The organism is Acinetobacter sp. YH12151, assembly GCF_013418355.1.
Lineage (GTDB): Bacteria > Pseudomonadota > Gammaproteobacteria > Pseudomonadales > Moraxellaceae > Acinetobacter > Acinetobacter pseudolwoffii.
This window is the reverse complement of record NZ_VPCG01000001.1, coordinates 57,672-115,342: the sequence shown is the minus strand read 5'-3', so window position 1 is coordinate 115,342 and position 57,671 is coordinate 57,672. Positions and strand designations below refer to the sequence as shown.

General features: G+C 43.4%; 56 protein-coding genes and 1 other RNA gene (2 of these 57 cut by a window edge). 28 read left to right on the top strand and 29 right to left on the bottom strand.

The genetic code is table 11. The features are described 5' to 3' along the window. From cysE to FTU82_RS00490, 14 genes are all read right to left on the bottom strand, one after another. A protein-coding gene (cysE, locus tag FTU82_RS00555) for a serine O-acetyltransferase (RefSeq protein ID WP_005096684.1) crosses the window boundary here: on the bottom strand, nucleotides 1–544 show its 5' portion. Its footprint begins 266 nt before the window's first position; 544 of the gene's 810 nt are visible here — the first part of the coding sequence; its start codon is at nucleotides 542–544; the stop codon falls past the left edge of the window. Further along, entirely contained in the window at nucleotides 544–1,392 is an 849-nt protein-coding gene (locus FTU82_RS00550; protein ID WP_005096685.1) for an RNA methyltransferase, read from the bottom strand. Before FTU82_RS00550 ends, cysE begins: the two co-directional genes overlap by 1 nt. 37 nt (nucleotides 1,393–1,429) lie before the next feature. Continuing rightward, nucleotides 1,430–5,002 (bottom strand): DNA polymerase III subunit alpha, encoded by a 3,573-nt coding sequence (dnaE, locus tag FTU82_RS00545; protein WP_180100890.1) that lies wholly within the window; start codon nucleotides 5,000–5,002, stop codon nucleotides 1,430–1,432. A gap of 539 nt (nucleotides 5,003–5,541) precedes the next feature. Next, a complete protein-coding gene (locus FTU82_RS00540; RefSeq protein WP_005096687.1) occupies nucleotides 5,542–6,237 on the bottom strand; it encodes a methionine ABC transporter permease in 696 nt (231 codons plus the stop codon). Further along, nucleotides 6,234–7,259, bottom strand: coding sequence for a methionine ABC transporter ATP-binding protein (locus tag FTU82_RS00535; RefSeq protein WP_005171261.1), 1,026 nt, complete (start codon nucleotides 7,257–7,259; stop codon nucleotides 6,234–6,236). The genes FTU82_RS00540 and FTU82_RS00535 overlap by 4 nt, the downstream gene beginning before the upstream one ends. A 76-nt stretch (nucleotides 7,260–7,335) precedes the next feature. Further along, nucleotides 7,336–8,211: a MetQ/NlpA family ABC transporter substrate-binding protein gene (locus FTU82_RS00530; RefSeq protein ID WP_159515866.1), complete on the bottom strand. Its 876-nt coding sequence runs from the start codon at nucleotides 8,209–8,211 to the stop codon at nucleotides 7,336–7,338. Nucleotides 8,212–9,151: 940 nt separating this feature from the next. Beyond that, nucleotides 9,152–10,435: a phosphoribosylamine--glycine ligase gene (purD, locus tag FTU82_RS00525; RefSeq protein WP_074382872.1), complete on the bottom strand. Its 1,284-nt coding sequence runs from the start codon at nucleotides 10,433–10,435 to the stop codon at nucleotides 9,152–9,154. 162 nt (nucleotides 10,436–10,597) lie between these two features. Continuing rightward, nucleotides 10,598–12,172: a bifunctional phosphoribosylaminoimidazolecarboxamide formyltransferase/IMP cyclohydrolase gene (purH, locus tag FTU82_RS00520; protein ID WP_004646700.1), complete on the bottom strand. Its 1,575-nt coding sequence runs from the start codon at nucleotides 12,170–12,172 to the stop codon at nucleotides 10,598–10,600. A gap of 95 nt (nucleotides 12,173–12,267) precedes the next feature. Further along, the gene (gene fis / locus FTU82_RS00515; RefSeq protein WP_001086304.1) at nucleotides 12,268–12,537 is read right to left on the bottom strand and encodes a DNA-binding transcriptional regulator Fis; all 270 of its coding nucleotides are present in this window, start codon (nucleotides 12,535–12,537) and stop codon (nucleotides 12,268–12,270) included. A 396-nt stretch (nucleotides 12,538–12,933) separates the two neighbouring features. After that, nucleotides 12,934–13,788, bottom strand: coding sequence for a DUF3426 domain-containing protein (locus FTU82_RS00510; protein WP_180100889.1), 855 nt, complete (start codon nucleotides 13,786–13,788; stop codon nucleotides 12,934–12,936). A gap of 15 nt (nucleotides 13,789–13,803) precedes the next feature. Continuing rightward, nucleotides 13,804–14,709 (bottom strand): 50S ribosomal protein L11 methyltransferase, encoded by a 906-nt coding sequence (prmA, locus tag FTU82_RS00505; protein ID WP_180100888.1) that lies wholly within the window; start codon nucleotides 14,707–14,709, stop codon nucleotides 13,804–13,806. A gap of 129 nt (nucleotides 14,710–14,838) precedes the next feature. Next, nucleotides 14,839–15,726 carry a bile acid:sodium symporter family protein gene (locus FTU82_RS00500; protein ID WP_005096694.1) on the bottom strand — a complete coding sequence of 296 codons (888 nt, stop codon included), beginning with the start codon at nucleotides 15,724–15,726 and terminating at the stop codon, nucleotides 14,839–14,841. Nucleotides 15,727–15,814: 88 nt separating this feature from the next. Beyond that, entirely contained in the window at nucleotides 15,815–16,702 is an 888-nt protein-coding gene (locus FTU82_RS00495) for a bile acid:sodium symporter family protein (protein ID WP_180100887.1), read from the bottom strand. A gap of 146 nt (nucleotides 16,703–16,848) precedes the next feature. Next, entirely contained in the window at nucleotides 16,849–17,319 is a 471-nt protein-coding gene (locus tag FTU82_RS00490; RefSeq protein ID WP_005171252.1) for a hypothetical protein, read from the bottom strand. Nucleotides 17,320–17,574: 255 nt separating this feature from the next. Here FTU82_RS00490 and mnmG point away from each other — a divergent pair, with 255 nt between their 5' ends. The 3 genes from mnmG (at nucleotide 17,575) to FTU82_RS00475 (ending at nucleotide 21,436) form a co-directional block, all read left to right on the top strand. Then, nucleotides 17,575–19,455: a tRNA uridine-5-carboxymethylaminomethyl(34) synthesis enzyme MnmG gene (gene mnmG, locus FTU82_RS00485; protein WP_180100886.1), complete on the top strand. Its 1,881-nt coding sequence runs from the start codon at nucleotides 17,575–17,577 to the stop codon at nucleotides 19,453–19,455. A 316-nt stretch (nucleotides 19,456–19,771) separates the two neighbouring features. Next, the gene (mhpT, locus tag FTU82_RS00480; RefSeq protein WP_180100885.1) at nucleotides 19,772–20,977 is read left to right on the top strand and encodes a 3-(3-hydroxy-phenyl)propionate transporter MhpT; all 1,206 of its coding nucleotides are present in this window, start codon (nucleotides 19,772–19,774) and stop codon (nucleotides 20,975–20,977) included. A gap of 132 nt (nucleotides 20,978–21,109) precedes the next feature. Beyond that, nucleotides 21,110–21,436 (top strand): hypothetical protein, encoded by a 327-nt coding sequence (locus FTU82_RS00475; protein ID WP_035337926.1) that lies wholly within the window; start codon nucleotides 21,110–21,112, stop codon nucleotides 21,434–21,436. 335 nt (nucleotides 21,437–21,771) lie between these two features. Here the strand turns inward: FTU82_RS00475 and glnG are convergent, their stop codons facing one another. Beyond that, nucleotides 21,772–23,253: a nitrogen regulation protein NR(I) gene (gene glnG / locus FTU82_RS00470; protein ID WP_180100884.1), complete on the bottom strand. Its 1,482-nt coding sequence runs from the start codon at nucleotides 23,251–23,253 to the stop codon at nucleotides 21,772–21,774. Continuing rightward, on the bottom strand, nucleotides 23,240–24,349 hold the full coding sequence (glnL, locus tag FTU82_RS00465; RefSeq protein WP_005096702.1) for a nitrogen regulation protein NR(II): 1,110 nt from the start codon (nucleotides 24,347–24,349) through the stop codon (nucleotides 23,240–23,242). Before glnL ends, glnG begins: the two co-directional genes overlap by 14 nt. 341 nt (nucleotides 24,350–24,690) lie before the next feature. Between glnL and rimO the strand changes: the two genes are divergently transcribed. The 12 genes from rimO (at nucleotide 24,691) to lpxA (ending at nucleotide 37,063) form a co-directional block, all read left to right on the top strand. Then, complete coding sequence (gene rimO, locus FTU82_RS00460) at nucleotides 24,691–26,034, top strand: 30S ribosomal protein S12 methylthiotransferase RimO (protein ID WP_005096703.1); 1,344 nt, start codon at nucleotides 24,691–24,693, stop codon at nucleotides 26,032–26,034. Between the two features lie 46 nt (nucleotides 26,035–26,080). After that, a complete protein-coding gene (gene pyrH / locus FTU82_RS00455; protein WP_004279886.1) occupies nucleotides 26,081–26,809 on the top strand; it encodes a UMP kinase in 729 nt (242 codons plus the stop codon). A 78-nt stretch (nucleotides 26,810–26,887) separates the two neighbouring features. Next, nucleotides 26,888–27,442, top strand: a complete 555-nt coding sequence (frr, locus tag FTU82_RS00450) for a ribosome recycling factor (RefSeq protein ID WP_005096705.1) — start codon at nucleotides 26,888–26,890, stop codon at nucleotides 27,440–27,442. A gap of 7 nt (nucleotides 27,443–27,449) precedes the next feature. Further along, a complete protein-coding gene (uppS, locus tag FTU82_RS00445) occupies nucleotides 27,450–28,202 on the top strand; it encodes a polyprenyl diphosphate synthase (protein ID WP_005096706.1) in 753 nt (250 codons plus the stop codon). Between the two features lie 3 nt (nucleotides 28,203–28,205). Continuing rightward, the gene (locus FTU82_RS00440; protein WP_005096707.1) at nucleotides 28,206–29,030 is read left to right on the top strand and encodes a phosphatidate cytidylyltransferase; all 825 of its coding nucleotides are present in this window, start codon (nucleotides 28,206–28,208) and stop codon (nucleotides 29,028–29,030) included. Continuing rightward, the gene (ispC, locus tag FTU82_RS00435) at nucleotides 29,031–30,227 is read left to right on the top strand and encodes a 1-deoxy-D-xylulose-5-phosphate reductoisomerase (protein ID WP_180100883.1); all 1,197 of its coding nucleotides are present in this window, start codon (nucleotides 29,031–29,033) and stop codon (nucleotides 30,225–30,227) included. A gap of 3 nt (nucleotides 30,228–30,230) precedes the next feature. Then, entirely contained in the window at nucleotides 30,231–31,586 is a 1,356-nt protein-coding gene (gene rseP, locus FTU82_RS00430) for an RIP metalloprotease RseP (RefSeq protein WP_180100882.1), read from the top strand. Between the two features lie 39 nt (nucleotides 31,587–31,625). After that, entirely contained in the window at nucleotides 31,626–34,133 is a 2,508-nt protein-coding gene (gene bamA, locus FTU82_RS00425) for an outer membrane protein assembly factor BamA (RefSeq protein WP_180100881.1), read from the top strand. 82 nt (nucleotides 34,134–34,215) lie between these two features. After that, nucleotides 34,216–34,713, top strand: a complete 498-nt coding sequence (locus FTU82_RS00420) for an OmpH family outer membrane protein (RefSeq protein WP_180039804.1) — start codon at nucleotides 34,216–34,218, stop codon at nucleotides 34,711–34,713. Nucleotides 34,714–34,716: 3 nt separating this feature from the next. Further along, complete coding sequence (gene lpxD / locus FTU82_RS00415; protein ID WP_180100880.1) at nucleotides 34,717–35,787, top strand: UDP-3-O-(3-hydroxymyristoyl)glucosamine N-acyltransferase; 1,071 nt, start codon at nucleotides 34,717–34,719, stop codon at nucleotides 35,785–35,787. 5 nt (nucleotides 35,788–35,792) lie between these two features. Next, nucleotides 35,793–36,278, top strand: a complete 486-nt coding sequence (gene fabZ / locus FTU82_RS00410) for a 3-hydroxyacyl-ACP dehydratase FabZ (RefSeq protein WP_171063349.1) — start codon at nucleotides 35,793–35,795, stop codon at nucleotides 36,276–36,278. After that, nucleotides 36,275–37,063 carry an acyl-ACP--UDP-N-acetylglucosamine O-acyltransferase gene (lpxA, locus tag FTU82_RS00405; RefSeq protein ID WP_074382858.1) on the top strand — a complete coding sequence of 263 codons (789 nt, stop codon included), beginning with the start codon at nucleotides 36,275–36,277 and terminating at the stop codon, nucleotides 37,061–37,063. The genes fabZ and lpxA overlap by 4 nt, the downstream gene beginning before the upstream one ends. Before the next feature lie 73 nt (nucleotides 37,064–37,136). Here lpxA and FTU82_RS00400 read toward each other — a convergent pair whose 3' ends face one another. After that, entirely contained in the window at nucleotides 37,137–37,934 is a 798-nt protein-coding gene (locus tag FTU82_RS00400) for a YbgF trimerization domain-containing protein (RefSeq protein ID WP_074382857.1), read from the bottom strand. A gap of 293 nt (nucleotides 37,935–38,227) precedes the next feature. Between FTU82_RS00400 and ffs the strand changes: the two genes are divergently transcribed. Then, nucleotides 38,228–38,324: signal recognition particle sRNA small type (gene ffs / locus FTU82_RS00395), an RNA gene on the top strand. Nucleotides 38,325–38,516: 192 nt separating this feature from the next. Here ffs and FTU82_RS00390 read toward each other — a convergent pair. The 4 genes from FTU82_RS00390 to FTU82_RS00375 all read right to left on the bottom strand — a co-directional run bounded on the left by FTU82_RS00390 (nucleotide 38,517) and on the right by FTU82_RS00375 (nucleotide 41,524). Next, a complete protein-coding gene (locus FTU82_RS00390; RefSeq protein WP_180077415.1) occupies nucleotides 38,517–39,128 on the bottom strand; it encodes a regulatory protein RecX in 612 nt (203 codons plus the stop codon). A 90-nt stretch (nucleotides 39,129–39,218) separates the two neighbouring features. Next, nucleotides 39,219–40,259: a recombinase RecA gene (recA, locus tag FTU82_RS00385; protein WP_100328697.1), complete on the bottom strand. Its 1,041-nt coding sequence runs from the start codon at nucleotides 40,257–40,259 to the stop codon at nucleotides 39,219–39,221. A gap of 145 nt (nucleotides 40,260–40,404) precedes the next feature. After that, entirely contained in the window at nucleotides 40,405–40,845 is a 441-nt protein-coding gene (locus FTU82_RS00380) for an RNA-binding S4 domain-containing protein (protein WP_005096718.1), read from the bottom strand. Then, nucleotides 40,838–41,524, bottom strand: a complete 687-nt coding sequence (locus tag FTU82_RS00375; RefSeq protein ID WP_035337664.1) for an HAD-IA family hydrolase — start codon at nucleotides 41,522–41,524, stop codon at nucleotides 40,838–40,840. Before FTU82_RS00375 ends, FTU82_RS00380 begins: the two co-directional genes overlap by 8 nt. Before the next feature lie 13 nt (nucleotides 41,525–41,537). Here FTU82_RS00375 and FTU82_RS00370 point away from each other — a divergent pair, with 13 nt between their 5' ends. Continuing rightward, complete coding sequence (locus FTU82_RS00370; RefSeq protein WP_005096720.1) at nucleotides 41,538–42,389, top strand: 3'(2'),5'-bisphosphate nucleotidase CysQ; 852 nt, start codon at nucleotides 41,538–41,540, stop codon at nucleotides 42,387–42,389. 60 nt (nucleotides 42,390–42,449) lie between these two features. Continuing rightward, entirely contained in the window at nucleotides 42,450–43,184 is a 735-nt protein-coding gene (locus tag FTU82_RS00365) for a phosphoglycerate mutase family protein (RefSeq protein WP_034608526.1), read from the top strand. Nucleotides 43,185–43,269: 85 nt separating this feature from the next. Here FTU82_RS00365 and FTU82_RS00360 read toward each other — a convergent pair whose 3' ends face one another. Together FTU82_RS00360 and rpsT are read right to left on the bottom strand one after the other, a co-directional pair. Beyond that, complete coding sequence (locus FTU82_RS00360; RefSeq protein ID WP_180077417.1) at nucleotides 43,270–43,710, bottom strand: hypothetical protein; 441 nt, start codon at nucleotides 43,708–43,710, stop codon at nucleotides 43,270–43,272. A 202-nt stretch (nucleotides 43,711–43,912) separates the two neighbouring features. Continuing rightward, nucleotides 43,913–44,179, bottom strand: coding sequence for a 30S ribosomal protein S20 (rpsT, locus tag FTU82_RS00355; protein ID WP_005171172.1), 267 nt, complete (start codon nucleotides 44,177–44,179; stop codon nucleotides 43,913–43,915). A gap of 214 nt (nucleotides 44,180–44,393) precedes the next feature. Here rpsT and FTU82_RS00350 point away from each other — a divergent pair, with 214 nt between their 5' ends. The 5 genes from FTU82_RS00350 to FTU82_RS00330 all read left to right on the top strand — a co-directional run bounded on the left by FTU82_RS00350 (nucleotide 44,394) and on the right by FTU82_RS00330 (nucleotide 49,298). Next, a complete protein-coding gene (locus FTU82_RS00350) occupies nucleotides 44,394–45,059 on the top strand; it encodes an NAD(P)H-binding protein (protein ID WP_005171169.1) in 666 nt (221 codons plus the stop codon). An 11-nt stretch (nucleotides 45,060–45,070) separates the two neighbouring features. Further along, nucleotides 45,071–45,580 carry a ribonuclease E activity regulator RraA gene (rraA, locus tag FTU82_RS00345; protein WP_005171166.1) on the top strand — a complete coding sequence of 170 codons (510 nt, stop codon included), beginning with the start codon at nucleotides 45,071–45,073 and terminating at the stop codon, nucleotides 45,578–45,580. A gap of 109 nt (nucleotides 45,581–45,689) precedes the next feature. Beyond that, entirely contained in the window at nucleotides 45,690–46,472 is a 783-nt protein-coding gene (locus tag FTU82_RS00340) for a glutathione S-transferase N-terminal domain-containing protein (protein WP_074382852.1), read from the top strand. 220 nt (nucleotides 46,473–46,692) lie between these two features. Continuing rightward, nucleotides 46,693–47,376, top strand: a complete 684-nt coding sequence (locus FTU82_RS00335) for a response regulator transcription factor (RefSeq protein WP_005096728.1) — start codon at nucleotides 46,693–46,695, stop codon at nucleotides 47,374–47,376. Beyond that, on the top strand, nucleotides 47,376–49,298 hold the full coding sequence (locus FTU82_RS00330; protein ID WP_180100879.1) for an ATP-binding protein: 1,923 nt from the start codon (nucleotides 47,376–47,378) through the stop codon (nucleotides 49,296–49,298). The genes FTU82_RS00335 and FTU82_RS00330 overlap by 1 nt, the downstream gene beginning before the upstream one ends. A gap of 58 nt (nucleotides 49,299–49,356) precedes the next feature. On the opposite strand, the gene FTU82_RS00325 is transcribed toward FTU82_RS00330, so the two are convergent. From FTU82_RS00325 to FTU82_RS00315, 3 genes are read right to left on the bottom strand one after another with little or no spacing between them, the layout of a single operon-like run. Beyond that, a complete protein-coding gene (locus tag FTU82_RS00325) occupies nucleotides 49,357–50,526 on the bottom strand; it encodes a cupin domain-containing protein (RefSeq protein WP_100535003.1) in 1,170 nt (389 codons plus the stop codon). Between the two features lie 26 nt (nucleotides 50,527–50,552). After that, nucleotides 50,553–51,146, bottom strand: coding sequence for a nucleoside triphosphate pyrophosphatase (locus FTU82_RS00320; RefSeq protein ID WP_180000054.1), 594 nt, complete (start codon nucleotides 51,144–51,146; stop codon nucleotides 50,553–50,555). Continuing rightward, entirely contained in the window at nucleotides 51,146–51,529 is a 384-nt protein-coding gene (locus FTU82_RS00315; RefSeq protein WP_005096732.1) for a DUF2237 family protein, read from the bottom strand. The genes FTU82_RS00320 and FTU82_RS00315 overlap by 1 nt, the downstream gene beginning before the upstream one ends. Nucleotides 51,530–51,668: 139 nt before the next feature. Between FTU82_RS00315 and FTU82_RS00310 the strand changes: the two genes are divergently transcribed. The 4 genes from FTU82_RS00310 to FTU82_RS00295 all read left to right on the top strand — a co-directional run bounded on the left by FTU82_RS00310 (nucleotide 51,669) and on the right by FTU82_RS00295 (nucleotide 55,388). Beyond that, nucleotides 51,669–52,856 (top strand): phosphoglycerate kinase, encoded by a 1,188-nt coding sequence (locus tag FTU82_RS00310; protein ID WP_074382847.1) that lies wholly within the window; start codon nucleotides 51,669–51,671, stop codon nucleotides 52,854–52,856. 153 nt (nucleotides 52,857–53,009) lie between these two features. Beyond that, complete coding sequence (locus FTU82_RS00305; protein ID WP_005171152.1) at nucleotides 53,010–53,288, top strand: hypothetical protein; 279 nt, start codon at nucleotides 53,010–53,012, stop codon at nucleotides 53,286–53,288. 119 nt (nucleotides 53,289–53,407) lie between these two features. Continuing rightward, nucleotides 53,408–54,448: a class II fructose-bisphosphate aldolase gene (gene fba, locus FTU82_RS00300; protein ID WP_100535006.1), complete on the top strand. Its 1,041-nt coding sequence runs from the start codon at nucleotides 53,408–53,410 to the stop codon at nucleotides 54,446–54,448. Between the two features lie 85 nt (nucleotides 54,449–54,533). After that, nucleotides 54,534–55,388, top strand: a complete 855-nt coding sequence (locus FTU82_RS00295; RefSeq protein WP_180100878.1) for a DMT family transporter — start codon at nucleotides 54,534–54,536, stop codon at nucleotides 55,386–55,388. Here the strand turns inward: FTU82_RS00295 and FTU82_RS00290 are convergent. Together FTU82_RS00290 and nfsB are read right to left on the bottom strand one after the other, a co-directional pair. Then, complete coding sequence (locus tag FTU82_RS00290) at nucleotides 55,351–55,578, bottom strand: hypothetical protein (RefSeq protein ID WP_005096738.1); 228 nt, start codon at nucleotides 55,576–55,578, stop codon at nucleotides 55,351–55,353. The two genes, FTU82_RS00295 and FTU82_RS00290, sit on opposite strands and share 38 nt — an antisense overlap. Nucleotides 55,579–55,685: 107 nt before the next feature. Next, complete coding sequence (nfsB, locus tag FTU82_RS00285) at nucleotides 55,686–56,339, bottom strand: oxygen-insensitive NAD(P)H nitroreductase (protein ID WP_005096739.1); 654 nt, start codon at nucleotides 56,337–56,339, stop codon at nucleotides 55,686–55,688. A 732-nt stretch (nucleotides 56,340–57,071) separates the two neighbouring features. Here nfsB and FTU82_RS00280 point away from each other — a divergent pair. Then, nucleotides 57,072–57,290 carry a hypothetical protein gene (locus FTU82_RS00280; protein WP_005096740.1) on the top strand — a complete coding sequence of 73 codons (219 nt, stop codon included), beginning with the start codon at nucleotides 57,072–57,074 and terminating at the stop codon, nucleotides 57,288–57,290. Between the two features lie 30 nt (nucleotides 57,291–57,320). Here FTU82_RS00280 and FTU82_RS00275 read toward each other — a convergent pair whose 3' ends face one another. Further along, nucleotides 57,321–57,671: the 3' portion of a UDP-2,3-diacylglucosamine diphosphatase gene (locus FTU82_RS00275; RefSeq protein WP_005096742.1), read on the bottom strand. 369 nt of this gene lie beyond the right edge of the window; the window shows 351 of its 720 coding nt (coding positions 370–720); its start codon lies off the right edge, out of view; the stop codon is at nucleotides 57,321–57,323.

Genomic DNA, 57,671 nt, shown 5'->3' with positions numbered 1-57,671 from the left:
GACGACGGGTTTCTGCATCATCCTTCGGTTTATTTTTGGTAATAAAGCGTGCAGGGTTACCCACAGCCGTCGTGTTTTCAGGAACTGCTTTAGTCACGACCGCATTAGAACCGACCTTGGCATTTTTACCGACAGTAAATGGCCCTAAAATCTTGGCACCAGCGCCAACCACCACGCCATCTTCTAAAGTTGGATGGCGTTTGCCTTTATTCCAGGTCGTTCCACCCAAAGTCACCCCATGATAGAGGGTAACATCATCGCCAATTTCTGCAGTTTCCCCAATTACGACACCCATACCGTGATCAATAAAGAAACGACGGCCTATCTTGGCGCCCGGATGTATTTCAATACCAGTCGCAAAACGGCTAAATGAAGACAATGCACGTGCAGTTCCCTTACAGTCTTTGTTCCATAGCTCATGTGCCATGCGATGCATGATCAGCGCATGGATGCCAGGGTAAGTGGTTAAGACTTCTAAGGTATTGCGTGCTGCAGGATCGCGCGCAAAGACAGCTTGTATATCTTCTTTGAGCTGTTTTAGCATTAGATTTGATCCTCGTCCTGTGATGATGTATGTGAAGATTTTTTCCACGTGCCGTTATTTAAGGCCTGAACGCGGCTGAAAATACCACGAAGTAAATGATATTCCATACGATCTAATTGTATACGTCCAAAGAGACGACGCAAGCGTAAAGGCAATAATCTTGGATTTTTTGGGTCCATAAATTCAATTTCGGCCAGCATTTTTTCCAAATGCGGATAGAACTGTTCCATCTGCGCATGATTCACCAAAGGCTCATCCCATTCCATTTCAATGCCATCAATGACTTGCATGGTTGCTTTAGCATCACGTGGTTGTTCAATCTGGCTCATGGCTGCCATGCGCATTTCATAGCAGATCACCTGAATGGCTTGAGCCACATTCAGTACGCCGTAATCGGTATTGACTGGAATGGTCAGGTGATAGTTGGCCATTGCCAGTTCTTCATTGGTCAGACCGCGGTCTTCACGGCCAAATAGAATTGCAACTTCTTGCTGCTCTTGTACCACGGCGCTCATGGCTTTTGTCGCAGCAGGGCGCACATCTAACAGCGGCCAGGGAATGGTACGGCTACGTGCGCTGGTACCGAATACAATCTGACAGTCTTTAATGGCATCTTCGAGCGTTTCTACAATCTCGATCTGCTCGATCAGGTCAGTTGCGCCTGCGGCCAGTGCATCAATATCCGGATGCGGATAGGTTTTTGGCGCCACCAGAACCAGCTTGGACAGGCCCATGGTTTTCATGGCGCGTAAAGCACTGCCGATGTTGGCAGGTAAAGTGGTATTGACCATGACAATACGCACATGGGAGAGATGTGCTGAAACAGCAGCATTGTCAATTTGACTCATGAGGATTCCAATTTAAAGGTTTTTTAAAGATCAGGATTTATGAATATTGTGGCTGGGATTCAGCCTGATACAGTTCCAGCGCATCGTCCATGCTCATGCCAGCAGGTGGTGGTGGAACATTGACCGGTTTGGCCTGTTCATAAGAAACAGCTTTGGCGGCTTTGGACTTGACCTGATATTCAATATGCAATGCTTCTTTACCAAAATAATCACGCAATTTAGCCAATAGTTCGTCCAGTGGTGCCACTTTCCAGTTGAGACCCAGATGAAGTTCAGTCGTAGCATAAGGATAGTCTAAATACAGAATTACCGGAATATGCGCTGACATATCGACATTGCAATAAGGAGTCAGAATCTGCTGCAGGTCACGGCTCAAGCTCTTGCTGAAATGCTCAGTAGTTAAGGTGATTTTAATGCTGTTGGCACGCTTCTGGCGAATTTCATTCAGGCTAAAGGCTTTAGTGAGACGTCCCATTGGGCGGTCAAAGCCTTCACGCTCATAAATTTCACCTTCAATCACCACAACTTTATCCAGCTGGATAATCTCTTTAAAGCGGTTAAAACGTTCATGATTGGCTGAAATTTCAATACGCGCCGTACCATCATCCAGAGTCATCATCATCCGGTTCGGGAAGTTGGCAATATCCACCACCAGTCCTGCAAACACGGTGGTGACACCACGACGTGTCGGCGTCAGTTCATTAATCTGACATGGTACAAAGGATTTCAGTTCATTACGATACACATCAATCGGGTGGCCGGTGAGGTACAGGCCAAGGGTGTCTTTCTCACCTTTCAGGCGAACTTCATCCGCCCATGGCTTGACTGGTTTAGAGGGTTTGCGCTGAACTTCTTCCACTTCACCAAACAGATCCATGATGCCGGTTTCACGGTTGGAGCGCGCCTGTTCCGCAGCTTGCACCGCTTCAGGCAGTTGTGCCATCAGGTCGGCACGATCAATGCCTAAACAATCCAGCGCACCGGAGCGAATCAATGCTTCCAGGGTACGTTTATTGATTTTTTTCAGGTCAATACGATGACAGAAATCAAACAGGTCACGGAAAGGACCTTCTTGTGTACGCGCGTCAATCACTGATTGCATCGCAGCTTCACCGACACCTTTAATCGCACCCAGACCATAGACAATGGTTTGTTCATCCGTGGCATGGAACTGATACAGCGACATATTCACGGAAGGTGGTAAAACTTCCAGGTTATTCTTGCGACAGTCATCAATCAGGAATACCACGTTGTCGGTGTTCTGCATCTCCGAGGTCAACACCGCAGACAGGAATTCCGCCGGATAATGCGCTTTTAGCCATGCAGTCTGATAGGCAACCAAAGCATAGGCCGCAGCATGTGATTTGTTAAAGCCATAGCCGGCAAACTTTTCCATATAGTCGAAAATATGGTTGGCAGTGGCTTCATCAATGTCTTTTTTCGATGCACCTTCAATAAAGATCTGGCGCTGTTTGACCATCTCTTCCGGTTTTTTCTTACCCATGGCACGACGTAACAAGTCCGCGCCACCGAGGGTATAGCCGGCACAGTACTGTGCAGCCTGCATGACCTGTTCCTGATAGACCATAATCCCGTAGGTGGGTTCTAGTACGCCTTCAAGCAAGGGATGCAGATATTCAAAATCGCCTCCATGCATCCGGTGGATAAAGTCAGGAATCAGATCCATCGGGCCCGGACGGTACAGCGACACGAAGGCAATAATTTCTTCAAATTTGCTTGGGCGTGCCTCTTTCAGCATCTTCTTCATGCCCACGGATTCAAACTGGAATACCGCGGTGGTGTTGGCATTGGCAAAGACCAGATACGCGTCTTTATCTTCAAGCGGGATATAGGCAATGTCTAAAGGCTTGTCAGATTTGATGCGTTTATTAATATTTTTAACTGCATCTTCAATTACGGTCAGGTTACGCAGACCCAAGAAGTCAAACTTGACCAGACCAGCAGATTCAACATCGTCTTTATCGAACTGTGCCACGCGTGAAGTACCATCAGCCTCACACATAACGGCAGAGAAATCGGTAATTTTGGTTGGCGAGATGACCACACCACCGGCATGTTTACCGGTATTTCGGGTAATGCCTTCCAGTTTTAGCGCCATTTCCCAGATTTCAGCCGCATCATCATTATCTGGGTTGGATGGATTGGTGACGATATCTTTAAGCTGTGGTTCGGCTTCTAAGGATTCCAGCAGACTCAGGCCTAAAGGCTTGGTCGGGATCATTTTCGAGATACGATCGGCCAGACCATAAGATTTACCCAAGACACGCGCCACATCACGAATCGCACCTTTGGCCGCCATGGTACCGAAGGTGGCAATTTGCGAAACTGCATCACGGCCATAAGTACGCGCCACATAGTCAATCACGCGGTCACGACCTGCGATACAGAAATCGACGTCGAAATCGGGCATCGACACACGTTCCGGGTTCAAGAAACGTTCGAACAGCAGTTCATAACGTAGCGGATCAAGATCGGTGATTTTTAAGCTATAAGCCACCAGTGAGCCTGCACCTGAACCACGCCCAGGGCCTACTGGAACGCCGTTACTTTTCGACCACTGAATAAAGTCCATCACGATCAGAAAGTAGCCCGGAAACCCCATCGAGTTAATGATATTAATCTCGTACTCGATTCGCTCATCATAAGGCTTGCGAACTTCTGGCCAGTGTTCATCACGCTGTTCAGGTGGATACAGGAAATTCAGACGTTCTTCCAGACCTTCTTTGGACAAGTGTGCAAAGAAAGTATCAATGGTATGACCTTCAGGAATCGGATAATCCGGCAGAAAGTATTGACCCAATCGCAATGTGACATTACAGCGTTTGGCAATGTGGTAAGTGTTCTCAATCGCAGAGGGAATATCCGAGAACAGCTCTGCCATTTCCTCTGCAGATTTAAAATATTGTTCAGGTGAATAGGTTTTAGGGCGGCGGTTATCCCCCAGTACATAACCATCGGCAATGCAGACTCGGGCTTCGTGGGCTTCATAATCATTGCGGGTCATGAAGTGCACGTCGTTATGTGCCACTACACCGATATTATATTTTTTGGCCAGTTTCACTGCTTCCAGAATAAAGTCATCTTCATCCGGACGGTTGGTGCGGGTCAGGGCGATATAAACGCGATTGCCGAATTTTTCGACCCATTCTTCCAGCAAGGGTTCCGCTTTTTGCGGATTTGAACTCATCAGCATCTTGCCGACATCGGAATGCATGCCGAGCAGGGCAATCATGTCCTCGGACTGGTTTAAAATCCATTGTTTTTGTACGCAGGGAATGTCTAATTGCTGACCACTGATAAAGCCTTCAGACACCAGTTCAGTCAGGTTACGCCAGCCTTTATTGGTCATCGCCAATAAGGTCATACGATGTTCGGCATCATTCAGGCGAATTTCAGAACCGAGGATCGGCTTGATGCCTTTGCCTAAGCATTTGCCATAGAACTTGACTGCGGCATGCAGGTTAGACAGATCCGTCAGCGCGAGGGCAGGCATCTGTTCTTTTTCGGCAGCTTTGACCAGGTCAGGTATCCGTACGATGGATTCAGTAATCGAAAATTCTGTATGAATACCAAGATGAACAAAGTGCATAGATGAGTCCCTGCTAAAACCATTAAATAGTTTAACATGGGATTTATTGTTTCAGTTTGAAAATGAGGGGAAATGCTGAACTTTTAGATTTTAATTAAATGTTGATTTGGGGCTTTGTTCATATCTATAACGAGATGGGATTGTTAACCGAAATTGAATTTCTGACTAGCGACATGGATGTCGCCAGTTGATCTGTGGCACAAGGAAGTACCATCAAGCCAACAGAAGATTTTTGTTACCTTGCATAGCAGTGCTTTCAAAAGTAAAAGAAGAATTTTAAATATTAGTAAGTTTATTCATGACATTATTTGAAAAATAGAATTTCGTTATTTTTACTTCAATTTTAACTTTGTAATATTTGTGCCTTACTTTTGACGGGGCAAAAGTAACAAAACCCCTTTGTTGATCTGATGGTACATCCCAGTACCACAGATCAACGGGCGACTTCCTGTCGCCATGGCACGTATCAAATAGTTGCAGGACTTTACTTTGAAATAATGAGAAAGGGTTCGTAAGTATTAAAAACAATAAAAACTAGATTAACGAAGTCGGGACAACCAGTCCCCCAGACTTTGTACAATCTGTACCAAAATCAATAACACAATCACCGTCATGATCACCACAGAGGTATCGAAACGCTGATAACCGTAAGAAATGGCCAGATCACCGATACCGCCGGCACCGACAGCACCCGCCATTGCTGTTGCACCAATCAAGCTGATGGTGGCAGTGGTCAGGTTCAGAATCAGTGAACTACGTGCTTCAGGTAAGACAAACTTGAAGATAATCTGCATTGGGGTTGCACCCATCGCTTGCGCAGATTCAATAATGCCTTCATTCACTTCCAGTAATGAGGTTTCAACCAAGCGACCAATATAAGGGCCGACATAAATAGTCAGTGGTACAATTGCGGCCCAAGTACCAATTGAAGTGCCGACCAAAAACTTGGTCAGCGGAATAACGGCAATCAGTAGAATAATAAATGGTAGTGAACGTAGCGCATTGACAATCGGATTGAGACCGTGATAAATCACACGATTTTGCAAGATGCCGTTAGGACGCGTCACCACTAAAGTAATTGCCTGAATAAAACCCCAGATACAGCCAAACAGCATTGCGAAGAACACCATATGAAAGGTTTCTTGCAGCGCTGTCACAAATTGATCCATCGACAGCGAGCTTTTCCAGAACGGCGCAGTAATTGTCGTCAGCCACTGTACAATTAAATCTCTCATGCCTGTACTCCTGCTTGATCTACCTGTACGCCGTTATCTTTCAGATATTGCACTGCAGCGCTAATCTCTGCGGAATCACCCAGGAGCTGAATAAACATCTGACCAATCACCGAACCATTAATTTCGGTCATGTTGGCAAACAGGATATTTAAACTGATATCAAACTGTTTAATCACGGCCTGAATCACCGTTTCCTGTGCCGAGCTACCAAGGAATTTTAAACAATAAATACTGTGATGATTCTGGTTTTCCAGATTATTCAGAATATTGACCGGCAAATGTTGCTGAAGCACGGTTTGAATAAAATTTTTGGTGGTCGGGTGTTGCGGCTGACTGAAGATCTGTAGCGTGCTGCCGGTTTCAATCACATCACCTTTTTCCATCACAGCGACATAATCACAGACGGTTTCAATTACATCCATTTCATGAGTGACCATGACAATGGTAATACCTTGCTCTTGATTGATTTTTTTGAGTAATTGCAGAACTGATTTGGTGGTTTGTGGATCGAGTGCCGAAGTCGCTTCATCACAAAGTAAAATCTTGGGATGGTTGGCAAGGGCACGGGCAATCCCGACGCGCTGTTTTTGACCACCAGACAATTCATCCGGAAAAGCCTGCCGTTTATGTTTCAGGTCAATAAAATCTAATAATTCTTCGAGGCGTTTTTCCCGTTCAGCCTTGCTCCAGCCCAGAAGCTTCATAGGCATTTCGATATTGGCCGCCACGGTTTTGGTTTGCATTAAATTAAAATGCTGGAAAATCATGCCGATATTGGCACGTTCTTGACGCAATGTTTTGGCATCGAGTGCGGTAAAATCTGTTCCATTAATGATAATCTGACCTGAGCTTGGACGCTCAAGTAAATTAATCAGACGGATGAGGGTACTTTTACCGGCACCACTATAACCGATGATGCCAAAAATACTGCCGGTTGGAATCGATAGATTAATCTGATTCAAGGCATGCAAGGTTTGACCCTTAAGCTCATACTGTTTTGAAATATCTTTAAATTCAATCATAGTGTCAAAAACTGCATCACGGATAAAAAAACAGGCAAGAAATCGTCCTTGCCTGTTCTAAAAGACTATTATAGTACTATTTTGATTCAGTTAAATACGTCACCGGCTTGTTTACTGCAACTTTAGTGCCACCAAAATTTTCATCGACATACGCTTGAACTGCTGGCGTATGATACAAGGCACCTACTTTTTGCAGTACAGGATCCGTTTGACGATCTGCTGCAACCGCTAATACGTTTACATTCATTTTTGTGCTTTGATCAATTGGCTCATAGTAAACCGCATCTTTTAATACGTTTAAACCGCCTTCCATTGCCAGCGTATTGCCTAGCACAATTGCATCAACTTCATCTTTTACACGTACTGCAGTTGCCATTTGAATAGGCTTAATCACGATTTGTTTTGCATTTTCAGCCACATCAGCTGTTGTGCCTTTTACATTGTCAAAGCCAGCTTTTAATTTGACCAGACCTGCCGATTGTAAAAGTAATAACGCGCGTGATTCATTTGCACCGTCGTTTGGAATGGCAATGGTTGCACCTGTTTTAAACTCATTCAAAGATTTTACTTTGCTTGAGTAAATTCCCATTGGTTCTAAATAGGTGGTAGACAATGGTGCAATTTTTGCTGTATTGGCATCGTTATACGCAACCATATAGGCATATGACTGGAATGCATTGACATCGATTTCTTTATTGGCAACGGCTGTGTTCATTGACACATAGTCAGTGAAATTTTTCACATCAAGTTTAATGCCGGCTGCTTTGGTTTCAGGTAATGTGGCGATATAGCGCCATACATCTGCATCTGAACCTGTCGATGCCATGGTTACGGTTTGAAGGCCATTCGCATCTTTGGCTTGTGCTGCATCATTGGCAGGCGCTTCTTGTTTGCCACACCCAGTCAAAGTTAATACAGAGGCACTCAATAAAACGCCAAGTAATTTTTTCATGAAATTTTCCTAATTTTAATCTTGCCTAGAGTATAAGCATTTTTAAATCGTGTTAAATAAGATTTTTATACGATCTAAGTATGTGTCCTGATCGTTGTTGGTACTGGCCTTAAACTAAAAGATCCAAGCCTACAGCAATCGTTCTGGTGAACGCGATCAAGTCAGAAATGCCACAAACCTGATTGTAAATGATCTATTTTGGAGAGAAAAAATAGATAGTTTATAAGCACATGAAGTAGTTTGAGCATTCTGGGATTGTCGATATCATAGCAATAAATCTATATTCGATATACTGGATAGCAAAGCCTTGTTTAGCTCTTTAATTGAATAAAAAACCAAGTTGTTTTATAAAAATATTAATAAAAACAATATTTTATTTATAGTAGGGATGTGGTTTTTAGGGGGGTGTTTAAATAGTGAGCTTTATAAGATTTTATCCAATCTAAATCATAAAAATGGATATATATGATTTATTGATGGAATCAAAGTAGCGTTGCGCTGTTCTAGACATCAGGGTGTTATCTCGATTCAGCTTCTTTGGGAAATAGCACATAACTTCATCGTCTGTGCACATTTGGATAAATGGGTCGGTGTCGGAGTCTTGCTATTAGATTTGCATAAATTTATTAGGGATGAGCATACAGTTTTTGTCAAAAATTTAGGTAATTTCAAAAGGTTGCATTGAGGGGCTTAGGTAACGCCGAGTTTAATGAGTTATATAAAGCTTTGAATAAGTTGCATGAGGAAATCACCTATGCTTTAGATATAAAAAATTGAAGTAGATGTTCAAACTTATAACGATAAATTCCCATATTTGTATGACTACTATCATGAGCATCTAAAGCACAAAGAAAAATTTGAAGAGATTGCTAATAATTACCTTATTGCAAAGTAAGAAAAACCCCGCACCAAGCGGGGTTTTTCTTAATCAAAATTAAGATTAAGCATTTTCACGTGCAATGGCACGGTAACCGATATCTTTACGATATTGAACGCCGTCGAATGTCACTTTTTCACAAAGCTCCAAAGCTTTGGCTTGTGCTTCGCCAATGGTATTGCCTAGCGCGGTTACGCAAAGTACACGACCACCCGCAGTCACAATCTCGCCATTTTCATTGGCTTTCGTACCGGCATGGAAAACTTTTGCATCAGTCATTTCAGTGTCTAAACCAGAAATCACATCACCATTGCTTGATGTTTCTGGGTAGCCTTTCGATGCCAGTACGATACCGACAGTCTTGCGCTCATCCCATTCAGTTTCTTTCGGTAAATTACCGTCTAAGCCTGCTTGAACCAAATCCACTAAAGATGATTTTAAACGCATCATGATTGGTTGAGTTTCAGGGTCGCCAAAACGGCAGTTGAACTCGATCACTTTCGGTTGACCTTGTTCATCAATCATCAAGCCTGCATATAAGAAACCAGTATAAACGTGTCCGTCTTTTTTCATACCTTCAACGGTAGGACGCATCACTTCATTCATGGTTTTTTCAAATACATCCGCAGTCACAACAGGCGCAGGCGAGTAAGCACCCATACCACCCGTGTTTGGACCTTGGTCGCCTTCAAAGATACGTTTGTGATCTTGTGAAGTCGCCATTGGCAAAATGTTGTCGCCATCAATCATACAAATGAAAGATGCTTCTTCGCCTGCAAGGAATTCTTCAATTACAACGCGAGAACCTGCATCACCAAATTTGTTGCCTGCAAGCATGTCATCGATCGCATCAAATGCTTCTTGATTAGTCATGGCAACGATCACGCCTTTACCTGCAGCAAGCCCGTCGGCCTTGATTACGATCGGCGCACCATTTTTTTCAACAAACGCTTTCGCAGCATCTACTTCTGTAAATACATCGTAGAACGCAGTTGGAATGTTGTGGCGTTTTAAGAAATGTTTCGCGAAAGCTTTAGAGCCTTCAAGCTGCGCAGCAAATTGAGTTGGACCCCAAATTTTTACACCCGCCTCACGGCAAGCATCAACGACACCGTTTACCAATGGAGCTTCTGGGCCGACAATGACAAGCTCAACTGCATTGTTTTTTGCGAAATCGATAATCGCAGCATTGTCTAAAATGCTTAAATTTACGTTTTCACATTTATTTTCAGTGGCTGTACCTGCGTTGCCCGGAGCAACAAAGACTTTTGCAACTTTGTCATCTTGTGCGATTTTCCATGCCAATGCATGTTCACGACCGCCATTACCCAAAACTAAAATATTCATCTAAAAATCCCTCAAAAGAATAGAATCCCACCTTGCGAAGCCATGCTTCTCACCCTGTAAAAAAGAAGGGCTTCACGAATAAAAATGTCCCTTTATTTGTGAAAAGTCCCCCTTTTGACAAAGGGGGATTTAGGGGGATTAATAAATACGACTTTGAATCAATTAGTGACGGAAGTGACGCATGCCAGTGAAGACCATTGCAATACCAGCTTCATCAGCAGCCGCAATGGTTTCTTCATCACGCATAGAACCGCCCGGCTGGATAATGCACTTGATACCTGCTTTTGCAGCGTTATCAATACCATCACGGAATGGGAAGAATGCATCAGATGCCATTACTGCACCTTCAACCACTAAACCTGCATGCTCAGCTTTGATCGCAGCAATACGTGCAGAGTTAACACGGCTCATTTGACCTGCGCCGACACCAATCGTTTGGCGGTTTTTCGCATAAACAATCGCATTAGATTTCACGTATTTCGCCACTTTCCAAGCGAAGATCATGTCGTCAATTTCTTGCTCAGTTGGTGCGCGTTTTGTCACAACTTTAAGGTCATCTTTAGTGATCATACCCAAGTCTTGATCTTGAACTAACAAACCGCCGTTTACGCGTTTGTAGTCAAGTTGAGATTGACGCGCATCGATTGCTGGAAGTTCACCACATACTAGGACACGAACGTTTTTCTTCGCGCCTGTTACTTCAAGAACGCCTTCAGCAACGCTCGGTGCAATGATCACTTCAACGAATTGACGATCTACAATCGCTTGTGCAGTTGCAACGTCTAATTCACGGTTGAATGCAATGATGCCACCGAAAGCAGATTCAGGATCTGTTGCATACGCAAGATCATAAGCTGCTTGAATACCGTCTAAAGATACTGCAACGCCACATGGGTTAGCGTGTTTAACGATCACACAAGCAGGCTTCGCAAATGATTTAACACATTCAAGTGCTGCATCAGTATCTGCGATGTTGTTATAAGAGAGTTCTTTACCTTGAAGCTGTTTCGCTGTTGAAACAGAAGCTTCAGTCGCTGTGTCTTCTACATAGAATGCAGCAGCTTGATGCGGGTTTTCACCGTAACGAAGGTCTTGAACTTTGTTCAATTGAGTATTGAAAGTACGTGCAAATTTGTCTGCCTGACCTTCTTCTTTACCTACGCGAGCGCCTAAGTAAGATGCGATCATGCCGTCATATTGAGCAGTATGTTCAAATGCTTTTACTGCTAGGTCAAAACGAGTTGCATGAGATAAAGCACCCTCAGCTTTAAGCTCGGCAACGACAGTTGCATAGTCAGAAGCATTTACGATGATACCGACTGATGCATGGTTTTTTGCTGCAGCACGAACCATGGTAGGACCACCGATGTCGATGTTTTCGATAGCATCAGCAAGTGAACAGTTTGGTTTTGCTACCGTTGCAGCAAATGGATAAAGGTTTACAACGACTAAATCAATAGCATCAATGTTGTGTTCAGCCATCACAGCTTCGTCTAGACCACGACGAGCCAGGATACCCCCATGAATTTTTGGATGTAGTGTTTTTACACGGCCGTCCATCATCTCTGGAAAACCTGTATGCTCCGAAACTTCAACTACAGCCACATTATTGTCTTTCAACAATTTGTAGGTACCACCTGTAGATAAAATTTCTACCCCTAGAGCAGCAAGTTCTTGTGCAAATTCAACAATACCAGTCTTGTCAGACACAGAGATTAAAGCGCGTTTAATAGTCATGATCTTCGTCACAGTTTTCAAGGAACAGAATAAAACAAAATCAGCAATTTACAGGTTAAAAAAAATGCCTGCGGAAGCCGCAAGCATTTTATCATTTATTCACTCATTAAACCGTGAGCTTTTAACTTTTTACGTAAAGTACCACGGTTGAGTCCGAGAATCTCGGCAGCACGTGTTTGGTTACCACGTGTATATTCTAGAACTACAGATAGAAGAGGTTTCTCCATTTCTGCTAGCACCATGTCGTATACCTGAGATGGTTGCTCGCCCTGTAGTTGCGCAAAATAATGGCGAACTGCGCGATCTACGTGGATACGTAAAGCAACATCAGATTGTGCAGTAAAAATAGGAGATTTGCTATTCATGCGAATTAATCCGAAAAACAAATATCGCTTGGGTAAAGCGATATAAAAAGTGGTCTAAAATTGAAATGAACTCCGCTTTAGATCCTAAAACTGGAGTTCTAAAACTTAATCATTGCATTGAGCCAATAGCTTGACACATCTCAACGTTTTGGTCGAAAAATAAGCGTAACAATAGTTAAAGTTTTGTTACTGACCAAAATCAAAACAAAAAAATCTGCACGATACGCAATAAATTTTATAGCGCATTAGGCAAGACTGTATTTGTTGTGAAAAAGTAGCGAGGAGTTGCAGCACATAGCTTTCGTGGCGCGTATCATACCATTGTCTAAGCAAAAGTGAGCAAGAAAACTGCATTTTTTTTAACTTTTTTTAATTTTTTAATGCTTTCTATTCAGATTAAGGGCGAATTATTTCCAAACTATAGCGATCAAAGCTTTTACGATCGACAGGAAGCTCAAATTTGAATTTAAATGGACTGTTTTTCGGGATACGTTCAATATTGACCAGACTTTCAATCAGATACTCTTTGGCAGACAGGTTATAAGTCGCAACAACTTCACCGCGCTGTTCCAGATTGATTTTTAAAATCGGTAAAGCCAGGCTACGGTCATGGAAGTTGATCAGCTCACCGCTAAATTCAGTTTTCTTGTGACTGGTTGCCTTGATCTTGACTTTATTGACCTGAATCAGCGTGTAGTATTTTTCCAGATTGGAACAATTAAACACCTCGCATACATTGTTAAAGGCCAGACTCATGATATGACTATTTTTGATGTATTGCGGATTAATCCAGAAAAACTGGAACAGCAATACGCCAAATAGCATCAGGTTCAAGATGCTCCAGCCAATATAGTACATTGGCCCGCGGTATATCTGTTTTTCTGCCTGATCTTCCCAGTTCATGCTCGGTAGTACCGAGATAGGTTCGGTACTGAAATAGTTCAGATTGTTTAAATAGGTTTCCAGATCGATATTTGAATGTTCAACTTTCTGATCGAAAATATATAAAAGACTGTGCGTATTTTGCTGTTGATCGCGACCATATGCAGGTGGGTTATATCGAGAATAAGTTTGGTCTTGAGACGCTGAGGTGGTGACCGAGTTTTGGGCTTCGGCCACCAGATGCGATAAGGCATTAAATGAAGTGGTACATTTGGGACAGCAAACCATACCCTGCGCAATGGTGAGTTGAGCAACTGTGACCTTGTAGGTGGTGGAACAGGTAGGGCAATGGGTTCGTTTGTCACTCATAAACTATTTGTAGACTCATTCATTCTTATGGCGTTTACCCGAGATACGGCACCAGTGCTCGTCTCGTTTTTCTACGTCTAATATATCAAAATAATTTGAGTAAATGCTAGTAACATCAGCAACTTGCTCTTCGATAACTCCGGCAAGTGCGAACTGTCCCTCAGATTTAATTAAAGTTGCGAACTCAGGAGCCAATATCATTAGTGGCGCAGCCAAAATATTGGCAACAAATACGTCAGCCTTGGTAGTGCCGAGTTCATCTCTAAATTCTTCTGGCAGGCCGACATAAAGTTTGTCCAGTACACCATTCAGTTCAGCATTTTGCTGGGTGGCCAGAACTGCTTGTGGGTCAATATCAGTGGCATATGCTTTTTTAGCACCTAAGAGCAGGGCAGCTACCGCGAGAATGCCTGAACCACAGCCATAATCGATGACGATTTTGTCTTTAACGTCAATTTTGCCGAGCCATTGTAAGCACAAGAATGTAGAGGCGTGGTTCCCTGTACCGAATGCCAGACCCGGATCAAGCTTGATATTGACTGCATCGGCTTCAGGTGCTTGCATCCATTCCGGTACAATCCAGTATTTTTCAGCAATCTGGATTGGCTCATACGCATCCATCCAGGTGCGTTCCCAAGCCTGATCTTCAATGAATTCGTGCTTGATCGGCGCTTCTGGCATTTGTGCACCAATAAAGGTTTCTAGTGCAGCAACGTCAATTTCTTCGCCTTCTTCCTGTGCATAAATACCAGTCACAATCACTTTATTCCAGAGTGGTGTTTCGCCTGGAAGTGGTTCCAGCAAATCCTGGTTTTCAGCATCATCCAGGGTCACACTCACTGCGCCTAGTGAGCTGAGTAATGTCTCAGTATAATCAACCTGAGCTTGTTCAACCGTAATATGAATTTGTAACCACTTCACAGAAATAACCTTTATACATTTTTCAAAAAGCTATTGTAACGGAAGTTCAGACACAACGCTGCTATCTTCTTGATGCATACCCAAAATAAAAAGGATGCCGAAGCACCCTATATAAAGCTCTATAAAGACTTATGAAACCTTAGAGAGAAGAGGTGTTCTGTCTAATGGTGCAAAGCGGTTAAGCAGCAGACCAAAAATGGCAGCAAAAATATACATGAAGATTGAATAAACCGCGGCAGGCATGGCCACAGCAGTGCTGGACATCACGGTCAGGGCAATGGTCATGGCTAATGTGCTGTTGTGAATGCCGATTTCAAAGGCACTGGCCCGTGCCTGAGCGGTATCTATATTCATTAAGCGGGGGACAAAATAGCCGATGGTCAGGCTGAAAATACAGAACAATGCCGTGGCGACACCGACCTGAGTCAGATATTCGGCAATATTGGTGCGTTCACTATAGATGGCCCCGACAATAATCAGAATCAAGAATATGACTGCAAAAATACGCAGCGGTCTATTCAGTTTTTCAGTCAGGCGTGGTGCATGATGTCGAATCAGCATACCAATCGCGACAGGAATAATAATGATGCCAAACACCTGAAGAATTTTGCCAAGCTGGAGCGTGATCTGCTGGCTGTCCTGCATGAAATGCATAATCGAAAAATTAACGATTAACGGTAAAGTTAAGGCTGCAATCACTGAATTAATCGCAGTCAGGGTGATGTTGAGTGCCAGATCACCTTTGAAAAGATAGCTAAACAGATTGGCCGTACTGCCGCCGGGTGAGGCGGCTAACAGCATCAGACCCACGGCAAGAAGTGGAGGCAGGGCCAAAACTTTACACAGGATAAATGCAATACCGACCAATAAGACCAGTTGACAAAATAATGCGACTAAAACAGCTTTAGGATGTTGGGTGACCCGGGCGAAATCTTTGAGGGTAAGTTCGAGACCTAAACCCACCATAATAATCGCGAGCGCAAGCGGCAGTAAAATCGTAATAATGCCAGAATCCATCTGTCATGCTCCTTGTTAAAAATTATTTTAATACTTTTGCTTTTCTTGGGAAAAGCATACAGCTTTATCGCAGACTCAGCCAAATAAATTACAAATCCGATAAACGATTTTTATGGCGATAAGCGATATATTGGCGACTCATCATCACCCCGAAAATAGTCGCAAAACTATACATGACAATGGTGTAAATGCCGGCCGGAATTGCCATAGTGACATCGCCTAAGACCGAAATCGCAATGGTGATCGCAATCGCCGTATTATGAATGCCGATTTCAAAGGTACAGGCCCGTGCCATTTTTTCTGGAATACCCATCAGTAGCGGAATGCAATAACCAATAAACAGGCTGGAAAAACATAAAATCACAGTAGCTAAACCAATACTGGAAAAATATTCAAAGAGATTAAAACGATCTCTAAAAACGGCAAATATCAAGAGTATGCTTAAAAAACTAATTGAAACGAAGCGCATCGATTTGCTGACGGTAATGGATAAATGTGGAAATTTGGCTCGAAGCAGCATCCCGATGATCACGGGGATCAGGGTAATTAAAAACACCTGTATCACTTTTTCAACTGGAAATGTCACAGTCGAGTCGTGACTCATAAAGTATTGTAATGAGAGGTTGATAATAAAGGGCAGGGTGAAAATAGAAATGATGGTATTGATGGCAGTCAGGGTGATATTCAGTGCGACATCGCCTTTATACAGATAGCTAAACAGGTTGGCGGTTGGGCCTCCTGGTGAAGCGGCCAGAAGCATTAAACCTACTGCGAGTAAAGGAGCTAAGTCCAGAATCAGGCAAATAAAGAAAGCAATACTGGTCAACAGCACGAGCTGTGTAAATAGGGCAATAAAAATGACTTTAGGATAGCGGCTTAAGCGCAGGAAATCCTTGATTTTTAATTCGAGTCCCAGCCCCATCATCATGATTGCCAAGGTAATAGGCAAAAAAAAGTTAAAAAACCCCGAATCCATGAAAAATCCCTTTTTATTATTGATTTTTAGATAGATTTTAAGTGTAGCGGAGCTGAATAAATAAGCAATATAAAACGGGCAAAATGTATTCACTTTGCCCGTCAAAGCTTTTACTTGAAATGTAAGCTATTTAGAGCTATGACAGCTTACATGCCTGGCTGAGTTTGCATTTGCGCATCAGGCGGAGTCTGCTGGTCATTCATTGGTTGCTGCATTTGCGGCTGGCTCATTTGTGGTTGCATTGGCTGACTGTGCATTTGGGATTGTCCCTGAGGGCGTGGCGGCATAAAGCCTAAAGCACATTTACCTTTGACTTCGGTTCCATTAATGGTGGCGGTGGTCGCGCTACTATTGCCACTACAGGTACTCATGAGTTCAGCTTCATCACCTTTGATTGAAGCATTTTTTGATGAAGCGAAAAACTGTGGCTCACAGGTTCCATTCCAGATAATGCCTCGATGAGCAAAACTGACTTGAGCACCTTGGGTTTTGCCTTTACAAACCTGTTGATACTTTTGCGCATTATAAGTGGTTTCGACCTTATCATTTGCTGAGGCTGCAAATGGCGCAAAACATAAACCACACAGAACAGTTGAGAGAAAAATATTCTTATTCATCAGTTATACCTTTGTTTGTAATGTAAGCAGTATATAGCTTAAAAAATACTCAAAATTAAACAGTGTAAATCGAGTAATTTTCTGAACTTATATGTTTAATTTATATAGTCCCTCTGCAAAGTTAAATTACAGTGCTTGATTCTTGTACAGGATGATTCATTTTTTATCTCAGGATAAATTCGACTGAATCTGTCTACTTTAGAATGAAATTTGCTATAATACTCAGCTATCCTTTTTTATCTCTCAATTACCACTATGCATTATCCTAAAGTATACGATGTCATTGTTATCGGTGGCGGTCACGCCGGTACAGAAGCAGCTCTGGCTGCAGCGCGTATGGGTCGACAGACTTTACTCTTAACTCATAACATTGAGACTTTAGGGCAGATGAGCTGTAACCCGGCCATCGGTGGTATTGGTAAATCGCACTTGGTGCGTGAAATTGATGCCTTGGGCGGTGCAATGGCACTGGCTGCCGACAAAGGCGGTATTCAGTTCCGTATTTTGAACTCGCGTAAAGGTGCAGCAGTTCGTGCAACACGTGCGCAGGCAGACCGTGTCCGTTTTAAAGCGGCAATTCGTGAAACCTTAGAGAATCAGGCGAACTTGGATATTTTCCAGCAAGCGGCTGATGACCTGATTGTTGAAGGCGATACCGTCAAAGGTGTGGTTACCCAAATGGGCATTCGTTTTGATGCCAAAACTGTGGTGTTGACTGCGGGTACATTCTTGGGCGGCGTAATTCACGTTGGTCTGGAAAAATCCAGTGGTGGTCGTGCCGGTGATCTGCCGTCGATTTCATTGGCAGCACGTTTGCGCGAATTGAATTTACCTGTGGGGCGTTTAAAAACCGGTACACCACCGCGTATCGATGCACGTTCGGTCGACTTTTCTGTAATGACACCGCAGCCGGGTGATTTCCCATCTCCAACCATGTCGTTTATGGGCGATGCGTCTATGCATCCGGAACAGGTGAACTGCTATATCACGCATACCAATGAACGTACGCATGAGATTATTCGCGGTGGTCTAGATCGCTCACCGATGTATACCGGTAAAATTGAAGGTGTAGGGCCGCGTTATTGCCCATCAATTGAAGACAAGATTCACCGTTTTGCCGATAAAGACTCGCATCAAGTATTCTTGGAACCGGAAGGTCTGGATACGCATGAGCTTTATCCAAATGGTATTTCAACTTCATTGCCATTTGATGTGCAGTTTGAGTTGGTTCGCTCAATCCGTGGTATGGAAAATGCGCATATTTTGCGTCCGGGTTATGCGATCGAGTACGATTATTTCAACCCGCAAGCGTTGAAATTTACCCTTGAAACCAAAGCCATTAATAACCTGTATTTCGCTGGTCAAATTAATGGAACCACTGGTTATGAAGAAGCAGGTGCACAAGGTTTGCTGGCAGGTTTAAATGCTGCACGTCGTGCCTGGGATCAAGAGCAGTGGACACCAAAACGCGATGAAGCCTATATGGGTGTATTGGTAGATGACCTGATTACGTTAGGCACCAAAGAACCGTACCGTATGTTTACCTCACGTGCTGAATATCGTTTGATGTTACGTGAAGACAATGCCGACCAGCGTTTAACTGCGATCGGTCGTGAATTGGGTCTGGTGGATGACGCGCGTTGGGCAGTGTACTGTGAGAAAATGGAAGCAGTAGAAAAAGAAACAGGCCGTTTGCAACACCTGTGGGCTGCACCAAACAATCCAATGGGTAAGAAATTCGTTGAGATGACCGGTGCAGATCTGTCTAAAGAGTGTTCTGCTATTGATTTGTTGAAACGTCCAAACATTTCATTTGCTCAAATTGCCGAATTAACCAATTCTGAAGTATCACCATTTGTCGGTGAGCAGATTGAAATTGCAGTGAAATATGCGGGTTATATTAACCGTCAGCATGAAGACGTCGCGCAAATGAAACGTCTTGAAGAAACCCGTATTCCTGCAGATTTCGATTATGACATCGTGTCGGGTCTGTCTCGTGAAATTACTTTGAAACTGAAAGATGTTCGTCCTGAAACATTGGCGCAAGCTAGTCGTATTCCGGGTGTAACGCCTGCAGCAGTTCAACTGGTGATGATTACGATTCGTAAGAATGCACAAACGAAAAAATCTGCTTAAGAATACAGTGTGAAAAAGCCCGCGCAATGCGGGCTTTTTATCGGCTGATATTTTTGTATAAGTCTCGGCTATCATTCAATTATAAATAACTACTATTTAACTAAATGCCTTATTTATAAAGATAATAAAAATTATTAAGATGTAAAAAGTCTATAAATTTTAACTTTTAGGTCTAATGGAAAGGGTGTTGAGCCAAGTTGATGAACTTAAATCCGACTATTGTCGTGGTATTTCTCTGACCAGATTAGGATAAGAATAGGGGGAATAGGATCGTCAGGCTATCAAACGATTTATAGGTTATTGATGGAGATCAATCATGATACAGCCTTATAGTGAAAAATTACGAAAAATATTGACGATTTTCTTGTGCTTTTGGGTGGCATTTTTTGAGGGTTTCGATCTTCAGGCTCCTGGAATTGCAGCAAAAGGAATTGCGGCAAGCTTTGCTTTAGATCAGGTTCAGATGGGCTATGTGTTTAGTCTGGGCGTCTTTGGAATGCTCTTTGGTGCATTCTTTGGCGGACGTATCGCGGATTATTTGGGACAAAAGAAAGTCCTGATGTTGTCTGTGGCTATTTTTGGTGTGTTCATGTCGCTGACTGCAATTGCACCGAGCATCGAGGTTTTATATGCTGCGCGTTTCTTGACCGGTTTGGGTCTGGGTGCTGCAATGCCGACCATGATTTCCGTGGTTGGAGATGAAGCAACTGAAGCCAATCGCGGTAAGCTCAATAGCTTGATGTATTGTGGCCTGCCTGTTGGTGCTATTTTTGTCGCCGGTTTGGCTATGCTGCTTCCAGATATTCAATGGCAGACTTTATTTTTAATTGGTGGTTTAACGCCTTTAGCGCTTCTCCCTTTTATGGGCTTTATTCTTAAAGATCAACCTAAAGCAGCGGTAGCGCAAAAAAGATCTGGCGAAGCTGTACCGGGCATGGTCGAGGTTTTGTTCAAGCAGCAACAGTATAAAAATACAGTGCCGCTTTGGGTGGGTTTCTTTTTTACCTTGATGATCAACTATATTCTGATTAGCTGGTTGCCTAATCTGCTAATGGAACAAGGCTTGCAAAAACAGCAGGCATTTCTGGTGATGCTGGTGTTTCAGGTGGGCGCGGTGATTGGAACCTTGAGTTTGGGTTGTTTGCTAGATCGTTTAAAATTGTGGCAAATGGCAGCCATTATTTACAGCGGCTTATTTGTTGCCTTGGTTTTGTTGTTCACCAGTACCTCGATTCCGCTATTAATTTTAGCCGGGGTGATGGGTGGGATCTTTTCTACAGGTGGTCAATCTATTCTGTATGGCATCTCTCCGATTTTTTATTCAGGTGCAGGTAAAGTCACAGGCGTGGGCAGCGCCATTTCTTTAGGTCGTTTAGGTGCCATGACCGGTCCGTTATTAACCGGGAAAATTTTGGCATTAGGTTTGGGGACTACAGGTATCCTTATGGCAAGTTTACCTGCGGTGGTTGTATCAGCGGTAGCGGTCACGGCACTGTCACGTTATAAGGCGGCTCATAAATAAGCCAGTTTTCTATTTTTATTGCCATAACAAAGGAATCTACGGATTCCTTTGTTATGGCTCATATTTTAATTGAGTAAAATCGGCAGATAAAATTTGCTAAAATAGATGGATAGCAAACTGACTGATTTTTATATGCCTTACCAACTGATCGAACTCGATATTCAGGCCACCGATAATATTGCCTGTCCACATTGCCAGCAGAACATTATTGACTGGACTGAAGAACAATATGTACAGCCATGTGAACATACTTTATTTATTGCCATGGATATTGGCTTTGAATATATGACCGATGAATTTGAGCACAGCATGCCACGTTCGGTAGATGATCTGCATGCCAATGACGATCAGGTGAATATGTTTGATGAAATTACCGCCAGTACTTATTCAGATTATCTGATCTTAAAGTCAGACTTGGGCGCAGCAGGTTATTCGCGTTATATCGGCTTGACTGTTTAACTCACCTCAGTATAAAAAAGCACCCGAAGGTCACTACTGTTCCACAATTTGAACTTTATTTCAGTACCAGGTCAATATGATGACACCATGTGCTTAAATATTTGATATTTTTATATATTTAATTTTCCACAGCCTTGTCTTTTCTTTGAAAAATTTAAATGACTTTGTGTAGGCTAAATCCTACTTTTGACAGACCAAAAGTAGGCAAAAGTCTTTATTCCCCATACACTACATTCTGTCATGATGGGGAATGTGTGGCATTCTTGCCACACTTACAAATCAAATACCTGAAATTCAATTGTGAGAGAGCAGTAACCCGAAGGTGCTTTTATAGATTAGCTTGGACTTTCGATTTCTTCTTCTACCTCATCATCGGCCGTATCCATACCGAGTTCTTTGAGCTTGCGGGTCAGTGTGTTACGGCCCCAGCCCAAAAGTTCAGCTGCATGACGTTTGCGACCACGGGTTTGTTGTAGCGCAGCATTAATCAGGGTGCGTTCAAACATCGGCGTCGCAACATCCAGAAGTTTCATCTCGCCATTTTTGAGTTTTTGCATGGCCCATTGACCCAGCAATTCATCCCAGTGCTGTGGACCCACTTGGTTTAAGTTTGGAATTGGTGAGCCTAAATCTAAATCTTGAATTGGGATTTGTTTCAGCTCAGGTGGTAGGTCTTCTGGATAGACTTCACGACCTGTGATCATCACGGTTAGCCAGCGACAGGTATTTTCAAGCTGGCGTACGTTGCCTTGCCACGGCAGTTTTTGCATATATTCCTGGGTTTCAGGACGCAGAATTTTGGGATTAACGCCGAGTTCTTTACCAGCACGTGCCAGGAAGTGCTGCGCCAGCATCGGAATGTCTTCACTGCGATGTGCCAGTTTTGGAATGTGAATCCGAATCACATTCAGGCGGTGATACAAGTCTTCACGGAAACGGCCGTCATGTACCAGTTTTTCCAGATCCTGATGTGTGGCAGCCACAATCCGCACATCAACCTTGACGGGAATATGACCACCGACACGATAAAACTCGCCATCGGCCAAAACACGCAATAAACGGGTTTGGGTTTCAAAAGGCATGTCGCCAATTTCATCCAGAAACAGCGTGCCGCCGTTGGCCTGTTCAAAACGACCTTGACGCTGGGTATTGGCACCGGTAAATGCACCTTTTTCGTGACCAAAAAGTTCGGTTTCGATCAGGTCTTTGGGAATGGCTGCCATATTCAGGGCAATAAAGGGCTTTGCACTACGCGGTGAATGGCGGTGCAAGGCATGTGCCACCAATTCTTTCCCTGTACCGGACTCACCATTAATGAGTACAGTAATATGCGATTGCGCTAAACGGCCGATGGCGCGAAACACTTCCTGCATGGCGGGAGATTCACCGATAATTTCAGTCGATTGAATCGGCGGGGTAACTTTTGCTGATTCTTGTTGTTGCAGCTTGGTAATATGCAAAATCGCACGATTGACCAGTGCCAGCGCTTCATCAATATCAAAAGGCTTTGGCAGATATTCAAAAGCACCAGTTTGATAACTTGATACAGCAGACTCTAGGTCTGAATGCGCCGTCATAATAATCACAGGCAGGTCAGGATAATTGTGTTTGACCTTACCCAAGAAGGTGAGTCCATCAATCCCCGGCATACGGATATCGGTCAGAATCACATCTGGTGCATCAACACTGAGTTGATCTAGTGCGGATTGTGCTTCTTCAAAGCTGGTCACGTCCAAGCCTTCTTCTTTAAAGGTTTTTTCCAGTACCCAGCGCATGGCACGATCGTCATCAATCACCCATATTTTATTTCGCGACATGATTCGACTCCCAAGGTAAATATAAGCTAAACACGGTTTTTCCAGCCACGGACTGACATTCAATCATGCCGTTATGCTGATGAATAATATTTTGAGCAATACTGAGACCCAGTCCGGTACCTTTGGCGCGACTGGTGACCAGTGGATAAAACACAGATTCGATAATGTCTTCGGGGACCCCAGGGCCATTGTCTTCAATATCAATGCGTACCACAGAGCGATGAATTGCCCCGTTAATGGTAAATAGGCGCTGAATCCGGGTTCTTAAAACCAGTTCAGGCTGGTGATCGACAAAAAACTCTTTGTTCTCGGTCATGGCCTGTACTGCATTGGCGCAAATATTCAAGATCACCTGAATCAGTTGATCACGGTCTGCCAGCACTTCAGGTAAGGACAGGTCATAATCCCGAATAATCTTGATTTTCTTTTTGCTTTGATTGGCGATGAGTGAGCGCACCCGCTCAAGTGGCTCATGTACATTTACCAGCTCATAGCTTGGCAGTTGGCGTGAACCGAGCATGGTGTCGGCCAGATTTCGGAGTCGATCGACTTCACTAATAATAATATCGGTAAATTCTTTGTATTGTGGATCATTCAGACTGCGAGCCAGAAGTTGTGTTGCCCCCCGAATTCCGCCGAGTGGGTTCTTGATTTCGTGCGCGACACCGCGAATCAGCTGGCGAGCCACTTGATGTTGCTGAATCAGGTTTTCTTCACGCGAAATTTTAAGCATACGGTCACGAGGATTGAGCTCGATTAACAACAGTGGGTGATAGGGCTTACCCAGATTTAGTTGAGAAACCGTGTAATCGACATGAATGTCCTTAAAGTTGACAATCAGTGTGGCTTCACGGCGCGTATAAGGTTGGCCTGTAGTTAAAGTGTTGTTCAGCGCTTCTTCAGTATTAAACTCATCGGTCGGATGTTGCAGAAGACCCAGTGCCGGACTTCCACTGGCGCGAAATAAGCTCACATCAAATAAGGCTTCGCAGGCAGAGTTGAGATAATAAATATTAAGATCGCGGTCTACCAATAAGATACACGTGGTCATATTGTCCACTAAAACACGATAGTCGATCGGAATAAGCTGATCCATTCGCGGTTTTTTTCCTGTATTAAAATGGCGCAATGGCATCTTCATAAAGCAATTTAATCAATTTTAAGTTCTGATTTGATGCAAGATGCACGCCAACTTTTATGACTAAAGCTTATTTATTGCGATGAAATGCAGAAATGTGCCACAGCGACACAATTCATCTTAGGTATAGCGGATTAAATTGAGGCTGTAAATCTAAAATGTTCTATTTTGGTGCGCGCGCAAATATGTTGTATATTTTATGGCGTTATTTTAGTGCATGATGCAAAGAGTCAGGTTTTCAACTATTTTTATGATGCGAAAAGACATACAATACGCGCATTCTAGTAGAGCGAAAATTCATGAAGTCCCCCAAAGTCGGTTTTGTATCTTTAGGTTGTCCTAAGGCATTGGTAGATTCTGAACGTATTTTAACCCAGTTAAAGACTGAAGGTTATGACGTCGCTTCGGATTATGACGGTGCTGATTTAGTTGTAGTAAATACCTGTGGTTTCATTGAATCCGCAGTGCAAGAATCGCTAGACGCGATTGGTGAGGCGATGAGCGCGAATGGTCGCGTCATCGTAACAGGCTGTCTAGGTAAAGACGAAGACAAGATTCGCCAGATGCATCCGAATGTCCTGAAAGTGACAGGTGCAGCGGCATATAAAGATGTTATGGATGCGGTTCATCAATACGTGCCTGAACCGCCAAAACACAATCCATTTATTGATTTAGTTCCAGAGCAAGGTATCCGCCTAACACCTAAACATTATGCCTATTTGAAAATATCGGAAGGCTGCAACCATCGTTGTACTTTCTGTATTATTCCAAGCATGCGTGGTGATTTGGTCTCCCGTCCAGTTGGTTCTGTGCTTGAAGAAGCCGCAGCGCTGAAACGTGCCGGTGTTAAAGAAGTACTCGTTATCTCCCAGGATACTTCTGCTTACGGTCTGGACACCAAATACAAGCTGGATTTCTGGAACGGCCAGCCGGTGAAAACCAAATTCTATGACATGTGTGAAGCACTCGGTCAGTTGGGAATCTGGGTGCGTTTGCACTATGTTTATCCATATCCGCATGTCGATGCCGTGATTGACCTGATGGCTCAAGGCAAAATCCTGCCTTATCTGGATATTCCATTTCAGCATGCGAGTCCAAAAATTCTCAAGCTGATGAAACGTCCTGCGCACAGTGAAAACACACTGGAGCGATTGAATATCTGGCGTGAAAAATGTCCTGATCTGGTTATCCGTTCAACATTTGTGGTGGGCTTCCCGGGTGAAACCGAAGAAGACTTCCAGATGCTGCTCGATTGGCTGAAACAAGCTCAATTGGATCGTGTAGGTTGCTTTACCTATTCACCAGTTGAAGGTGCGACAGCAAACGATTTGCCAGACCACGTTCCTGAAGAAATTAAACAAGAGCGTTATGAGCGTTTCATGCAGGTTCAGCAAGAAATCTCGGCAGCCAAACTCCAAAAACGTATTGGTCAGACCATGACCGTGCTGGTAGATGATCTGGAAGAAGAATTCCCGGTGGCAGTTGCGCGTTCTTATGCAGATGCACCTGAAATTGATGGCAATGTTTTTGTGGAAGATATTGATAAAAGCGTCATTAAGGCAGGGGATTTGCTTGAAGTCGAGATTACCGATGCAGACGAGTACGATCTGTATGCAAAACTCATTTCAGTCAAATCTGCTTAAAATTTTGAATTAAAAAAATTTAAATTGAATACTTTGGAGTTTGATGATGTTGGATTCTAAAAAGCCACGCTTTGGTCGCATTCTGTTAAAGCTTTCTGGTGAAGCGCTGGCAGGCAATAAAGACATGGGAATCGATGCACAAGTGCTCGACCAGATGTCGCTTTCTATTGCGCACCTTGTGGGTTTAGGCGTACAAGTAGGTATCGTGGTCGGTGGTGGTAACCTGTACCGCGGTAGCCAGCTGCAAAAAGACGGTCTGGTTGGCCGGGTCACTGGTGATCAGATGGGTATGCTGGCAACCGTGATGAACGGTCTGGCACTACGCGACGCTTTGGTGCGCCGTAATATTAAAACCCGTTTGATGTCTGCACTGCCAATTGGTGCAGTGGTTGAGTCTTACTCGAGCCGTGATGCGATCCGTCACCTGACTCAGGGTGAAGTGTGTGTATTCGTGGCAGGTACAGGTAATCCATTCTTTACCACAGATACCGCAGCATGTTTGCGTGGTATTGAAATCGAATCAGATTTGATTTTGAAAGCCACTAAAGTCGATGGCGTATATAACAAAGATCCAAGCAAATATGACGATGCGGTTAAATATGACACTTTAACCTTTGATCAGGTGCTGGATGAAAAACTGGGTGTCATGGACTTAACTGCGATCTGTTTATGTCGTGACCACAATGTGCCACTACAAGTATTCGATATGAATAAATCTGGCGCATTACTTTCAGTGGTGATGGGCGAAAAAGAAGGGACTCACGTTACCAATTAATGACGTGAGCACCAAAGCACTTTATACTACGCGCTAATTTAGCAATTAACTTTTTTAGAATTAAGTAAGGAAGATCATATGATTAACGATCTTAAAAAAGACAGCGAAGACCGTATGAACAAAACTCTAGAATCTCTAGAGCATGGTTTTGCAAAAGTTCGTACCGGTCGCGCGCATCCATCTATTTTAAATAATGTGATGGTTTCTTACTATGGTTCAGACGTTCCATTGAACCAGGTGGCAAACGTTGGTGTTGAAGATTCACGTACCCTGTTGGTTCAACCGTTTGAACGTTCAATGGTGGCTGCAATTGATAAAGCGATTCGTGAATCTGACTTGGGTCTTAACCCGATTTCAGCAGATGCGATCCGTGTACCTATGGCAGCACTCACTGAAGAAACACGTCGTGACATGCAGAAAGTTGCCCGTACTGAAGCAGAAAATGCGAAAGTGGCAATTCGTAACATTCGCCGTGATGTATTGGGTGATATCAAAGCTTTATTGAAAGAAAAAGAAATTTCTGAAGATGAAGAACGTCGTGCTGCTGATGAAATCCAGAAAATTACCGACAAATTTGTTGCTGAAGTTGACAAACGCTTGGCTGCGAAAGAAGCTGAATTGATGAAGGTCTAATTCATCGATGACCGCTGCTGAAGAAAACCCCTGTCTTCCGAAACATGTTGCCATCATTATGGATGGCAACAATCGTTTCGCCAAAAAAAATCAGATGCAGAAAGGTGATGGACACCGTGAAGGAAAAACGGTTCTGGATCCGATTGTAGAACACTGTAGAAAAAGAAATATCCAGGCTTTAACTGTTTTTGCCTTTTCCAGTGAAAACTGGAATCGTCCACAGTTTGAAGTCGAATTGCTCATGAAACTCCTGCTTGACACGATTCATGAGCAACTCCCCCGCATGGAAAAATTCAATATTGCCTTACGTTTTATCGGTGATCGTAGCCGTTTGTCCGCTGAATTGCAGGGACTCATGTTGCAAGCCGAACAAAGGACTGCTAATTTCAATAGTATGACACTCACTATTGCAATCAGTTATGGCGGTATGTGGGATATGGCACAAGCTGCAAAGCAAATTGCCAGTGATGTTTTAACAAATAAATTAGATCTTGATGCAATTGATACTGATGTATTTGGTCAATATGTCAGCCTCGGTGACTTACCAGCAGTTGATCTGCTGATTCGTACTGGCGGAGATTTCCGTCTGTCGAATTTTCTGTTATGGCAGGCAGCCTATGCAGAGCTTTATTTCACTGAGACGCTGTGGCCAGAATTTACCGTTGAAGAACTTGATGATGCACTTGCCGTATTTGGTGGGCGTGAACGTCGTTTCGGTAAAACATCAGAACAGGTTCATCAGGAAAAACTTGAGAATTAATACATGTTTGAGCGGATTATAACCGCATTGGTGTTGGTAGCAGTTGTACTGAGCTGTATGTTTGCTACTGAATCACATTATCCAATGTTTGTATTGATGGTTCTTGCTGCTGGGGTTGCCGGTTATGAGTGGTTTAAACTCATGCCGCGAAAATTTAAGCAGGTCATCAAGCCCGTTGCATGGGGATATGGGTTGCTGACCGCGGCTCTATCAGCATTGGCATTGTATTTTGCTGAAGTCGCTTTGTTGTTATGGGTGGCTTCTATTATTACCTGGTTACTCAGTATTTACTGGGTCAAGTCTTATCCTGAGTATGACGGCTGGTACAACGCAAGCCTAAATGGCATTGGTGTAGTGCTGATTTCTGCTGCTGTCACCGCAATTTTCTCGGTTTGGCAAAGTTCACCGTGGTGGTTGATGTACCTGTTTTTACTGGTATGGGGCGCAGACAGCGGTGCATATTTTGTCGGCCGTAAATTCGGTAGGAAAAAACTTGCACCAAATGTCAGCCCAAACAAATCTGTAGAAGGGCTGTATGGTGGTGTGGTCACCTCAATGCTGATTGTGATTGCAGTTGCTTTGCTTTATCTGGAGATGACCTGGCCAGAACTTATTTTATTCCTGATCTTATCGGTGATCACGGTCTTCAGTTCAGTACTGGGAGATCTGTTTGAATCCATGATCAAACGACGTGCCGGTATTAAAGACTCGGGCCGTATTTTACCGGGTCATGGCGGGGTGCTGGATCGTATTGATTCTTTGCTTGCTGCAGCTCCAATCTTTGCGGCAGGTATTGCTGTTCTAAAACTTATTGGTGTAGATTTATAAATGTCACAAGCGGTTTGTATACTGGGTGCTACAGGTTCTATTGGTCAAAGTACTTTAAAAATCTTGCAGCGACATCCTGAAGCGTACTCGGTTTTTGCTGTAACCGCGCAAAGTCGTATTGATGAGCTGATCAAGATTTGCCAGCAATACCGCCCTAAAGTGGCGGTGGTGCCTGCGGCAAAAGTGGATGAGTTTTCAAAACTCCTTCAGCAACATGGTCTGGCTGATATTGAAATTCTGCAAGATGAAGCCGGTTTAATTGCTGTGGCTGAACATGCGGATGTCGATATTGTCATGGCTGCCATTGTCGGTGCTGCCGGATTGTTGCCGACACTGGCTGCAGTAAAAGCAGGCAAGCGCGTACTGCTGGCCAATAAGGAAGCTTTGGTGATGTCCGGTGACCTCATGATGCAGGCTGCACGCGATCATGGTGCATTGTTGCTTCCGGTGGATTCCGAACACAATGCGATTTTCCAGTGTTTACCACAGCACTATTTTGAGGCAGAGCGTCATGGCAAGCCCAAGCTGGGTGTCTCGCAAATTTTGTTAACTGCATCTGGTGGGCCGTTTCTTAATCATAGTCTACAACAGCTTGAAGATGTGACGCCTGCACAGGCCTGCAAGCATCCCAACTGGTCAATGGGCCAAAAAATTTCGGTCGATTCAGCGACTTTAATGAATAAAGGTCTGGAATTGATCGAAGCCTGTCATTTGTTTGCAGTTCAAGAACAATTTGTTACAGTCGTGGTGCATCCACAGAGTATTATTCACTCCATGGTTCAATATGTAGATGGTTCAACTTTGGCACAAATGGGTAATCCGGATATGGGCACACCTATTGCACATGCATTGGCATGGCCTGAGCGAATCAGTACGCATGTACCAGCCTTAGATCTGTTTATGCACTCGCAGCTTAACTTTCAGGAACCGGATGTGATTCGTTTTCCTACATTAAAGTTGGCGCGTCAGGCGATGCAGAGTGGCGGGATTGCACCCACGATTTTAAATGCGGCCAATGAAATTGCAGTTGACGCATTTTTACATCAGCAAATTAGGTTTACCCAAATTCCTCAAGTGGTTGAGCATGTCCTGAATCAGATGGACAATCAGCCGGCAAATGATCTGGAGGCTATCTTGCAGGCAGATCAAATGGCACGAGGTTTATCACAGCAGTATGTTGTGAATAAAGGAAGTTAAGACATGAACGCCTTGTTTATTATTGCAGCCGCAATCCTGTTACTCGGTCCCTTAATTGCGATTCATGAGTTTGGTCACTATATTGTGGCGCGTAAACTGGGCGTTAAAGTGTTGGTCTATTCGATTGGTTTTGGACCAACGCTGTTAAAGTGGACCTCAAAAAAATCTGGCATTCAATATCAGCTATCCGCCTTACCTTTAGGCGGTTATGTGAAAATGCTGGATGAACGTGAAGGCAATGTTGCTGAAGAAGACTTGCCCAAAGCATTTAACCGTCAGCATCCCTGGAAACGGATTGCCATTGTGGCAGCGGGACCATTGATCAACCTCATTCTTGCGGTGCTGTTATTCTGGGTGCTGTTTTTACCGGCACAAGAGCAGCTGAATACCCGCGTTGGTAAAGTTTTACCAGATACGCCGGCTGCAACAGTACAAATGCAGCCGGGTGACAAAATTGTTGCTGTGGACGGGACTCCAGTCGAAACCTGGGAAAAACTGAGTTATGCGCTGGTGGATCGTGTGGGTGAAACCGGTGTAGTGTCTATTCAGGCAGAACGTGCCGGGGAAAACAAGCTGTTCCAGTTACCGATTCGGGACTATTTAAAAGACCAGAGTCAATCTCCGTTAGACAGTCTGGGCTTCTTGCCTTATCGACCGGAAATTCCGGCTGTGATTAGCAAGCTGACTGAAGATGGTGCAGCAATTCGCCAAGGCCTGAAGCAAGGTGACAAAATTCTGGCCATTGATGGTGTCCAGATGAAAGACTGGTTTGATGTGGTACAAATTGTACAGGCATCACCAGAAAAATTACTGAAGATGGATGTATTGCGCGAAAACCAGCTGGTGCAACTTGAAGTGATGCCACAGGGCAAGCGTGACAATATGGGCAATGTCACGGGTATGCTCGGTGTACAAAGTGATCCGGGTAAAATCTCGATTCCCGCAGAATATAAGCAGACCATTCACTACAATCCAGCTGAAGCACTGGTGATGGCATTTGATAAAACGGTGCACTTATCTTCGATGATTCTGAACTCGATTGTCAAAATGGTACGTGGCATGATTGGACTGGATAACTTATCTGGACCGATCACCATTGCCAAAGTCGCAGGACAAAGCGCAGAAATGGGTTGGGAAACTTTTATTTCCTTTATGGCGCTAATGAGTGTAAGTTTAGGAATATTAAATCTACTGCCGATTCCAATGCTTGATGGCGGACATCTGGTTTACTATTTTGTTGAATTAATTCGTGGTAAACCTGTTTCCGAACAAATACAATTGGTTGGATTAAAAATTGGTATGGTACTGCTCGGCAGTATGATGCTTCTGGCATTATTTAATGATTTTATGCGTTTATAACAACGTAGATGGAATAAATTAACAGCGGAAAAGACTGGCATGCAGCACACACATTTATTTATGCCTCTGGCACTCGTTAGTGCAATGGCAGTAGCACAACAAGTATATGCAGCAGATGAATTCATTGTACAAGATATAAAATTTGATGGATTAGTGCGTTTAACTCCTGAGAATGTATATGGCCTCGTGCCAATTAACAGTGGTGATCGGGTCAATGATCCGGTCATTGCCAATGCAATTCGCAGTTTATATGCATCAGGCTTATTTGATGACATCAAAGCTGTTCAGCAAGGCAATACTCTAGTTTTTCAGGTGGTAGAGCGCCCAGTCATTTCGAAAATCGAACTGAAAGGCAATAAGCTGATTCCAAAGGAAGCACTTGAAGATGGCCTGAAAAAAATGGGTCTGGCTGAAGGTGAAGTGCTGAAAAAATCTGCTTTACAGACAGTCGAAACCGAGCTTGAACAGCAATACATGCAGCAAGGTCGCTATGATGCGGATGTTACCGTCACGACGACAGCAAGACCGAATAACCGAGTTGAATTGCTGATTGATTTTATTGAAGGTAAAGCCGCAAAAGTTTTTGATATCAATATCATTGGCAATACTGTTTTCAAAGAATCAGATATTAAACAGGCATTTGCTGTTAAAGAAAGTAGCTGGAACTCGGTGATTTCACGTAATGACCGTTATGCACGTGAAAAAATGGCTGCAAGCCTTGAAGCATTGCGTGCTATGTATCTGAACCAGGGTTATATTAACTTTAATATTACCAATTCCAGTTTGAACTTGAGTGAAGATAAAAAGAATGTCTTTATTGAAGTGTCTGTAGATGAAGGCGAGCAATTTAAATTTGGTCAAACCAAATATTTAGGTGATGCACTTTATCAGACTGAAGAATTGCAAGCCTTACAGTTATTTAAACAGGGCGAAACTTATTCTCAGGAAAAAGTAAACGCGGTTAAGCAACTATTGCAGCGTAAGTATGGTAATGCCGGTTACTACTATGCAGAAGTGAATGTTGTTCCTCAAATTAATAATGAAACCAAGTTGGTGGATTTAAATTATTATATTAATCCAGGTCAGCAAGTTACAGTACGACGTATTAATTTTACCGGTAACACCAAAACTGGCGATGAAGTATTACGTCGTGAAATGCGCCAGATGGAAGGTGCGCTTGCCAGTAATGAAAAGATTGATCTGTCCAAAGTCCGTCTGGAACGTACTGGTTTCTTTAAAACAGTAGATATCAAACCTGCACGTATTCCAGGTTCACCCGATCAGGTAGATCTAAATGTTGCCGTTGAAGAGCAGCATTCGGGTACCAGTACTCTGGCTGTCGGTTTCTCGCAAAGTGGCGGTGTCACGTTCCAGGCAGGTTTAAGTCAAACCAACTTCCTGGGAACCGGTAATAGCGTATCGATCGACCTGTCACGTTCTGAAACCCAAGATTACTATAACCTGAGTGTGATGGACCCATACTTCACCATTGATGGTGTACGTCGCGGTTATAACATGTACTACCGCAAAACCAAGCTAGACGATGACTATAACGTCAACAACTACGTGACGGACAGTCTGGGTGGCGGAATTAACTTTGGTTATCCAATTGATGAAAATCAGAGTGTTAGCCTTGGCCTGAATATTGACCAGACAGAAGTAACGACTGGACCTTATGTTTCTACTTATGTCCGTGATTATTTATTGACTAATGGTGGTAAGGAAACAGGAAGTCCAGGTAGATACTGTCCAGATGGATTATTGAATGCTGAAGAAGGAACTTGTGGGCCAAATAATGAAGGTTGGGTCTCTTTTCCTGATGAGTTCCAGGGAGAGTTTTTAACTTATAACTTGAATTTAGGCTGGTCATATAACACCTTAAACCGTCCGATGTTCCCGACGACAGGGATGTCACACCGTGTGAATGCTGAAATAGCCTTGCCAGGTAGTGATGTGGAATACCAGAAGCTAACTTATGATGCTCAGGCCTTCTTCCCGTTAGGTAAAGATTTTGTGCTGCGCGGTTATGGTAAGTTGGGTTATGGTAATGACCTGCCATTCTATAAGAATTTCTATGCCGGTGGCTTTGGTTCGGTTCGTGGTTATGAAAATAGTACACTTGGACCAAGATACCCAGGTGTAACGTATAGTGAATCACGTGTCCGGGATAATGACCCAGAAGAAGTCGGTGGTAATGCTTTAGTACAGTTTGGTACTGAACTGGTACTGCCTGTACCATTTAAAGGCGATTGGGCACGTCAGGTTCGTCCGGTCATCTTTGCCGAAGGTGCACAAGTTTTTGATACCAACTGTGATGTGCCTCGTGGAAACTTATATCTTAATCCGCAAAATACTGATGTAGATGCAAAACAATACTGTAAAGACAACTTCGGTTTCGATGCAGGTAATATGCGTTATAGCGTTGGTGCGGGTTTCACCTGGATTACCATGATTGGACCATTGTCACTGAGCTATGCTTATCCATTGAATAAGAAAGACGGTGATGAAACTAAAAATATCCAGTTCGAAATCGGCCGTACTTTCTAAGATTATTAGCTAATCCTGAATATAGATTTTGCTCATGAAGTTGCGAGGCTTTATGAGCAAATTTTTTTGAATGAGTAAGAATATGAAAAAAATGATCATGGCGATGAGCCTGGCTTTGGCAAGTGTTGCACCGTTAACTCAAGCAGCTGGTATTGGTGTGATTGACTTGGAGCGTGTTGTTGAAGGCAGTACTTATCTGAAACAGCAAAACACGGCATTTCAGCAAAAAATTCAGCCACAAACCAGCAAGATTGAACAACTCAGTAAAGAACTGGAAGCTTTGCAGCAGCGTGCTCAGTCTAATACCAAACTGAGCGATGCTGAAAAGCAGAAGATGTCTACGCAATATCAGGCTAAATTTCAGGAATTGAATCAGTTGCAACAATCTGTGCAGAGTAATGTTCAAAGTTCGATTCAGCAGATTCGGACGGTATTTGATGCACGTGTAAAGCAAATTACTGAACAATTGCGTAAAGAAAATAACCTGGATGTGGTTTTAAATAAAAATTCAGCACTTGCTTATGACGCTAAATATGATTTAACTGATAAAATGATTCAAAAGGTTAATGCAATTAAGTAATCAATGAATCATCAACAGCTTCAGTTAGCTGACCTTGCTCGCCTGGTTCAAGGCGAGTGCATAGGTCAGACAGATTTACGTTTGAGTGCTTTGGCCAGTCTTGAACAGGCAACCTCACAAGATCTTGCATTTGTGAATGCCGATAAATATGTAGAGCAGGCCAATCAAAGTCAGGCAGGTGCTTTAATTGTCACGGCTGAACTAAAACAACAGATAACTTCACATCAAAACTTTATTGTTGTGGCAAATCCCTATCTGGCTTTTGCGATTCTGACGCATGTCTTTGAGAGAAAACATCGCCAGCGCGGCATTGAAAGTACTGCTCAAATTCATCCTTCAGCGATCATCGCCGATGATGCGTATATTGGACACTATGTGGTGATTGGCGAGCATTGTGTTGTGGGCGCCAATACCGTGATTCAGCCTCATGTACATGTCGATAATGATGTGGAAATCGGTCAGGACTGTTTTATTGATGCGCATGTGACGCTGACGGGTGGCGCCAAAATTGGCAATCGCGTTCGTATTCATGCCAATACCGTGATTGGTAGCGAAGGTTTTGGTTTTGCACCTTATCAAGGTAAATGGCATCGTATTGCCCAGCTTGGTTCTGTGCGTATTGCTGATGATGTGCGTATCGGGTCAAACTGTAGTATAGACCGCGGTGCATTGGATGATACGATTTTGCAACAGGGTGTGATTATTGATAATCTTGTGCAAATCGCGCATAACGTCAAGATTGGTGCCAATACCGCACTCGCAGCAAAATGCGGAATCGCCGGAAGCACTACAATTGGCAAAAACTGTGTATTTGCAGGTGCGGTGGGGGTAGTAGGCCACATTAATATCGCAGATAATGTCACAATTACTGGCATGTCAATGGTGACAAAAAATATTTCTGAGGCGGGCAGTTATTCTTCTGGCACACCTATGTTGGAAAGTTTGCACTGGAAACGTGCTGCTGTGCGTTTTAAACAATTAGCAGATGTGCCATTGACCCAGGTGATGAAACGACTAGATCATATGCAATCTCAAATTGAGTCCATTGAATCAACATTTAAGTTGCGTAAATAATTATGATGACAGAGTCGAATTTGCCTACATTCACGAAACCTGAATTGCCAATGAATATTCAAAAGATTCGTGAATATTTGCCCCATCGTTATCCATTTTTATTGGTTGATCGCGTGGTCGAGATTACCGAAAATGGCATTGTTGGTTATAAAAACGTCTCAATTAATGAAGAGTTTTTGCAAGGCCATTTTCCGAATTATCCAATTATGCCGGGTGTGCTGATTGTTGAAGCACTGGCACAAATCTCGGGAATCTTGGGTTTTGTGATGAACAATGAAACACCAAGTGCGGGTTCATTGTTCCTTTTTGCCGGTGCGGAGAAGGTTAGGTTTAAAAAACAGGTGGTTGCAGGCGATCAATTGGTATTAAAAGCTGAATTGGTGATGCAAAAGCGCGGCATTTACAAATATAATTGTATTGCCACTGTAGATGGCGTCGTCGCAACAACCGCGGAAATTATGGTTTCGCATCAAAAAGTCGAGCAGGCATGAGCAATAATCCCCTTATTCATCCAACTGCCATTATTGACGCATCAGCAGTCATCGCTGCTGATGTAGAAATTGGTCCATACTGTATTATTGGGCCAAACGTCACTATTGGTGCGGGTAGCAAACTTCATTCACATGTAGTGGTGGGTGGCTATACGCGTATAGGTGAATATAATGAAATTTTCCAGTTCGCCAGTGTGGGCGAGGTTTGTCAGGATCTTAAGTATGCCGGTGAAGAAACCTGGCTTGAGATTGGCGATCACAACAAGATCCGTGAGCATTGTAGTTTGCATCGTGGTACCGTTCAGGATCAGGGTTTAACCAAGATTGGCAGTCATAATCTTCTAATGGTCAACACCCATATTGCCCATGACTGCATGGTCGGTGATCACAATATCTTTGCCAATAATGTCGGTGTGGCTGGACATGTTCATGTCGGGGATTATGTGGTCATTGGTGGAAACTCAGGGATTCATCAATTCTGCAAGATTGACTCTTATAGCATGATTGGCGGAGCATCACTGATTTTGAAAGATGTGCCGGCCTATGTGATGGTGTCAGGTAATCCTGCGCACGCTTTTGCTATGAATATTGAGGGAATGCGTCGTAAGGGCTGGTCTAAGGCCATAATTGACGGTTTGCGTACTGCCTTTAAACTGATTTATAAATCAGGTTTAACCACGCAGGAAGCAATCGAGCAGATTCGTAAAGATATCTTGCCGGAAGTTGCCGAAGCACAACGTTTGATTGATTCTCTTGAACAATCCAAGCGTGGTATTGTGCGCTAAAATATTTCAAGTAAAAAAAGACACCTTTAAGGTGTCTTTTTTATTGCTGAATTAAGGGTTATCTAGAAGATTATTACTTAAAAAATTTAGCTTCTTCAGATTGCGGGTAATTACTGAGTAATTTGTTCTTGTACTGGGTGGCAATGGCCGGTTTTTGCTCGACGTCCTTGCTAATGTTATGCAGTTGATAAAGCGCACGCGAAGCACGGGTCGACTTTGGATAGCGGTCTGCCACAATGGTGTAATTGCGTTTTGCTTCTTCAAAATTTGGCGGATCGATGGCCAGATTGAATTCTGCTAACCAGAAATAGGCATTGCTGATATACACACTATTCGGATTGTTTTTAATAAAGTTCTGCATGGGTGCAATGGCTTTGGCTGCACCGCCATTTTTATAGGCATCTAAGGCTACTGTATAGGCTGCTTTGTCCAGCTCGGTGGGCTGTTGTCCGCTGCTCGCTGTATTGATCTCATTCGCATTTAAACTGGGAGAACTATCCTGTGGGTTGTCCTCCGTTGGGTTTTCTTCAGCCGGTTCAATTTTTTGCTGTAACAGTTCCAGGCGCTGATCGAGATCGGCATAGCGATTGGTCAGTTCGCTTTTCAGTTGGGCAATTTCATTTTCCTGTTCTTCCATTTTGCCGCGCAAGATCCGCAGATCACTTTCCAGTTGCTGGTTTTTTTGCATAATCTGCCAGCTGGTATTGGTTTGCACAGGTGTCGATACGCCGGCAGAACTCGCAGACTGGGTATTCATTGACGCTTGATTGGCAGTCTGGCTCAAGCCACGCGATTCAATTGGAATATTGGCAAATAGCGGTGTGGTAAAGAGTGCTGTCACTGCACACAATACGGTCTTTTTAAACATCATAAAATTTCCATAATTCTTTGTGAGATACGTATCCGCTGCTCATCTTTTAAAGAAGATCATTCATATACATTGCACACATTAAAAACGGCATTTTTAGAAATTGCAACAAGGTTTTACAAAGATCATGCGAATCTGGGTGTTGATGGATTGATTGTGAAGATCGCCTGAAAATCAGCAGAAATATCAATATTGTTTTTAAAATAATCAAACGGATAGCTTGATGGATTATTTTAAGGAACAAAGCTTGCAACTTGATTAAAAATCTCTATACTCTGTTTTTGTAATGGTAGCCCTGCTGGTTACTTCGCAATTGTACTCTATGAACCCCGCCAGGACCGGAAGGTAGCAACGGTAATAGAACTATGATGTGCCGGAGCTTTGCTGGTAGGGTTGCCACCATATTTTTCAATAATAAAAACATTTTATCCCAGCCTATTAATCTCAAAGCTAACTTCTAATATCAGCTAATTTTTAATATTTTATTATCCCAATAATTCGTTCTGCTAGCGAACTGATTTTCTCATTTTAAGATCAATATGCAAACACTTTTGTAGTGGGTCTATTAATGAATCTGAATACAAATTAATCTTCCACTTTACGGCTAATCGCCTTAATAATCGTATCCATTTCAAAACCACGGTACATCAGAAAACGGATCTGTTTGGCCTTGAGCTTCGGATCTTTAGTAACTTCCGCCCCATATTTTTTGACTTTCAGCGCATAGGCTTGCTGCACCCAGTCAGTTTCTTTCAGTTCTTCTGCGATTAAAGCCGTATCAACTTTCTTGTTTTTTAATTTCATTTTAATCTGATTGGGGCCTTTGCCTTTACGCTTTTGGCTCGACAGCATGGTTTCTGCGACACGCTGATCACTCTGGTAATTCTCTCGTGATAATTCTTCAACTAATTCTAGTACTTCATCGCGATCCTCTGCATATAGGCATAGCTTCTCGATCAGTTCGGCTTTGGCATATTCCTTGCGGGTCAGTACGGCAAAGGCATAAGAACGCAAACGCGAGCCAGTTAAGCCCGGTTTTTTCTTTTCATCACCAGAGGTATCAAACAGGCGCTCTTCTGAATCGAAAGTGGGTTTTTGTTTCGATGTGTTTTGCTGGGTCGCTTGATCATCAGCATCGCCAAATTGCTGTTTTAAAGTTTCATAATCGAGCAGTTTGCTGAATTTTGCCTCTGACATCTTTCTCTCGCATTTTATCATCTACCCATAATAACAAAACGCCCCGTAGGGCGCTGTGTCGTGATGTTTAAAGACTAGGCAGATAATAGATTAGGTATCTAAAAGATCTGCTTCTTCTTTATTATCTTCTTCAGTGATCACGGCTTTGGTCAGCAGTTGCTCGCGAATCAGCTTTTCAATGGTTTGCGCCATTTCTTTATGCTCTTCCAGATAACGGATGGTATTGTTCTTGCCTTGGCCAATTTTGTCGCCTTGATAAGAATACCACGCACCGGCTTTCTGCACGATTTCTTGCTGTACAGCCAGATCGATCAATTCACCCAGATGGTTCACGCCTTTGCCGTACAGAATCTGGAACAGGGCTTCTCTAAATGGAGGTGCCATTTTGTTTTTCACGACTTTGACTTTGGTTTCAGAACCAACGATCTCATCACCTTCTTTCACCTGACCAATACGACGGATGTCTAGACGTACAGATGCATAGAACTTCAATGCGTTACCGCCAGTCGTGGTTTCCGGGCTACCGAACATGACACCAATCTTCATACGAATCTGGTTAATGAAGATCACCATACAGTTGGAACGCTTGGCATTACCGGTGATTTTACGCAGTGCCTGGCTCATCAAACGGGCTTGCAGACCCATATGCGAGTCACCCATTTCGCCTTCAATTTCCGCACGTGGCGTTAGAGCAGCTACAGAATCGACCACGATCATGTCAATTGCACCAGAGCGTACCAGCATATCCGCGATTTCAAGCGCCTGTTCACCGTGATCGGGCTGCGATACCAGCAGGTTGTCGATATCTACGCCAAGTTTACGCGCATATTGCGGATCAAGTGCATGTTCGGCATCGATAAATGCACATGTACCACCGGCTTTTTGACATTCTGCAATTGCTTGCAGGGTCATCGTGGTTTTACCTGATGATTCAGGACCATAAATCTCGACGATACGGCCCTTCGGTAGGCCACCAATACCGAGTGCGATATCCAGAGTTAAAGAACCTGTAGATACTGCTTCAACTGCCTGAACGGTATTGTCACCAAGACGCATTACTGTGTTTTTACCAAACTGTTTTTCAATCTGGCTTAAGGCAGCATTGAGCGCCTTGTTTTTATTCTCATCCATCTTACAACCTCAATACGATGTCACTGAATTCATACTCAAGTGGATGTCTTAAATTAGAGCTTCGTTCCACAGGTGTATAGTGACAGAATTTTCCCTAGTGTTCTATCAATGTCAGCGCATGTACGACACATTCTGACGCTTGAATTTAATCGTCATTATACGACCATGACTGATCAAAACTCTGACTATTTTCATTTTTAAATTTACTGATATCCCGGCGATCTTTCTTGCTTGGACGATGATCGGGACGAGCTAGATTATGCAACTTTCTTTGTGAGGTAATCAATTCCCGTCGAGCAATACTGACTTCGGTTTCTTCATACAGTTTTTGTGCCACAGGTGCGGGCCCACGAACATCGGAAAGTTCTTTCACCAGGACGGTTTTCTTGTCGATGCCTTGCTGAATCGTCAGTTCCATGCCAACACGAACTTCGCGTGATACTTTGACACGTTCACCATTGTGGTGGACTTTACCACCTTCAATTGCATGTTTGGCAATGGAACGGGTCTTGAAAAACCGTGCTGCCCAAAGCCATTTGTCTATACGCATGCCTACCGCATCTTCGGGTAAAGACGATTTACGCATATTTTTTCTCTACCTCAGCCTGATTTAAATAAGTGATTAAATCTGTTAATTGGTGCAGCATCGGATAATTGCAAGTCTCGCGTGCGACTTTGGCCGAAGAGGGTTGCTGGATACTGAGCAGGTTTTCAATCCCGTAGGCTTTGGCCCCATTCAGGACTTTTTCAGTATCATCAATAAAATAAGCATGTTGCGGATCGAAGGGATGCATGGCGTTCAAGCCTTGCCAGAATTCAACAAATTCTTTGGCGTGCCCAATCGTTTCTGAACTGACAATCACATCAAAATAATGGCTTAAATTTAAGTGATCCAATTTAAAGGCCAGTCCGGCACAATCGGCATTGGTGGCCAGCCAGATCGGGTAGCCATTCGTTTTCAGATAATCCAGTAATTCGAGACAATACGGGCGTAAAGCGACTTTGTCTTTATGTTCAATCTGCATCGCCAGAACATCAACTTCGACTTTAGCCGTCCAGAAGCGTGAGGAGTACCAGTTTAGGGTATGATTATGTTCCTGATAGAATGCGGAGAGGGTCGCCTGACTGTGTTCCATGCTACAGCCATGTGTGGCAGCATAACGCACAGGCAGCAACTCATTCCAGATGAAATCATCGTAGGCAAGATCAAGTAAAGTTCCATCCATATCGAAAATTATGGTAGGTTTTTCAGAGCATTTTGACATATTTAGGTTTTCTATGTTTAAAGCAATAGCAGCACCACAAGATCCGATGATTTTGCAGTTTGTGCCCATTTTGACACAAGCCTGTGAAATTTTGCGAGAAGAATATCAGCGTTATTGTTCTGGTGCGGCTTTTGATGTCATCCAAAAAAATGATAATTCTCCGGTAACTCAGGCAGACTTAAGGGTCAATACTTTTCTAACTCAGGCTTTGGCAGATATTTCAGACTTGCCTTTATTGTCAGAAGAAGGAAAAGAACATGAGCGTCGTTCATGGCCAGAATTCTGGTTATTAGATCCGCTAGATGGCACCAAGGAGTTTTTGCATCAGCGGCCTGAATTCACCATCAATTTGAGTTTGGTTCGTGGAAGTTTGACGACTTTTGCCATATTGGCAGTACCAGAACAGCAACTGATTTATTTCTGTGCAGAGCAGGGGCTGCCTTATAAATATGATATTCAGCGAGATACGTGGTTTGGCTATGAAGCAGCGCCAACAGACCAACGAATTGCGATTGGTCTGAGTCAAAGTAGCCAGCAGAAACCGAAATATGTCGACTATTTACAGCATCTGGCCAAACTTACCGAATATACAGAGTTCAAAGCGGGCAGCGCCTACAAGTTTTGTATGATGCTGGAAGATCAGGTGGATATCTATCCACGTTTTCACCCAACTTCGGAATGGGACACCAGTGCTGGTCAATGTATGCTCGAACGGATTGGTGGTGGTTTGGTCGATTTAAAAGGGCGGCCATTTATTTATAATCATCGCGATACCTTACTCAATGGCGGATTTATTGCCTATAAAAATAATAATATGAAAAATATTGCATTACAGGCGGTGGCTGACATGCAGGCCGAGCATTGAGCAAAATCCTGAGCATGGTATAGTGATGATTAACTCATTACCAATCCAGTTGGCTGTCACGTGTCCCTGAAACTGCTTCCACCGAGTATGTTAAGTGCAATTGATTTATTGCCTGATGTACAGACGCCTGTCACCTTATTCACACGCCATTCGGTTCGTGAAGATGTTCCGGGTCAAGGTCTGGCAGGTTATGACCTGCAATTGACTGGTCAGGGGCGGGATCTGGCACAGGAATGGGGCGCTTATCTGGCTGATCAGACAGATCGTGTAATTCATCACTGTATTTCGAGCCCGATCCAGCGCTGTATTGATACTGCTGCGCTCATGATTGAAGGTGCGGATGCGGTTACCCCTGAGCAGAATACCCATCGTATTGAAATTATCGAACAGGGATTGCTGGTCGAGCCGGGCAGTTTTGTGCTGGATATTCAAAAAGCCGGTCCTTATTTTGCCAAGCAGGGCGCTCTCGGTTTTGTGAACAGTTTTGTGAATAATGCCTTGCCGGGGATGAAACAGCCGATTCATGGTGTGGTGGATGTGCTGGAACTGATTTATAACACCCATCCGCAAAATAAGTATGGGCTGAGTCTGGCGGTCAGTCATGACACGATTCTGGCAGCGATGATTGCCGTAATGTCCGGGCGTCAGGACATCAGCCGAGAAGACTGGCCCAAAATGATGGAAGGTCTGTTTGTCTGGTTCGAGGGCGATGTTTTTCTGGAATCAAAACTGAAATGGATCTGGCGTGGTCAGGTACATGAGCTAGATATTGCTGATTTTAAGCGTTCCCAGTAATTTTAATTTAATAGGTCATTCATTTATCATATAAAAAGCCCAATCGCAGATATGATTGGGCTTTTTACATATAGGTCTGTTTTTTCTAAATGTTGGCTTTTAAGCGCTGAGGATAGGCATTGAGATCAAGCAGGTCACCTGTATCATTCAGCGGCCAAAGAGGACTATTGACTGGAACCTGTTGCTGATGAATGCGACTATATTTGTCGGCGGCGATCAGTGTTGCGATGTCATGTTCCGGAAGGCTGTAAGCTGCAACGACTTGTTGGGGATAGCGGGTGCGTATATAAAAATCTACTTCATTTTCAACCTTATATCGGGCAAAGATATATTCTACTGCGGGCAAATACACACCATAGCCTAACCAGGCATCTACGCCTTGAGATGCCTGAAGTTCAGCAGTGCCTTTCATATTGGAAATCACCCGGCCTAAAATGTCTTTTTCACCTTGGGTCTTAAAGTATTCAATATATTGCTGTTCGATTGCTAGAAACTTCTCTAAAGATGGTAAATATTTTGTAATCATGGTTTTTATTCCCTTCACAGCCAGCAAAATAGTGACAAGCTTAAAATTATAGTGATGTAAGCAATATGATTGAGAATACCATAATTTTTATATGGGATTGTATCAGAGTAAAAAATTGAAAATAAAAATGAGAAAAATACAGAATCATTTTTTAGCAGACATAAAAAAAAGCCCTAAAAAGGGCTTTTTTCATTGCAACAAATTAGTTAGCTAATGCTTTAACTTGTGCGTTCAAGCGGCTCTTGTGACGAGCTGCTTTGTTTTTATGGATGATGCCTTTGTCAGCCATGCGGTCGATTACTGGAACAAGCGTTTTGTACGCTTCAGTAGCAACAGCATAGTCATTAGTGCCGATAGCAGCTAATGTACGTTTAAGATAGGTACGAACCATAGAACGCAAGCTTGCGTTGTGTTTGCGTGCTTTAACGTTTTGACGAGCACGTTTTTTAGCTTGAGCAGAGTTTGCCACTCGTGCACTCCTTGAAATAGATTGGTCTGGGCGGGCTGAAACTCAACTGAAAACCATCATCAGAGGAATTATCACCAGCCCGTAAACAAGTGCCATATTTTGATTAAACTGAGCACCGAAGTCAAGTCTTGACATGCTTTGACAACATTTTAGATGCAGAAAAATTCTAAAGAAAACGTTAGATTAGTATTCTACCTAGGAGATCGTATAAAAAATGACTAAATCGCTGATTCATCCCATCGTCATAGGTGCCACCGGTTTGGTGGGAAAACAACTCTTAAAACGTCTGCAAGACGAGCCAACTTGCCAGCATATTACTGCAGTGGTCAGAAAATATCAAAATGATCTGGATAGTTTGGATAAAGTCCAGCAATTGGTACTTGAAGATTTTCTGATGCTGAATGATCAGGATGTCAGCGAGCACAGTCACGGTTTTAGCTGTTTGGGCAGTACCATGAAACAAGCCGGATCCAAGCAGGCCTTTTATAATATTGATTATACTATTAATGCCCATTTTGCCGAATTGCTGCAACAGACTTCAGCGCATTACTTGCTGTTGAGTGCGATGGGCGCCAACTCCCAGTCTCATTTTTATTATAATCAGGTTAAAGGCCAGCTAGAAGAATATGTACAGACCTTGAGTCTGGATAAAATCAGCCTGATTCGGCCTTCATTATTAATTGGCGAACGTCCCGAGCAGCGTTTTTTGGAGGATGCCGCACAGCAGGTTTATCATAAAATATCGCGTTTTATTCCGGATGGTTTTGCTTATAAGCCAGTGACAGCCGAGCAGGTAGCTCATACTATGGTCGAGGCCGCGCTGACTCAGACGGTAAAATTTGAAATTTATGATAATTTACGCATACAAAAAATGAAATGAGGGGAAACACCGTGTCTACAGCAGCATTTGTCACCTGTGACTTACTAGATGATCATCCGGAATTAGAGCTTCAAGTGGTGACGCCTTGTCTGGACGGTAAATTTTTTAAGAGTTATGGGGCCCGGAAAACTTTTGGCGGTCAGATTGTGACGGTGAAATGTTTTGAAGATAACTCCCGGGTGAAAGAGTTACTGGCCACAGATGGAACAGGCAAGGTACTGGTGGTCGATGGCGGTGCATCGATGCGCTGTGCCTTGATGGGTGACCTGATTGCGGAATCTGCGGTCAAAAATCACTGGAATGGTGTGATTATTTATGGTTGTGTGCGTGATGTCGATGCGATTGCTGAATTAGACCTTGGTGTACATGCATTGGCGGCTATTCCACAGAAGAGCAATCGCAAGGGCGTGGGTGAGGTGGATATCACCCTCTGTTTTGGTGGAGTCACGTTTAATGCTGGCGATTATGTCTATGCAGACAATAATGGCATTGTGGTCTCTAAAACAGCCTTAGTGGCTTAATTGGCCAAGTGTTACATTAAAGAATAACAACAAAACTGATCTATACCGCGAAAGACAGGATGCTTAGATTCTGTCTTTCAGTTGAATAAAACAAAAACAGGAAAATATTATGTTGGGTCATCAAATTAAAGTTGCACAAGCTTTGGCCTCTGCAGTCGCTCAAGGTGGACGTGGCATGGTCGGTACACCATTTCCGAATCAGCCTGAAAAAGCCTTAAAGCTCTATGAATATGAGGGTTCGCCATTTTGTCGCCGGGTGCGTGAAGTCATGACTTTGCTGAATCTGGATTATGAAGTCTATCCATGTCCACGGGGTGGTACTCATTTTCGTCCCGAAGTTCAGCAATTAGGCGGAAAACTCCAGTTTCCATTTCTGGTAGATGAAAATACGGGCGATCGACTTTATGAATCGCAAGATATTATTCATCATCTGTTCAAGCACTATGGCAAAACAGGCAAGACACCCAAAAAATATGCTCACTATCCCAAAATTCCGGTGGCTGCAATTGCTGGCACAGTCATCAACGGTTTACGCGGAGGAATGGTGAATCCCAAGATCAAGGATCGGCCAACACCTGAACAGTTACTAGAATTATGGGGTTTTGAGGCCAGTCCTTATACCCGGATCGTACGCGCCGTTTTGAGTGAGCTGGAAGTTCCCTTTATTTTTCACAATGTCGCCAAAGAACGCTGGCAGGATTATGGGCCAGCCAAGTTGCGCTTAAGACCGGGGAAATATGAACCACTACCAGGCGGGAAGCGTGAACATTTATTTGAAATGATGGGAAATAATATTCAGGTTCCTTATCTGGTCGATCCAAATACAGGCGTGAATATGTTTGAATCAGCTGAGATTGTAAAATATTTAAAACAGCAATACGGCGCCGCTTAAAATATTCAGCCTATTAAAACTCTAAAATTGTGCTTAAGAAATGCCATTCACTGCGTAGATGGCATTTTTTTATGCTGGTTTTAAGCAGACGGTATTTAGAATATCCCTATGAGGCTAGAAAGAAATAGCATAAAAATGAAATAAATCATGATTTTTAGAGTTTTTTTGGTTATATTTTACTCTTCAAGGTGACATAACAATAAATATAAGGGGCGTGCTTATGACAGCACTAGAGGCAGTCTTGCCAGTACCTGTATTAATCGTTGAAGATGAGTATGTCATTCAACGACGTTTAAAAATTATATTAACCAATTTGGGCTATAGCGAAGATGTTCTGCTCTTTGCCAATAATCTTAAAGAAGCATATTTCATTTTAAAACAACAGCCGATTTCACTGGCATTGGTCGATTTGGGGCTGCCAGATGGGAGTGGGATTTCGATTATTGAAAAAATTCGCGAAAATGACGCACAAACTCTGATTTTGGTGGTTTCGGCCTGGAGTACGCAGAACAGTTTATTTACTGCAATTCAGGCGGGTGCCACCGGTTATGTATTAAAAGAACGCGATGATGTGGAGGTCACTCTGGCGATCCGCAGTATTTTACGGGGTGGCGCGCCAATTGATCCTTTTATTGCGCGGGAAATTCTCAAACAGATTTCTATACCTGCTTCATCACCACCAGTCGAACGCAACCATTCGGATGCCGAGCAGGAAGTGCTGACCCATCGAGAAAAAGAAATTCTGTCACTGGTCGCACAAGGCCTGAGTAATCGAGAGATTGCCGAGCAACTTTGTGTGTCACGTTATACCGTCGAAAGTCATATCAAGCATATTTACCGGAAACTGTCCGTCAGTCGGCGTACCAAGGCAGTCAGTACCGCACGGCATTTAGGAATTCTGTGATGCATCCAGCTCGTTCTGGAAGCAGGCAGCGACAGAGATTGCAATGGATCGGTATTTTGCTCTTTTGCTGCTGGCTGTGTCTGTTAAGTGGTATGAGTCAGGCGCAAGACCATTTTCAGGTCAATGATCTCTGTGATGTAAAGATTGACTACATTCAAAAGGTTCAGGTGCAAAATCCTAGCCAGATGCCTGCATCTGGCTGGCAAAGTGTCAGTTTGCCGGATAACTGGCAGCGTAACTGGAAAGATTATCATGGTGGGGCCTGGTATAAAATTGTTTGGGACTGGTCATGCCAAGACAATATTCGTCTTGCAGAACCGATTGCCTTTTCCATTGATTATATTAATTCGGCCGGCGCCGTGTTCCTGAATGGTGATTTACTCTGGTCAGATCAACACCTGCAAGAGCCATTGTCAAAAAGTTGGAATATGCCGCGTTACTGGATTTTGCCCATCAGTGGCTTAAACAAGGGCAGTAATGAAATTCTGGTTTATGTACAGGGTTATAGTTTTCAGAACGCCGGACTGGGTAAAATTGAATTTAATAATGTGCTGGTCAATAGCCAGAAGCATTTAGGCGAAATCTGGGATCGCCGCACGCTGTTTCAGATGAATATGATTTTCTCAGCAATGATTGGGATCATCTGCTTCATTGTCTGGCAATTTCGACGTTCAGAAACCACCTTTGGCTGGCTGGCACTCAGTTCATTCCTATGGATTCTGTTTATTTCCAATATGCTGACCACAGAAAGCTTTCCGTTTCGCTCCAGCATCGCGGCCAGCAAAGCCAATATGCTTTGTTTTATTGCCTATATCCACTGTTTTAGTCTGTATTTGATCCGCTTTTTAAAACAGAGATTTAAGTATGTGGAGCGGGGATTTATCCTGATCACGCTTTTATTTGCTCTGCTGATTGTGATGAGTTCCTTGGATTATCTGGGGCAGATACTGGGTACAGCATTTATTTTCTATGTGGGATTATTTATAAGCTGTATTATTTATGTGAGCTATCAGGTACTGAAAACCCGCAATGGGGAATATCTTTTCCTGATGCTGTGTCTGTGGGGGATTTTGTTATGTGTAATCGTAGATCTGATCATTTTAAGTCAAACGGCAATTAGTGATTTTTCACCTTTATCACCCTATACCTCACCAATTATTACCCTGTTTGTGGTACTGATTATGGCCACGCGGTTGAATCGTAATGTCAGGAAAATCGAAAAATTTAATAGCCAGCTAGAACGTAAAGTCCAGCAGGTCGGCGCTGATCTGAATAAAAGCCTGAACGATAAACATCAACTGGAGCTGGATAATGTCCGCTTACAGGAGCGGATTAACTTATCGCATGAACTGCATGACGGGCTAGGAGGCTCGATTGTGCGCTCTATGATTCTGGTCGATCAGAGTACTGACAGCATTCCCAACCGACAGTTTCTTTCTATGCTGAAATTGCTTAGAGATGATCTCAGACAAATCATTGATAGTGGTTCGTCTATCGAAAATAAAGTACCGGAAACCCCGCTACTTTGGATTGCCCCGGTACGTTATCGTTTTACCCAGTTGCTGGAAGAGATAAATATTGAGGTTGAATGGTTATTTCCAAAAGTCTGGCAGCGTGAACCGACCGCATTGCAATGTTTGACCCTGATTCGGGTGGTCGAAGAAAGTCTGACCAATATCATTAAGCACAGTCAGGCCAGTCAGGCGAAAGTTAGTCTGGAATATTTTCTGCCACATCAACTCACCTTAAGTATTCAGGATAATGGCGTTGGGTTTGATGCTGAAATAGTGCAAAAAAATGGTCTGAGTATTGGGATGCGCAGCATGAAAATGCGGGTCGAACGTATGGGAGGCGTGTTTCAGATTGAGTCTGAGAAAGGGCATACAGTGATTCAGGTCGTATTAGAACTCTATCAACCCTAATCTTTGCAAATAAAAAGAGGATTATTTAATCCTCTTTTTATTTGGCTTTAGCTTAGAATTAGTCTTGTTCTGCTGGCGGAACCAGCATCAGTACCGCATCATTTAATAATGCCGCGACATCTTCCAGAATATCTTCATCAGCGAAGTTTTCATCGAGCAATATGGTTTCACCGTCTGCAAGCTGCTTGAGTTTTGTGGTAAATGCCTCAGAGATCTCAATCCCTTCACCATTGGCCCAGAACAGAACATCGCCGTCTGCTTCAGTGTAGAGCAGGCGTGAAGCCGGTTCGAGCATCAGGCTATAACCCTGATCCAGTGCTTCTTCCAGATCACCTGTACCGATTTCTTCTGCTTCTGGAAGGTTCTCTGGATATTTGGGTTCTGACATTAAAGTCATAATGGCATCTTCTAAAACATTCGAATTATGCAGTTGCTGCATGATCTGTTCTTTTAGATATTCCAGCTCATTGCCGCTGACTTCACCAATGGCTCCGACCTGGTCACGAATAATATCAACCAGTGGATTGCGTAAGCTTTCATTCTCAGAAAATTTATCACCAACACGGTCCATCATATCGCTCACATTTGGCATACGGAAGCCAAAGGAAAAGGTTAGACAATCATCTTCTGCAACGCCGTAATGCGCCAAACCAGGTGGCACATACAGCAAGTCGCCAGGTGCCAGAACTTCGTCAAAATTCACCTCAATTTCAGGCAATAATTTCAGTGGCTGACCCGGAACCAATGCAGTTTCGGCATCACACATTTGTCCGAGCTGCCAGCGACGATGCCCGTAGCCTTGTACCAGAAAGACATCGTAAAAATCAAAGTGCTTTCCTACAGAGCCGCCTTGAGGTGCATAAGACACCATGATGTCATCGCGGCGCCATTGCGGAATAAACGGGAACTTTTTCCACATTTCCGACAGGTCAAATGAATAATGATCTACCGCCTGAACCAAAAGTGTCCATAGCTTGGGCATTTTCTGAAAATCAGCTTTAAGTAAAGGCGAAGATTTCACGCTCCACTGATTCGGATCACGGTCTTTTTGCTTGATTAAACGCGCAGTGACATGTTCCTCAAGCGCAAGTTCCATCACGTCGTCAGGTTCAAGCAGATTGGCAATTTCAGGCATCGCATTACGCACCAGTAACGGTTTTTTTTGCCAGTATTCACTCAAAAATTGTTCAGCGGTGATTCCGCCTAAAACGTCTAAAGGTTGAGACATAGATTACAGCCTGAATTAAGGGGAGATTAAGGAACTAAAATTTTCAATTCACGAAGAATGTGACACAGCTTGATCATCGGCATGCCCATCAAAGTGGTCTGGTCTTGCCCGATCATTTCTTCAAACAGGCTGATGCCGAGGCTTTCACATTTGAAACTGCCGGCACAATGCAGTGGCTGTTCAATCGCGACATAACGTTCAATTTCGGCTTTGGACAGTTTACGGAACTTGACTTTATAGTGCTCGACCAGCGTTCGTTCATAACCAGTAGCCTGCTGTTGCACACTGAGTGCAGTACTAAAATAGACAATCTTGTCCGAATTGGCCTGTAACTGGCGAATGGCTTTTTCAGGGGTTAAAGGTTTGCCAATAAAAATATCTGGTGCGCCTTCACGCCATGCCACCTGATCCGAACCAATCACAATCGCTTCAGGATTTTTCTCAGCAATATATTTGGCTTTCTCAAAAGCCAGCCGCTTGGCCAAATCATCTGCGTGATTTTCACCGCGAGGAGACTCATCGATATCCGGTACTAGAGAAATATAATCAATATGCAGGCGATCCATCAACTCTTTACGGGTTTGGCTGGAGGATGCCAAAATAATCTGTACAGCATTCATTAGACAGCATATTCCTCAAGAATATTTAAAGGTACATAAGACAGCACCGCTTTATGGCAGGCTTGCAGCTTGATCGGGGGGGCTTGACCTGCTTCATAGGCTTCGACCCAGCGTGTCACGCAGAGGCACCAGAAATCACCGGGTTGCAGGCCAGGGAAGTCCAGCTCTGGCAAAGGTGTGATCAGGTCATTGCCCACTTTTTGCGAGAAATTGAGAAATTCCGACGTCATCTGCGCGCATACCGTATGCTGCCCCAGATCAGTGGTCGCAGTATGGCAAAAGCCATTGCGGAAATAACCGGTAATCGGATCGAAGCAGCAGCTTGATAAAGGCTCACCTAACACATTCAAACGGTTAAGATTTGGATCAGGATGTATCGACATAGGCACTGAATCTAAAAGAAGCTTTTTTCTATCATAACAAAACTTTGGCATTCAGAATGTTTTCTGCAAAAGATGCTAACCTTTTTCTGCATAATCATTTAAAATCGGCTGGTTTTAATATCTATAAAGTGAGCTCTACATGAACTTTCAGCGTATGACTGACCTCGATTTAGCAGGTAAACGTGTTCTGATCCGTGAAGATTTAAACGTTCCTGTTAAAAATGGTGTGATCACCAGCGATGCGCGTCTTCGTGCAGCATTGCCAACCATTCAAGCAGCAGTTGAAAAAGGCGCTGCAGTGATGGTGTATTCTCACCTTGGTCGTCCGGTTGAAGGTGAGCCTAAAGCTGAACAATCGCTTGCACCTGTAGCGGCTTACTTGACTGAAGCTTTGGGTCAAGACGTAAAATTATTTACCGACTACCTAGATGGCGTTGAGGTTCAGCCGGGTCAAGTTGTGTTACTTGAGAACTGCCGTTTTAACGTTGGTGAGAAGAAAAACAATCCTGAACTTGCTGCAAAATATGCAGCGCTGTGTGATGTATTCGTGATGGATGCATTCGGTACAGCGCACCGTGCAGAAGCATCGACTGAAGGCGTAGCGCGTCTTGCTAAAGTTGCAGCAGCAGGTCCTTTATTGGCAGCTGAACTTGATGCACTAGGCCGTGCACTTAAGACACCTGAAAAGCCAATGGTGGCAATTGTTGCGGGTTCTAAAGTATCGACTAAACTTGATGTGTTGACTTCACTGTCTGACATCTGCGATCAATTGATCGTGGGTGGTGGTATTGCCAATACTTTCCTTGCTGCGGCAGGCTATAACGTTGGTAAGTCACTGTGTGAAAAAGATCTGATCGATACTGCAAAAGCCATTGCTGCAAAAGTATCAGTGCCACTTCCAACTGACGTTGTGGTTGCCGATGCTTCTGAAATCAACTTTGAAGATTTCCTGGGTTCATTGGCTGCTGCGAAAGCAACTGTGAAAAATGTTGCCGATGTTGCTGATAACGACATGATTCTGGATGTGGGTCCAGAAACTGCAAAAGCATTTGCAGAAATCCTGAAAACCTCTAAAACCATTCTCTGGAATGGCCCGGTGGGTGTGTTTGAAGTCGATCAATTCGGCGAAGGTACCAAAACTTTATCTTTAGCGATTGCTGAATCTGCCGGTTTCTCGATCGCGGGTGGTGGTGACACATTGGCTGCAATCGACAAGTACGAAGTAGCAGATAAAATTGGCTATATTTCTACGGGTGGTGGTGCATTCCTCGAATTCGTTGAAGGTAAAACCCTTCCTGCAGTTGCGGTACTCTTAGAACGTGCTTGATTGCATGTCCTAAGCCAAAAAGCTGGCCAAGTGCCAGCTTTTTTATGTCATTTTTTTGACAATGAAAACTTACCCTTCATGGCTTCGTCATGAAAATGCAATAAATCTGTCATAAGATGCAGTCATTAAATCACCAAATGATGAGATCACGTGATGAAAAAACAGTTAACTTTGGCAGCTTTATTCGCTGCATCATTGGCATTGACTGCATGTGCGAAACAGGAAAATGCACCGGTCGCTGAAACAGAAAGCTCGGCAGCAGTAGCCAATGAGACTATAACACCAGAGCAGCAAGCAGCGATTGATGCCATTGACCAGCCAGTTTTAGATGAAAAAAATACCGATATTCCAGCTGAAATTGCCAATGCGCCAGCAGATGAAGCAACTGCAGACCAGTCAGTTACAGCGACTTCTGAGCCTGTAGCACCTTAATCCAGTGCATGTGAGACAAAATCCCTGCAAAAGCAGGGATTTTTTTTAAATAGTGTTATTTGTTGCTGAATTGAAACCTTTGAACATGTAGAATATGTGGCATTCACTGGGAGGATATTATGGCTCTTATTTCATTGCGCCAGCTCTTGGATCACGCCGGCGAACATGCTTACGGCGTACCAGCATTTAACGTAAACAACTTAGAACAAATGCGTGCAATTATGCTTGCAGCAGATGCAACCAATTCACCTGTTATCGTACAAGCATCTGCGGGTGCGCGTAAATATGCAGGCGCTCCGTTCTTGCGTCACCTGATTTTGGCTGCAATTGAAGAATGGCCACATATTCCAGTGGTAATGCACCAAGACCACGGAACCAGCCCTGACATTTGCCAACGTTCAATCCAGCTCGGCTTTTCATCAGTGATGATGGACGGCTCACTTGGTGAAGATGGCAAAACCCCAACTTCATACGAATACAACGTTGATGTGACTCGTCGTACGGTTCAAATGGCACATGCATGTGGCGTTTCTGTAGAAGGTGAGATCGGTTGTTTGGGTAGCCTTGAAACAGGTATGGCGGGTGAAGAAGATGGCGTGGGCGCAGAAGGCGTACTCGATCATTCTCAACTTCTGACTTCAGTTGAAGAAGCACGTAGTTTCGTTGCAGATACCAATGTGGATGCGCTGGCGATTGCTGTAGGTACTTCACACGGTGCGTACAAATTTACGCGTCCACCTACAGGCGATATTCTGGCGATTGACCGCATTAAAGAAATTCATGCGGCACTTCCAAATACGCATTTGGTTATGCACGGTTCAAGCTCTGTGCCACAAGAGTGGTTGGCAGTAATTAACCAGTATGGCGGCGACATCAAGGAAACTTATGGCGTTCCGGTTGAGCAGCTGGTTGAAGCGATCAAACACGGTGTACGCAAAATCAACATCGATACTGACTTGCGTTTAGCGTCTACTGGTGCAATGCGTCGTATGATGGCTGAAAAGCCAAGCGAATTCGATCCACGTAAATTCTTCAGCGCAACGGTTGATGCCATGAAGCAAATCTGTGTAGACCGTTATGAAGCATTTGGTACTGCGGGTAATGCAGACAAGATTCGCCCAATTTCTTTAGAGAAAATGGTGTCGTACTATAATAAATAATTCCCAGTGAATCATTTATAGAAAAAGCCCACAGCGAATGTGGGCTTTTTTGTAGACTGATAAAGAGCAAGAATAAGAGCAGCATATGGAACTGATTTTCGCAGCAGCGCTGTGTAGCGTTGTGGTCTCAATATTATTAAAAGTCGCCAAAAACAGAGGGCTGAGTCCGATCTACATGATTAGCTGGAATTATGCCACCGCCAGCTTGTTGTGCTTTTTCTGGTTCAAGCCGGATATCCAGCATATTTCACCAAGCCAGACACCATGGTTCCTCATTCTGGCATTAGGTATTTTACTTCCAAGTGTATTCCTGTTTCTGGCTAAAGCCTTGGAAACCGCTGGAATTTTAAAAACAGAAATCGCCCAGCGGCTTTCTGTAGTCTTGTCACTGGCGGCGGCCTATTTTATTTTTCAGGAACAGTTTAGTCAGCTGAAAATACTCGGTATTGCCCTAGGTATTGGCGCAGTGCTGTGTATTTTATTTTCACATCGGCAAGGGACAGGCCAGGGCAGTCAGGGCATGTTGTATCTGGGGCTGGTCTGGGTGGGTTATGCACTGATTGATGTATTATTAAAATATACAACCAGTTTAGGTTTGCAGTTTACCATTGCACTCAATCTGATGTTTATTTGCGCTCTGATCATATCGATGGGCTATCTGCTGTTTAAATATAAAAGCTTGGGGTCGATACAGAATATCGGCGCTGGTCTGTTATTGGGTGTGCTGAATTTTGCCAATATTGCGTTTTATGTCAAAGCCCATATGCTGCTCAAGGATTCGCCGGCAATTGTCTTTGCTGGCATGAATATTCTGGTGGTGGTTTTGGGGGTAATTGCAGGTGTGATGTTCTTTAAAGAGCGACTCAAACCTGCAAGTGCCGCGGGTTTACTGCTAGGTCTCACTAGTGTGATTTGCCTAGCTTATGCAATGTCTGCTTGACATAAGAAGATGCAAATTCAATCGGATGTCGCAGCAGGTCGCCTGCTTCGGCCAGTCCAAGCAATAAACCGGCCTGTTGGCAGTCTGGACAGTGCGGATAACGATGCTGTTGATCTTTATAGTGTTGGAGATAAATTTTATCGCAATGATGGCATGCAAATTTCAGGGATTTGGAGGTAAGGAGCGACATAGATGACCTCTATTGTTATTCTATTAGATGGTAAATTAAATAAAGCAAAAAATAGGCCCGAACTGATATGGAAAGGGGCGCCTGGCCCCTTTTATAGCATAAAATCCTTACAGTTTGGTGAAAATGTCTTCAGCGGGTAGACGTGATTTCGGCAGTTTGGCATTGAAGTCATTTTCACTGCGATAACCCAAAGTCAGCAAGACAGAGGGAATTAAACCCTGTTCTGCGAGTTGTAATTCTTCACTAATTATCTCTTCATCAAAGCCGCCAATTGGTGTGGCATCGACACCTTCAATTCCGGCAGCCAACAGCATCTGACCGAGCGCAATAAAGGTCTGATTTTCAGCCCAGCGCTGAATGTCACCTTTTTCATTACGATAATAATGAATATAGCCTGCACGGGTGTTTTTCTGACCTTCTTTGGCCGATTCATCTTTAAAACGCCCGCTGAGATCATCGCGATTCAGTAAGTTTTCCAGATGCAGCTCATTAATATCGGCTTTGGTGCAAAATAAAATAGTATGCGAAGAATCCAGAACTTTGGGTGCATTGTAGGCATAAGTACCGATCAAGGCTTTGGCAATGCGCTGTTTGGCGGCATCATGATCGGCAATAAAAAAATGCCAAGGCTGAATATTGATCGAAGAAGGTGCAAAACGCAAAACTTCTAATAAACGTTCAAACTGGGCTGCCGGGATTTTCTTGCTAGGATCATAGGCTTTGGTGGCATAGCGGGTCTGTGTGATCTTGAGTAAATCCATCAATGGACTCCAATTTTTTTAAATAAAATGAGGGTAGATGCTCTGGGTCTATAAAATTTTCAGATCTGGGGATTATTACAATAAAACAGCATCAGGCAAAGTCTGTTGTTTAATGATCTTGATATAGATTCAAGCAAAACTTAGTGTTGAATCAGATGAAAACCCGGTTTTTGTCTATTGGCATTTTTTAGCAAGAAGCGTGGAAGAGTAAGTATCGCCGGCAATGTGCAAATGGGGCAGTGAATGCAGTTTACAATTATTTTAAAGATCAACTGAAGACCTGGCAGAAAATCGCGTGGTGGATTGGACTGTAAAATGCCGGAAATGAATCTGAGTGAATAGGCTGTAGAGATTTTTATTTTCTATCAGGAATAATCTGGTTATTTAAATCCAAGTGAATGTTAATGAACCGCCACAAAGAGGAACAATTTGTACGAAAAATAGCTTAGAGAATAGCGCTGATAAAGTGTGCAAAATAATTATTTAAAAGAATAGGGTTAGTCTTTATTTGTAATGACAATGTGTGTTTGCTTTCTAGTAAATAAGCATGTATACTTATAAACACTTCGAGTGGGTATAGTTCCCGCTTTTATTATTTCTAGCTAATTGTGATTCACTTTTGGTTCAAGCTTGAGCTTGAATAACATCTAGTAACTACAGAATTATTATACAAATTTGGTTTTCTTAATCTCTTTGTACAGTCACAAAAAGCTCATTTTATGAGTAAATATTTTGAATATATTAAATGAATGGCATACCGCTACAGCCGTAAATGGTGGCGAAATTAATGTTAAACTGGTTCCTTTAAAGCGCAAGCAAAACACTCAGGATGGTTTTATCTGGGTAGAAGTTGGAAAAATGATCCAGCTACAAACAGGTGAAGAAATTCTGTTTAACCTTGATGGTAAAAGTTTCTATACCGGTGTGAATAAGCTTTATCGTCTGTGCTAAGCAAACACATATCTTAAAAAAAGTGGCCGATTAATATCGCCACTTTTTTAGTTTTAGGCTTTCGAAATCTTGGTTTTCCTGAATTTCCAGTATCTCGGCACTGTCTTCCTTCCAGTCACCCAGTACGATTCTTTTTTTCTGACCTAGCGGATGAATGGCTGCGCGATGCGTATGGCCATGGATCAATACGTCAACGTCTTGTAATGCCAGCTCAACGGCCTGATCATTAACATCCATCACTTCATAGCTTTTAAACTGCTGCGCCTGATGACTTTGCTGACGAAAGCCATTGGCTAATTTTTTACGGAAAGACAGCGGTGTACGCTTTAATAAGCCTAGCAGAAGTGGATGCCGGATAATCTTTTTAAAGCGCTGATAAGC

Coding starts and splice junctions, on each gene's coding strand:
- FTU82_RS00550 (WP_005096685.1), bottom strand. CDS start 1,392: ATGAGTCAAATTGACAATGCTGCTGTTTCAGCACATCTCTCCCATGTG.
- dnaE (WP_180100890.1), bottom strand. CDS start 5,002: ATGCACTTTGTTCATCTTGGTATTCATACAGAATTTTCGATTACTGAA.
- FTU82_RS00540 (WP_005096687.1), bottom strand. CDS start 6,237: ATGAGAGATTTAATTGTACAGTGGCTGACGACAATTACTGCGCCGTTC.
- FTU82_RS00535 (WP_005171261.1), bottom strand. CDS start 7,259: ATGATTGAATTTAAAGATATTTCAAAACAGTATGAGCTTAAGGGTCAA.
- FTU82_RS00530 (WP_159515866.1), bottom strand. CDS start 8,211: ATGAAAAAATTACTTGGCGTTTTATTGAGTGCCTCTGTATTAACTTTG.
- purD (WP_074382872.1), bottom strand. CDS start 10,435: ATGAATATTTTAGTTTTGGGTAATGGCGGTCGTGAACATGCATTGGCA.
- purH (WP_004646700.1), bottom strand. CDS start 12,172: ATGACTATTAAACGCGCTTTAATCTCTGTGTCTGACAAGACTGGTATT.
- fis (WP_001086304.1), bottom strand. CDS start 12,537: ATGAATAGCAAATCTCCTATTTTTACTGCACAATCTGATGTTGCTTTA.
- FTU82_RS00510 (WP_180100889.1), bottom strand. CDS start 13,788: ATGAGTGACAAACGAACCCATTGCCCTACCTGTTCCACCACCTACAAG.
- FTU82_RS00500 (WP_005096694.1), bottom strand. CDS start 15,726: ATGGATTCTGGCATTATTACGATTTTACTGCCGCTTGCGCTCGCGATT.
- FTU82_RS00495 (WP_180100887.1), bottom strand. CDS start 16,702: ATGGATTCGGGGTTTTTTAACTTTTTTTTGCCTATTACCTTGGCAATC.
- FTU82_RS00490 (WP_005171252.1), bottom strand. CDS start 17,319: ATGAATAAGAATATTTTTCTCTCAACTGTTCTGTGTGGTTTATGTTTT.
- mnmG (WP_180100886.1), top strand. CDS start 17,575: ATGCATTATCCTAAAGTATACGATGTCATTGTTATCGGTGGCGGTCAC.
- mhpT (WP_180100885.1), top strand. CDS start 19,772: ATGATACAGCCTTATAGTGAAAAATTACGAAAAATATTGACGATTTTC.
- FTU82_RS00475 (WP_035337926.1), top strand. CDS start 21,110: ATGCCTTACCAACTGATCGAACTCGATATTCAGGCCACCGATAATATT.
- glnG (WP_180100884.1), bottom strand. CDS start 23,253: ATGTCGCGAAATAAAATATGGGTGATTGATGACGATCGTGCCATGCGC.
- glnL (WP_005096702.1), bottom strand. CDS start 24,349: ATGGATCAGCTTATTCCGATCGACTATCGTGTTTTAGTGGACAATATG.
- rimO (WP_005096703.1), top strand. CDS start 24,691: ATGAAGTCCCCCAAAGTCGGTTTTGTATCTTTAGGTTGTCCTAAGGCA.
- pyrH (WP_004279886.1), top strand. CDS start 26,081: ATGTTGGATTCTAAAAAGCCACGCTTTGGTCGCATTCTGTTAAAGCTT.
- frr (WP_005096705.1), top strand. CDS start 26,888: ATGATTAACGATCTTAAAAAAGACAGCGAAGACCGTATGAACAAAACT.
- uppS (WP_005096706.1), top strand. CDS start 27,450: ATGACCGCTGCTGAAGAAAACCCCTGTCTTCCGAAACATGTTGCCATC.
- FTU82_RS00440 (WP_005096707.1), top strand. CDS start 28,206: ATGTTTGAGCGGATTATAACCGCATTGGTGTTGGTAGCAGTTGTACTG.
- ispC (WP_180100883.1), top strand. CDS start 29,031: ATGTCACAAGCGGTTTGTATACTGGGTGCTACAGGTTCTATTGGTCAA.
- rseP (WP_180100882.1), top strand. CDS start 30,231: ATGAACGCCTTGTTTATTATTGCAGCCGCAATCCTGTTACTCGGTCCC.
- bamA (WP_180100881.1), top strand. CDS start 31,626: ATGCAGCACACACATTTATTTATGCCTCTGGCACTCGTTAGTGCAATG.
- FTU82_RS00420 (WP_180039804.1), top strand. CDS start 34,216: ATGAAAAAAATGATCATGGCGATGAGCCTGGCTTTGGCAAGTGTTGCA.
- lpxD (WP_180100880.1), top strand. CDS start 34,717: ATGAATCATCAACAGCTTCAGTTAGCTGACCTTGCTCGCCTGGTTCAA.
- fabZ (WP_171063349.1), top strand. CDS start 35,793: ATGACAGAGTCGAATTTGCCTACATTCACGAAACCTGAATTGCCAATG.
- lpxA (WP_074382858.1), top strand. CDS start 36,275: ATGAGCAATAATCCCCTTATTCATCCAACTGCCATTATTGACGCATCA.
- FTU82_RS00400 (WP_074382857.1), bottom strand. CDS start 37,934: ATGATGTTTAAAAAGACCGTATTGTGTGCAGTGACAGCACTCTTTACC.
- FTU82_RS00390 (WP_180077415.1), bottom strand. CDS start 39,128: ATGTCAGAGGCAAAATTCAGCAAACTGCTCGATTATGAAACTTTAAAA.
- recA (WP_100328697.1), bottom strand. CDS start 40,259: ATGGATGAGAATAAAAACAAGGCGCTCAATGCTGCCTTAAGCCAGATT.
- FTU82_RS00380 (WP_005096718.1), bottom strand. CDS start 40,845: ATGCGTAAATCGTCTTTACCCGAAGATGCGGTAGGCATGCGTATAGAC.
- FTU82_RS00375 (WP_035337664.1), bottom strand. CDS start 41,524: ATGTCAAAATGCTCTGAAAAACCTACCATAATTTTCGATATGGATGGA.
- FTU82_RS00370 (WP_005096720.1), top strand. CDS start 41,538: ATGTTTAAAGCAATAGCAGCACCACAAGATCCGATGATTTTGCAGTTT.
- FTU82_RS00360 (WP_180077417.1), bottom strand. CDS start 43,710: ATGATTACAAAATATTTACCATCTTTAGAGAAGTTTCTAGCAATCGAA.
- FTU82_RS00350 (WP_005171169.1), top strand. CDS start 44,394: ATGACTAAATCGCTGATTCATCCCATCGTCATAGGTGCCACCGGTTTG.
- FTU82_RS00340 (WP_074382852.1), top strand. CDS start 45,690: ATGTTGGGTCATCAAATTAAAGTTGCACAAGCTTTGGCCTCTGCAGTC.
- FTU82_RS00335 (WP_005096728.1), top strand. CDS start 46,693: ATGACAGCACTAGAGGCAGTCTTGCCAGTACCTGTATTAATCGTTGAA.
- FTU82_RS00330 (WP_180100879.1), top strand. CDS start 47,376: ATGCATCCAGCTCGTTCTGGAAGCAGGCAGCGACAGAGATTGCAATGG.
- FTU82_RS00325 (WP_100535003.1), bottom strand. CDS start 50,526: ATGTCTCAACCTTTAGACGTTTTAGGCGGAATCACCGCTGAACAATTT.
- FTU82_RS00320 (WP_180000054.1), bottom strand. CDS start 51,146: ATGAATGCTGTACAGATTATTTTGGCATCCTCCAGCCAAACCCGTAAA.
- FTU82_RS00315 (WP_005096732.1), bottom strand. CDS start 51,529: ATGTCGATACATCCTGATCCAAATCTTAACCGTTTGAATGTGTTAGGT.
- FTU82_RS00310 (WP_074382847.1), top strand. CDS start 51,669: ATGAACTTTCAGCGTATGACTGACCTCGATTTAGCAGGTAAACGTGTT.
- FTU82_RS00305 (WP_005171152.1), top strand. CDS start 53,010: ATGAAAAAACAGTTAACTTTGGCAGCTTTATTCGCTGCATCATTGGCA.
- fba (WP_100535006.1), top strand. CDS start 53,408: ATGGCTCTTATTTCATTGCGCCAGCTCTTGGATCACGCCGGCGAACAT.
- FTU82_RS00295 (WP_180100878.1), top strand. CDS start 54,534: ATGGAACTGATTTTCGCAGCAGCGCTGTGTAGCGTTGTGGTCTCAATA.
- FTU82_RS00290 (WP_005096738.1), bottom strand. CDS start 55,578: ATGTCGCTCCTTACCTCCAAATCCCTGAAATTTGCATGCCATCATTGC.
- nfsB (WP_005096739.1), bottom strand. CDS start 56,339: ATGGATTTACTCAAGATCACACAGACCCGCTATGCCACCAAAGCCTAT.